The organism is Actinoplanes sp. NPDC051405, from assembly GCF_055586185.1.
The window spans coordinates 110,359-165,934 of sequence record NZ_JBVJIR010000005.1; the positions used below are offsets into that span (position 1 = coordinate 110,359).

53 protein-coding genes and 1 pseudogene (1 of these 54 cut by a window edge) are annotated in these 55,576 nt (G+C 71.2%); 25 read left to right on the plus strand and 29 right to left on the minus strand.

The features are described from left to right. Positions 1-193 precede the first annotated feature (193 nt). Positions 194-1,933 carry an acetyl/propionyl/methylcrotonyl-CoA carboxylase subunit alpha gene (locus tag ACZ6S4_RS13165; protein ID WP_465475154.1) on the minus strand — a complete coding sequence of 580 codons (1,740 nt, stop codon included), beginning with the start codon at positions 1,931-1,933 and terminating at the stop codon, positions 194-196. A gap of 64 nt (positions 1,934-1,997) precedes the next feature. On the opposite strand from ACZ6S4_RS13165, the gene ACZ6S4_RS13170 reads away from it, so the two are divergent. The 3 genes from ACZ6S4_RS13170 (at position 1,998) to ACZ6S4_RS13180 (ending at position 4,364) form a co-directional block, all read left to right on the plus strand. Continuing rightward, on the plus strand, positions 1,998-2,570 hold the full coding sequence (locus tag ACZ6S4_RS13170; RefSeq protein ID WP_465475155.1) for a PadR family transcriptional regulator: 573 nt from the start codon (positions 1,998-2,000) through the stop codon (positions 2,568-2,570). Positions 2,571-2,654: 84 nt separating this feature from the next. Beyond that, positions 2,655-3,605 carry an ATP-binding cassette domain-containing protein gene (locus ACZ6S4_RS13175; RefSeq protein WP_465475156.1) on the plus strand — a complete coding sequence of 317 codons (951 nt, stop codon included), beginning with the start codon at positions 2,655-2,657 and terminating at the stop codon, positions 3,603-3,605. Between the two features lie 3 nt (positions 3,606-3,608). Beyond that, positions 3,609-4,364 (plus strand): ABC transporter permease, encoded by a 756-nt coding sequence (locus tag ACZ6S4_RS13180; protein ID WP_465475157.1) that lies wholly within the window; start codon positions 3,609-3,611, stop codon positions 4,362-4,364. 73 nt (positions 4,365-4,437) lie between these two features. Here the strand turns inward: ACZ6S4_RS13180 and ACZ6S4_RS13185 are convergent, their stop codons facing one another. The 6 genes from ACZ6S4_RS13185 to ACZ6S4_RS13210 all read right to left on the minus strand — a co-directional run bounded on the left by ACZ6S4_RS13185 (position 4,438) and on the right by ACZ6S4_RS13210 (position 9,015). Continuing rightward, positions 4,438-5,094 (minus strand): O-methyltransferase, encoded by a 657-nt coding sequence (locus tag ACZ6S4_RS13185; RefSeq protein WP_465475158.1) that lies wholly within the window; start codon positions 5,092-5,094, stop codon positions 4,438-4,440. Continuing rightward, positions 5,091-5,711: a Maf family protein gene (locus tag ACZ6S4_RS13190; protein WP_465475159.1), complete on the minus strand. Its 621-nt coding sequence runs from the start codon at positions 5,709-5,711 to the stop codon at positions 5,091-5,093. Before ACZ6S4_RS13190 ends, ACZ6S4_RS13185 begins: the two co-directional genes overlap by 4 nt. A 27-nt stretch (positions 5,712-5,738) precedes the next feature. Then, positions 5,739-6,854, minus strand: coding sequence for a type VII secretion-associated serine protease mycosin (gene mycP / locus ACZ6S4_RS13195; protein WP_465475160.1), 1,116 nt, complete (start codon positions 6,852-6,854; stop codon positions 5,739-5,741). Then, positions 6,851-8,281 carry a hypothetical protein gene (locus ACZ6S4_RS13200; protein ID WP_465475161.1) on the minus strand — a complete coding sequence of 477 codons (1,431 nt, stop codon included), beginning with the start codon at positions 8,279-8,281 and terminating at the stop codon, positions 6,851-6,853. The genes mycP and ACZ6S4_RS13200 overlap by 4 nt, the downstream gene beginning before the upstream one ends. Beyond that, positions 8,281-8,697 (minus strand): hypothetical protein, encoded by a 417-nt coding sequence (locus tag ACZ6S4_RS13205; RefSeq protein WP_465475162.1) that lies wholly within the window; start codon positions 8,695-8,697, stop codon positions 8,281-8,283. The genes ACZ6S4_RS13200 and ACZ6S4_RS13205 overlap by 1 nt, the downstream gene beginning before the upstream one ends. A 120-nt stretch (positions 8,698-8,817) precedes the next feature. Then, the gene (locus ACZ6S4_RS13210; protein WP_465475163.1) at positions 8,818-9,015 is read right to left on the minus strand and encodes an acyl-CoA carboxylase subunit epsilon; all 198 of its coding nucleotides are present in this window, start codon (positions 9,013-9,015) and stop codon (positions 8,818-8,820) included. 101 nt (positions 9,016-9,116) lie between these two features. On the opposite strand from ACZ6S4_RS13210, the gene ACZ6S4_RS13215 reads away from it, so the two are divergent. From ACZ6S4_RS13215 to ACZ6S4_RS13230, 4 genes are all read left to right on the plus strand, one after another. Further along, positions 9,117-13,586 carry a serine/threonine-protein kinase gene (locus tag ACZ6S4_RS13215; protein ID WP_465475164.1) on the plus strand — a complete coding sequence of 1,490 codons (4,470 nt, stop codon included), beginning with the start codon at positions 9,117-9,119 and terminating at the stop codon, positions 13,584-13,586. Positions 13,587-13,648: 62 nt separating this feature from the next. After that, positions 13,649-13,861 carry a hypothetical protein gene (locus ACZ6S4_RS13220; RefSeq protein WP_465475165.1) on the plus strand — a complete coding sequence of 71 codons (213 nt, stop codon included), beginning with the start codon at positions 13,649-13,651 and terminating at the stop codon, positions 13,859-13,861. Between the two features lie 30 nt (positions 13,862-13,891). Beyond that, positions 13,892-14,632 carry a M50 family metallopeptidase gene (locus ACZ6S4_RS13225; RefSeq protein WP_465475166.1) on the plus strand — a complete coding sequence of 247 codons (741 nt, stop codon included), beginning with the start codon at positions 13,892-13,894 and terminating at the stop codon, positions 14,630-14,632. 79 nt (positions 14,633-14,711) lie between these two features. Further along, positions 14,712-15,368 carry a M50 family metallopeptidase gene (locus ACZ6S4_RS13230; protein ID WP_465475167.1) on the plus strand — a complete coding sequence of 219 codons (657 nt, stop codon included), beginning with the start codon at positions 14,712-14,714 and terminating at the stop codon, positions 15,366-15,368. Between the two features lie 4 nt (positions 15,369-15,372). On the opposite strand, the gene ACZ6S4_RS13235 is transcribed toward ACZ6S4_RS13230, so the two are convergent. Beyond that, positions 15,373-16,935: an acyl-CoA carboxylase subunit beta gene (locus tag ACZ6S4_RS13235; RefSeq protein WP_465475394.1), complete on the minus strand. Its 1,563-nt coding sequence runs from the start codon at positions 16,933-16,935 to the stop codon at positions 15,373-15,375. Positions 16,936-17,584: 649 nt separating this feature from the next. On the opposite strand from ACZ6S4_RS13235, the gene ACZ6S4_RS13240 reads away from it, so the two are divergent. The 3 genes from ACZ6S4_RS13240 to ACZ6S4_RS13250 are packed head-to-tail and all read left to right on the plus strand — an operon-like array spanning position 17,585 to position 21,179. Further along, a complete protein-coding gene (locus ACZ6S4_RS13240; RefSeq protein ID WP_465475168.1) occupies positions 17,585-19,729 on the plus strand; it encodes a hypothetical protein in 2,145 nt (714 codons plus the stop codon). Positions 19,730-19,753: 24 nt separating this feature from the next. Then, positions 19,754-20,617: a biotin--[acetyl-CoA-carboxylase] ligase gene (locus ACZ6S4_RS13245; protein ID WP_465475169.1), complete on the plus strand. Its 864-nt coding sequence runs from the start codon at positions 19,754-19,756 to the stop codon at positions 20,615-20,617. 4 nt (positions 20,618-20,621) lie between these two features. After that, a complete protein-coding gene (locus tag ACZ6S4_RS13250; protein ID WP_465475170.1) occupies positions 20,622-21,179 on the plus strand; it encodes a PH domain-containing protein in 558 nt (185 codons plus the stop codon). A 3-nt stretch (positions 21,180-21,182) separates the two neighbouring features. Here the strand turns inward: ACZ6S4_RS13250 and ACZ6S4_RS13255 are convergent, their stop codons facing one another. The 3 genes from ACZ6S4_RS13255 to ACZ6S4_RS13265 all read right to left on the minus strand — a co-directional run bounded on the left by ACZ6S4_RS13255 (position 21,183) and on the right by ACZ6S4_RS13265 (position 23,186). Further along, positions 21,183-21,746, minus strand: coding sequence for a GtrA family protein (locus tag ACZ6S4_RS13255; RefSeq protein WP_465475171.1), 564 nt, complete (start codon positions 21,744-21,746; stop codon positions 21,183-21,185). A 61-nt stretch (positions 21,747-21,807) separates the two neighbouring features. Further along, positions 21,808-22,368 (minus strand): GtrA family protein, encoded by a 561-nt coding sequence (locus ACZ6S4_RS13260; protein WP_465475172.1) that lies wholly within the window; start codon positions 22,366-22,368, stop codon positions 21,808-21,810. Between the two features lie 23 nt (positions 22,369-22,391). Then, positions 22,392-23,186 carry a sigma-70 family RNA polymerase sigma factor gene (locus ACZ6S4_RS13265; protein ID WP_465475173.1) on the minus strand — a complete coding sequence of 265 codons (795 nt, stop codon included), beginning with the start codon at positions 23,184-23,186 and terminating at the stop codon, positions 22,392-22,394. 308 nt (positions 23,187-23,494) lie between these two features. Between ACZ6S4_RS13265 and ACZ6S4_RS13270 the strand changes: the two genes are divergently transcribed. From ACZ6S4_RS13270 to ACZ6S4_RS13285, 4 genes are all read left to right on the plus strand, one after another. Beyond that, entirely contained in the window at positions 23,495-25,300 is a 1,806-nt protein-coding gene (locus ACZ6S4_RS13270; protein ID WP_465475174.1) for a phosphoenolpyruvate carboxykinase (GTP), read from the plus strand. Between the two features lie 55 nt (positions 25,301-25,355). After that, entirely contained in the window at positions 25,356-26,219 is an 864-nt protein-coding gene (locus ACZ6S4_RS13275) for a hypothetical protein (RefSeq protein ID WP_465475175.1), read from the plus strand. Between the two features lie 103 nt (positions 26,220-26,322). Further along, complete coding sequence (locus tag ACZ6S4_RS13280) at positions 26,323-27,450, plus strand: NAD(P)/FAD-dependent oxidoreductase (protein WP_465475176.1); 1,128 nt, start codon at positions 26,323-26,325, stop codon at positions 27,448-27,450. Between the two features lie 31 nt (positions 27,451-27,481). Next, entirely contained in the window at positions 27,482-28,252 is a 771-nt protein-coding gene (locus ACZ6S4_RS13285) for an isoprenyl transferase (RefSeq protein WP_360545320.1), read from the plus strand. A gap of 37 nt (positions 28,253-28,289) precedes the next feature. On the opposite strand, the pseudogene ACZ6S4_RS13290 reads toward ACZ6S4_RS13285, so the two are convergent. Beyond that, positions 28,290-29,081 (minus strand): annotated as a pseudogene (locus ACZ6S4_RS13290) (EamA family transporter); the annotation flags it as partial. 69 nt (positions 29,082-29,150) lie between these two features. Here ACZ6S4_RS13290 and ACZ6S4_RS13295 point away from each other — a divergent pair. Beyond that, complete coding sequence (locus ACZ6S4_RS13295; protein ID WP_465475177.1) at positions 29,151-30,059, plus strand: LysR family transcriptional regulator; 909 nt, start codon at positions 29,151-29,153, stop codon at positions 30,057-30,059. Here the strand turns inward: ACZ6S4_RS13295 and otsB are convergent. Further along, positions 30,003-30,845 carry a trehalose-phosphatase gene (otsB, locus tag ACZ6S4_RS13300; RefSeq protein WP_465475178.1) on the minus strand — a complete coding sequence of 281 codons (843 nt, stop codon included), beginning with the start codon at positions 30,843-30,845 and terminating at the stop codon, positions 30,003-30,005. The two genes, ACZ6S4_RS13295 and otsB, sit on opposite strands and share 57 nt — an antisense overlap. A 259-nt stretch (positions 30,846-31,104) precedes the next feature. On the opposite strand from otsB, the gene ACZ6S4_RS13305 reads away from it, so the two are divergent. From ACZ6S4_RS13305 to ACZ6S4_RS13320, 4 genes are all read left to right on the plus strand, one after another. Further along, the gene (locus tag ACZ6S4_RS13305; RefSeq protein ID WP_465475179.1) at positions 31,105-32,517 is read left to right on the plus strand and encodes a PhoH family protein; all 1,413 of its coding nucleotides are present in this window, start codon (positions 31,105-31,107) and stop codon (positions 32,515-32,517) included. A gap of 386 nt (positions 32,518-32,903) precedes the next feature. Next, a complete protein-coding gene (locus tag ACZ6S4_RS13310) occupies positions 32,904-33,620 on the plus strand; it encodes an aggregation-promoting factor C-terminal-like domain-containing protein (RefSeq protein ID WP_465475180.1) in 717 nt (238 codons plus the stop codon). A gap of 75 nt (positions 33,621-33,695) precedes the next feature. Then, positions 33,696-34,487 (plus strand): S1 family serine peptidase, encoded by a 792-nt coding sequence (locus tag ACZ6S4_RS13315; protein WP_465475181.1) that lies wholly within the window; start codon positions 33,696-33,698, stop codon positions 34,485-34,487. 60 nt (positions 34,488-34,547) lie between these two features. Then, positions 34,548-35,213: a rhomboid family intramembrane serine protease gene (locus ACZ6S4_RS13320; protein ID WP_465475182.1), complete on the plus strand. Its 666-nt coding sequence runs from the start codon at positions 34,548-34,550 to the stop codon at positions 35,211-35,213. A gap of 89 nt (positions 35,214-35,302) precedes the next feature. On the opposite strand, the gene ACZ6S4_RS13325 is transcribed toward ACZ6S4_RS13320, so the two are convergent. Further along, the gene (locus ACZ6S4_RS13325; RefSeq protein WP_465475395.1) at positions 35,303-36,205 is read right to left on the minus strand and encodes a DMT family transporter; all 903 of its coding nucleotides are present in this window, start codon (positions 36,203-36,205) and stop codon (positions 35,303-35,305) included. 65 nt (positions 36,206-36,270) lie between these two features. After that, a complete protein-coding gene (gene glpX, locus ACZ6S4_RS13330; protein ID WP_360817348.1) occupies positions 36,271-37,296 on the minus strand; it encodes a class II fructose-bisphosphatase in 1,026 nt (341 codons plus the stop codon). Positions 37,297-37,392: 96 nt separating this feature from the next. On the opposite strand from glpX, the gene ACZ6S4_RS13335 reads away from it, so the two are divergent. Then, positions 37,393-37,965 (plus strand): DUF4245 domain-containing protein, encoded by a 573-nt coding sequence (locus ACZ6S4_RS13335; protein ID WP_465475183.1) that lies wholly within the window; start codon positions 37,393-37,395, stop codon positions 37,963-37,965. A gap of 3 nt (positions 37,966-37,968) precedes the next feature. Here the strand turns inward: ACZ6S4_RS13335 and ACZ6S4_RS13340 are convergent, their stop codons facing one another. Genes ACZ6S4_RS13340 through ACZ6S4_RS13355 form a run of 4 tightly spaced genes read right to left on the minus strand, consistent with a single transcriptional unit; the run spans position 37,969 to position 40,489 of the window. Then, positions 37,969-38,172: an exodeoxyribonuclease VII small subunit gene (locus tag ACZ6S4_RS13340; RefSeq protein ID WP_360545302.1), complete on the minus strand. Its 204-nt coding sequence runs from the start codon at positions 38,170-38,172 to the stop codon at positions 37,969-37,971. Then, positions 38,169-39,392 (minus strand): exodeoxyribonuclease VII large subunit, encoded by a 1,224-nt coding sequence (gene xseA, locus ACZ6S4_RS13345; RefSeq protein ID WP_465475184.1) that lies wholly within the window; start codon positions 39,390-39,392, stop codon positions 38,169-38,171. The genes ACZ6S4_RS13340 and xseA overlap by 4 nt, the downstream gene beginning before the upstream one ends. Before the next feature lie 20 nt (positions 39,393-39,412). Then, on the minus strand, positions 39,413-39,913 hold the full coding sequence (locus ACZ6S4_RS13350; protein WP_465475185.1) for a hypothetical protein: 501 nt from the start codon (positions 39,911-39,913) through the stop codon (positions 39,413-39,415). Between the two features lie 54 nt (positions 39,914-39,967). Continuing rightward, the gene (locus tag ACZ6S4_RS13355) at positions 39,968-40,489 is read right to left on the minus strand and encodes a hypothetical protein (RefSeq protein ID WP_465475186.1); all 522 of its coding nucleotides are present in this window, start codon (positions 40,487-40,489) and stop codon (positions 39,968-39,970) included. A gap of 102 nt (positions 40,490-40,591) precedes the next feature. Here ACZ6S4_RS13355 and ACZ6S4_RS13360 point away from each other — a divergent pair, with 102 nt between their 5' ends. Beyond that, on the plus strand, positions 40,592-41,626 hold the full coding sequence (locus ACZ6S4_RS13360) for a 4-hydroxy-3-methylbut-2-enyl diphosphate reductase (RefSeq protein WP_465475396.1): 1,035 nt from the start codon (positions 40,592-40,594) through the stop codon (positions 41,624-41,626). On the opposite strand, the gene ACZ6S4_RS13365 is transcribed toward ACZ6S4_RS13360, so the two are convergent. Then, positions 41,597-42,751, minus strand: coding sequence for a DNA recombination protein RmuC (locus ACZ6S4_RS13365; RefSeq protein WP_465475187.1), 1,155 nt, complete (start codon positions 42,749-42,751; stop codon positions 41,597-41,599). The genes ACZ6S4_RS13360 and ACZ6S4_RS13365 overlap by 30 nt on opposite strands. A 53-nt stretch (positions 42,752-42,804) precedes the next feature. On the opposite strand from ACZ6S4_RS13365, the gene ACZ6S4_RS13370 reads away from it, so the two are divergent. Further along, positions 42,805-43,596 (plus strand): hypothetical protein, encoded by a 792-nt coding sequence (locus tag ACZ6S4_RS13370; RefSeq protein WP_465475188.1) that lies wholly within the window; start codon positions 42,805-42,807, stop codon positions 43,594-43,596. A gap of 53 nt (positions 43,597-43,649) precedes the next feature. Here the strand turns inward: ACZ6S4_RS13370 and ACZ6S4_RS13375 are convergent, their stop codons facing one another. Genes ACZ6S4_RS13375 through valS form a run of 3 tightly spaced genes read right to left on the minus strand, consistent with a single transcriptional unit; the run spans position 43,650 to position 47,382 of the window. After that, positions 43,650-44,198 carry a hypothetical protein gene (locus ACZ6S4_RS13375; RefSeq protein WP_465475189.1) on the minus strand — a complete coding sequence of 183 codons (549 nt, stop codon included), beginning with the start codon at positions 44,196-44,198 and terminating at the stop codon, positions 43,650-43,652. A gap of 5 nt (positions 44,199-44,203) precedes the next feature. Then, positions 44,204-44,797 (minus strand): hypothetical protein, encoded by a 594-nt coding sequence (locus ACZ6S4_RS13380; RefSeq protein ID WP_465475190.1) that lies wholly within the window; start codon positions 44,795-44,797, stop codon positions 44,204-44,206. Positions 44,798-44,856: 59 nt separating this feature from the next. Continuing rightward, positions 44,857-47,382 (minus strand): valine--tRNA ligase, encoded by a 2,526-nt coding sequence (gene valS / locus ACZ6S4_RS13385; RefSeq protein WP_465475191.1) that lies wholly within the window; start codon positions 47,380-47,382, stop codon positions 44,857-44,859. Positions 47,383-47,494: 112 nt separating this feature from the next. On the opposite strand from valS, the gene ACZ6S4_RS13390 reads away from it, so the two are divergent. Beyond that, on the plus strand, positions 47,495-48,046 hold the full coding sequence (locus tag ACZ6S4_RS13390) for a hypothetical protein (protein ID WP_465475397.1): 552 nt from the start codon (positions 47,495-47,497) through the stop codon (positions 48,044-48,046). Between the two features lie 42 nt (positions 48,047-48,088). Next, positions 48,089-48,355 (plus strand): colicin immunity domain-containing protein, encoded by a 267-nt coding sequence (locus ACZ6S4_RS13395; protein WP_465475192.1) that lies wholly within the window; start codon positions 48,089-48,091, stop codon positions 48,353-48,355. On the opposite strand, the gene ACZ6S4_RS13400 is transcribed toward ACZ6S4_RS13395, so the two are convergent. From ACZ6S4_RS13400 to asnB, 4 genes are all read right to left on the minus strand, one after another. After that, a complete protein-coding gene (locus ACZ6S4_RS13400) occupies positions 48,341-49,945 on the minus strand; it encodes a glycoside hydrolase domain-containing protein (RefSeq protein WP_465475398.1) in 1,605 nt (534 codons plus the stop codon). The two genes, ACZ6S4_RS13395 and ACZ6S4_RS13400, sit on opposite strands and share 15 nt — an antisense overlap. 134 nt (positions 49,946-50,079) lie before the next feature. After that, positions 50,080-50,331 (minus strand): hypothetical protein, encoded by a 252-nt coding sequence (locus ACZ6S4_RS13405; RefSeq protein ID WP_360816170.1) that lies wholly within the window; start codon positions 50,329-50,331, stop codon positions 50,080-50,082. After that, positions 50,328-50,708, minus strand: a complete 381-nt coding sequence (locus ACZ6S4_RS13410; protein ID WP_360816173.1) for an ArsR/SmtB family transcription factor — start codon at positions 50,706-50,708, stop codon at positions 50,328-50,330. The genes ACZ6S4_RS13405 and ACZ6S4_RS13410 overlap by 4 nt, the downstream gene beginning before the upstream one ends. Before the next feature lie 142 nt (positions 50,709-50,850). Then, entirely contained in the window at positions 50,851-52,701 is a 1,851-nt protein-coding gene (asnB, locus tag ACZ6S4_RS13415) for an asparagine synthase (glutamine-hydrolyzing) (protein WP_465475193.1), read from the minus strand. Positions 52,702-52,896: 195 nt separating this feature from the next. On the opposite strand from asnB, the gene ACZ6S4_RS13420 reads away from it, so the two are divergent. Further along, positions 52,897-54,087: a cytochrome P450 gene (locus ACZ6S4_RS13420; protein WP_465475194.1), complete on the plus strand. Its 1,191-nt coding sequence runs from the start codon at positions 52,897-52,899 to the stop codon at positions 54,085-54,087. A gap of 55 nt (positions 54,088-54,142) precedes the next feature. Here ACZ6S4_RS13420 and ACZ6S4_RS13425 read toward each other — a convergent pair whose 3' ends face one another. Together ACZ6S4_RS13425 and ACZ6S4_RS13430 are read right to left on the minus strand one after the other, a co-directional pair. Further along, entirely contained in the window at positions 54,143-55,177 is a 1,035-nt protein-coding gene (locus tag ACZ6S4_RS13425; RefSeq protein WP_465475195.1) for a methyltransferase, read from the minus strand. Between the two features lie 70 nt (positions 55,178-55,247). Beyond that, on the minus strand, positions 55,248-55,576 hold the 3' portion of the coding sequence (locus ACZ6S4_RS13430; RefSeq protein ID WP_465475196.1) for an AfsR/SARP family transcriptional regulator. The gene runs 454 nt beyond the window's last position; the window shows 329 of its 783 coding nt (coding positions 455-783); the start codon falls outside the window, past its right edge — the gene reads right to left on this strand; the stop codon is at positions 55,248-55,250.

Consider the following 55,576-nt stretch of genomic DNA (forward strand, 5'->3'; position numbering starts at 1 on the left):
GGTGACGCCGCCGGCTGAGCCGATGGAGAGGTCGCGTGACCGTGGTGGCTGAGCCGATGGAGAGGTCGGGTGACGCCGCCGGCTGAGCCGATGGAGAGGTCGCGTGACCGTGGTGGCTGAGCCGATGGAGAGGTCGGGTGACGCCGCCGGCTGAGCCGATGGAGACGTCGCGTGACCGTGGCGGCTGAGCCGGTCAGGCGATCTCGCAGATGGTCGTGCCGGCTGTCACGGTGGCGCCGACCTCGACGGACAGACCTGAGATCGTGCCGGCGCGGTGGGCCTGCAGCGGCTGCTCCATCTTCATCGCCTCGACGACCACGATCACGTCGCCCTCCGAAACCGTGTCGCCGTTCTGGGCTGCGACCTTCACGATCGTGCCCTGCATCGGGGCAGCCAGCGCGGCCGCGCCGCCTGCTCCTGCGGCCTGGGCCCCCGACCCCGAGCGGCGAGCATGGGGGCGGGCTGGGGTGACTGTGCGCGTACCGGAAAGGTTGGCCGGGAGGCGCACTTCCAGGCGCTTGCCGCCGACCTCGACCACGACGGTCTCTCGCTCTTGATCCTGCTCGGGCACCGGGACCGGGGTGAAGGCCGGGACGCCGCCCGCCCATTCGGTCTCGATCCAGTTGGTGTGCACGGTGAAGTCCACGAAGGCCGGGTCGCGCACGACCAGGCGGTGGAACGGCAGCACTGTGGCCAGGCCCTCGATGACCGTCTCGTCGAGCACGCGGCGGGCGCGTTGCAGCGCCTCGGTGCGGTCGGCGCCGGTCACGATGATCTTGGCCAGCAGGGAGTCGAAGTTGCCGCCGATGACGTTGCCGGCCTCGACGCCCGCGTCCACCCGCACGCCCGGGCCGGACGGCCAGGTCAAGCTCGTGACCTGGCCCGGGGCCGGCAGGAAGTTGCGGCCGGCATCCTCGCCGTTGATCCGGAACTCGATCGAATGCCCGCGCGGGACCGGGTCCTCGGTGAACGGCAGCCGCCCGCCGTCGGCGATGCGGAACTGCTCGCGCACCAGGTCGAGGCCGGTGGTCTCCTCACTGACCGGGTGCTCGACCTGCAGCCGGGTGTTGACCTCGAGGAACGAGATGGTGCCGTCCTGGCCGACGAGGTATTCGACCGTGCCGGCGCCGTGGTAGCCGGCCTCGCGGCAGATCGCCTTGGCGCTGGTGTGGATCCGTTCGCGCTGGTCGTCGCTGAGGAACGGCGCCGGGGCCTCCTCGACGAGCTTCTGGTGGCGGCGCTGCAGGGAGCAGTCTCGGGTGCCGACCACGATCACGTTGCCGTGGGTGTCCGCCAGGACCTGCGCCTCGACGTGCCGGGGGCGGTCCAGGTAACGCTCCACGAAGCACTCGCCGCGGCCGAACGCGGCGAGCGCCTCGCGCGTCGCCGACTCGAACAGCGCCGGGATTTCCTCGGCGGTGCGGGCGACCTTGAGGCCGCGGCCGCCGCCGCCGAACGCCGCCTTGATGGCGACCGGCAGGCCGTGCTCGCGGGCGAAGTCGATGATCTCGTCCGCGTTCTTGACCGGCTCGGGCGTGCCGGGCACCAGCGGCGCGCCGGCACGCTGCGCGATGTGCCGCGCGGTGACCTTGTCGCCCAGGTCGCGGATCGCCTGCGGCGTGGGCCCGATCCAGGTCAGACCCGCATCCTGTACGGCCTGAGCAAAGTCGGCGTTCTCCGACAGGAAGCCGTAGCCGGGGTGGACCGCGTCAGCACCACTGCGGGCGGCGACGTCGAGCAGCTTGTCGATGCGCAGATAGGTCTCCGCCGCGGTCTCGCCCTCCAGCGCATAGGCCTCGTCGGCGAGCCGGGCGGGCAGCCCGTCGCGATCGGCCTCCGCGTAGACGGCGACACTGGTCAGACCTGCGTCCTTGCAGGCCCGGATGACTCGGACGGCGATCTCGCCCCGGTTAGCGATCATTACCTTGCGCACCGGCTGAGCCTATCGTCCGGCACCGACAGTTCGCTCAGTCAAGTTTGGCTATTAGCCTGTGGGCATGTCGGCGACCCGCATGATGATCCTCGGTCTGGTCCAGTGGATGCAGCCCGTGCACGGCTACGACGTACGCCGTGAGCTGTTGAGCTGGAGCGCCGACAAGTGGGCCAACGTCCAGCCGGGCTCGATCTACCACGCCCTGCGCAAGCTGGCCGAGGAGGAGCTGCTGCGCGAGGTGGCGACCGAGCAGGTCGGGGCGCGTCCGGCCCGCACGACGTACGAGATCACCGAGAAGGGCATCGCCGAGTTCCAGGCGCTGCTGCGCGGCAACTGGTGGTCGATCGCCACGCCGCCGGATCCGTTCATGGCCGCTTTCTCGTTCCTGCCCGCCCTCCAGCGCACCGAGGCCGCGGCGGCCCTGCGTAACCGGGCAGTTCAGCTCAGCGCGGGCATCACGCAGTTGCAGGCCCTCATCGGCGCCGACTGGGCCGACAGCAAGCCGGTCTACGTGAGCTGGATGTGGGAGCTGCAGATCGAGCGGGCCGAGGCGGAGATCCGCTGGTGTGAGCGCACCGCGAAGCGGATCGAGAAGGACGAGCCGTATTTTCCCGGCTCGGTGGTGATCACTGATTAATCAAGTTTGACTACTGCGGCGACCGGTCCTACGCTGCCACACGACCGGTGGCGGGCGTCCGCCTGCCTACGACTGGGGGTCACCATGATCGAAACGCGGGGGCTACGGAAGTCCTTCATGTCCCGCCAGGGCCGCGAGAAGAAGACCGTCGACGCCGTCCGGGGCGTCGACCTGACCGTCGACGAGGGCGAGATCTTCGGCTTCCTCGGCCCGAACGGCGCCGGTAAGACCACGACGCTGCGCATGCTTGCCACTCTCATCCAGCCCGACGGCGGCGAAGCCACCATCGCGGGCGCCGATCTGCGCACTGACCCGGGCGAGGTCCGGCGCCGCATCGGGTACGTGGCCCAGGGCGGCAGCACCTGGGACGACTCCACCGCCCGGGAGGAGCTGGTCCTGCAGGCCCGCCTCTACGGCATCTCGAAGTCCGTCGCCACCGACCGGGCCGCCCGCGTGCTGGAAGGCTTCCAGCTCAGCGAGTACGCCGACCGCAAGTGCAAGACCTACTCCGGGGGCCAGCGCCGCCGGGTCGACATCGCGCTCGGCATCATCCACGAGCCGAAGGTCGTCTTCCTCGACGAGCCGACCACCGGCCTCGACCCGCAGAGCCGCGCCCACATGTGGGACGAGATCCGCCGGCTGCGCGCCGAGGGCATGACCGTCTTCATCACCACGCACTACCTGGACGAGGCGGACGCGCTCTGCGACCGCATCTCGATCATGGACAACGGCGAGATCGTCGCCTCGGGCACCCCGACCGCGCTGAAACGGGAGATCTCCGGCGACGTGGTCCGGGTCGGCGTGGCGTCACCGGCGCGGGCGGCCGAAGTGCTGGGCTCGGCCGACTTCGTCAACAAGCTGGAGACCCACGAGGACAGCGTCCGGCTCTACGTCGACGAGGGCGCGACCGCGATCCCGCTGATCCTGCGCGCGCTGGACGGCGCGTCCGTGCCGCTGGGCACGATCGAGCTGCACCGGCCCAGCCTCGACGACGTGTTCCTGACCAAGACCGGCCGATCGCTGCGGGAGAGCTGAGCTGTGAAACTGGTACGCGACACCTCACTGATCTTCCAGCGGCAGATGCAGCTGCTGCTGCGCAACCCGGTCTGGATCCTCGTCGGCATCTTCCAGCCGGTGATGTACCTGCTGCTGTTCGCGCCGCTGCTGAAGCCGGCGCTGGGCGTGCGGACCAACGCCGAGGCGTACGAGATCTTCGTGCCCGGCCTGCTCGTGCTGCTGGCCATTTTCGGTGGTCTGTTCCAGGGCTTCGGCCTGATCGCCGAGCTGCGCGCGGGCGTGATCGAGCGCTCCCGGGTCACCCCGGTCAGCCGGTTCGCCCTGCTGCTGGGACGGTCACTGCGCGACACCGTGTCCCTGCTGGCCCAGGCGGTGATCATCACGCTGCTGGCGCTCGCGTTCGACCTGCGGGTGTTCATCGGCAACCTGCTGCTGGCGTACCTGATGCTGGCCCTGATCTCGCTGATGACCTCGGCGCTGTCGTACGGGGTGGCACTGGCCGTCAAGAGCGAGGACGCGCTGGCGCCGTTGATGAACACGGTGGCTCAGCCCGTACTGCTGTTGTCCGGGATCTTGCTGCCGTTGACCTTCGCCCCTGGCTGGTTGCAGGCGGTCGCGGACTGGAACCCGTTCTCGTGGGCGGTCAACGGGGTCCGGGCTCTGTTCCTGGGTGACCTGGGCGCCCCGGCCGTCTGGCAGGGGCTGCTGATCATGGCGGCGCTTGCTGCACTGGCCTTGACCTGGGCGGCCCGGCTGTTCGCGCGCAGCGTGCGCTGACTTTTGACGGCTTGCGGGGGTCCGCCGGCTTACTCAGGGGAGCCGGCGGGCCATCGTCAAGCCGCCGGCTCACTCAGGGGAGCCGGCGGGCCATGGTCAGGCCGTCGGCGATCGGGAGGATGACCAGTTCGACGCGCGGGTCGTTGCAGGCCACGTCGTTGAAGCCGGTGATGAACCGGTCCGACTCGCTCCGCGGGTCGACGACCCGGCCCGACCACAGCGTGTTGTCGACCAGGATCACCCCGCCGGGTCGCACCCGGGGGACCAGCTCGTTCCAGTACGTGACGTAGCCGCCCTTGTCGGCGTCGATGAAGACCAGATCGAGGTAAGGCTCCTCGGGCAGCTCCTTGAGCCGCTCGGCGGCCCGCCCGATCCGCAGATCGATCCGGTCGTCGACCCCGGCCCGCTCCCAGTAGCGGTGCGCCAGCCGGGTGAACTGCTCGGAGATGTCGAAACAGACCAACTTCCCGCCGTCGGCGAGACCCCGCGCGATGGAAAGCGCGGACAGGCCGGTGAAGGTGCCGACCTCAACCGCATTCCGTACGCCGAGAAGCGAGGTCAGCAACCGCAGAAACGCGGCCTGCTCGGGCGCGACCTGCATGCTGGCATGCCCGGCCACCACGGCCCGCGTCTCGGCGATGAGGTCGGTGGTGACCTCGTCGGCCGGCGTGCTGTGACTGAGCAGGTAGTCGTGCAGCTCAGGGGTGAGCGGAAGCTCCTTGAAACTCACGGCTGCGCCCTCCACAGCTGGGGAACGGTGAGCCCGAAGCTCATGAGCAACCGCCGAAGCAGCGGCAGCGACAAACCGATGACATTGCCGGCATCCCCTTCGATCCGCTCGACGAACGCACCACCCTTGCCGTCCAGGGTGAACGCCCCGGCAACATGCAGGGGTTCGCCCGAGGCGACGTAGGCCAAGATCTCATCATCGGTGACATCGGCAAAATGCACCACGGTCGCGCCGACTTCCTCGGCCTGCTTGCCACTGACCAGGTCGGTGAGGTGATGCCCGGTGTGCAGCACACCGGACCGCCCCCGCATGGCATGCCAGCGCCGGGTGGCCTCGGCCGGGCTGTGCGGCTTCCCGAGAATCTCCCCGTCGAAGGCGAGTACGGAATCACAGCCGAGCACCAGAACACCGGGATCGGCGGGCAGCGTGGCGGCGACGGCCCGCGCCTTCATCCGAGCAAGGGCAAGACAGAGATCCGCGGCGTTGTCAGCCTCTACTACGGACTCATCAACGCCACTGACCTGCACGGTTGCGTCAATCCCGGCGGCGGCGAGCAGGGCGCGCCGAGCCGGGCTGGCGGAAGCAAGCACCAAGCGAGGGGCGATGTCGGTCTGCACAGGAGTCAACGCTACAAGCCCGGATGATCAGGAGCGCGGGTGGGAGCGACGGCGCGCTAGGAGGAAGGCAGCGAGACCGCCCAGGACGATGAGGACGGCGACGCCGCTGACGATGAACGGGGTGTTGCTGCTGGCCGGCTCGGGTTCTGCCTGGGGGGCGGGGACTGGAGCCGGTGCGGCGGTGTTTGCCGTGGGGGCCGGAGCTGCGGCGGACGACGGCGTGGTGGAGGCGGCCGGACCGTTGAGCGCGGCGACGATGTCGATGATGCCGTGCCCGTAATCCGGGTCAACCCCAGGCGCACCCTTGTCAACAGCCGTGGACTCAAGCCGCTCAACAACCTCCGCGGCGCTCATGTTCGGGTATTTGCTACGCAGCAGAGCCGCCGCGCCGGAGACGATGGCCGCGGCATGGGAGGTGCCCTCTTGGCGGACGTTGTAGCCGCCTTCGCGATTGGTGCTCGTGATGTCTTCCCCTGGCGCGACGAGGTCGAGCGCACTTCCCGAGACCGAAATCTTCGCCTGCTTGCCGCTGCGGTCCACCGCACCCACAGCGACCACGCCCTCAAGAAACGCCGGCGCCGAGATGGAAACGGCATCGGGTTTATTGCCAGCCGACGCGATGACTACTACGTCGGCTTCCTCCGCTTCATTGACGCCTGCAAGGTCGTCCGGGTCGAGTTGGCCACCAAGGGACAGGTTGATGACCTTGGCGCCGTGCGAAACTGCATACCGGATAGCGGGGCCGAGGCTGATGATGGTCTTACCTTTGCCGAGCACGCGTATCGGCAGGATCTTCGCGTCGGGAGCGACGCCCAGCGCGCGCTGACGGCTGTTGCCATGGGCGGCAATAAGGCCGGCCATGCTGGTGCCGTGTCCGGTCGCATCTGTCCGCCCGTCACCCCCGGGCTTCAGCATGTCCGTGCCATTTACAACGCCGGTGAGGTCGGGGTGCTTCGCCACACCCGAGTCGATGACGGCGACAGTGATGCCTTTTCCGGTACTGATGCGATGCGCTTGATCTATATGGAGATAGCTGAGATGCCATTGTTCGGTCCGGACGTCCGCGAATGCAGGCGTCCCGTAAGCGGCGGCGCCGGCTCCCGCCAGCGCCGCCGCGAACAAAGCGATTAGTTGTCGTCTCATCTCGGATAACCGATAGCGGGACCCGGATCTATAGGGCCAAAATCGTCCGGTGGAAGGACAACCGGATCGACGCCTTCCTCGGTCGACCACGGATTGTCCGGATCCCAGCGCTCTTGCTCGCCTTCCTGGCGCCGACCCCGAGTGCGTCCCTGGGTACCCGTCATTGGTCCGTTCTGCATAGGCATGCCGTGGGCTGGCGTACCGCCTCGGCCCTGCGGAGTGCCGCCCTGCTGGCCAATGACCCCACCGACGGGATTCACTCGACCCGCGCCGGGCGGACGGCCGCCCTGGGTGCCGGTCGGCATCTGCCCGATCATTCCGCTACCCGGGTTGGCGCCGATGACGCCTCCCGACGGCATCGTCATGCGGACGGCACCGCCAGGCATTCCCGGCTTGGTGAGGCCTGATCGTGGCGCTCCCGTGCCGTGCGGCAGCGGCCCGCTGGGCGGGAGGAGGCCACTCGCACCTGGGGTTCCGATAAGTCCCGGCACTGGGCCAGGCCCGGGAGGAGCGGGAGTCGGAACCGGTGGCTGGAGGCCCGGATTGGGCGGCGTGATGACCGGCGGATTGCCGACCCCGCCCAGGATTGGGCCGGTGCCAACGCCACCCGTGACAGGGCCAGTGCCCACCGGAGTGTGCGTTGTCGGCGACACCGGGGTTACGTGGGATGACGTATTGGGGATGACTGATCCTCCTGAGGATCCGCCACCACCTCCGCCGGGCGGCGGAATGATCGGTGGAGTGGCGAAGCCGCCGCCGCCTCCATCGATCTGTTGGCCGTTATCGTCCCCGCCATATCCGTCTTGGCCAGGACGATAGGGCTTCGGCTTTTGGAGGGCCGCCTGCCCACTCAACACAGTGCTGCTCAGGTCGTACATGATCACCCGAGCCTGCCGGTTCAGCTCCTCCTGAGCCGCCGCCGACACCGGCGGAGTCTGGGCCGTAGGCGACGGCCCCGGAGACGGCGAAGGCGTCGGCGTAGGCGTAGGCGTAGGCGACGCCGCCGCCGCGTCCCGCTTCTGCTGCCAGACGAAGTTCTGCTTGGCGTTGCTCTCGTACTTCTCGTACAGCGCCTTCAGCTTCTGCCGGGCCAGACTCAGCGTCAGCGTCACCGTCGAGAATGCCGTGTAGTTGGCCGACGCCGCGTCGTGAGTCGCCTGGAGATCAGCCATCAGCTTGTCGAGGCGGGCGATGTACGCCGCCGCAGCCGGGCTTTTCGACGGTGGCCACACGCTTGCCAGATTGTCGCGGTACACCCGGACCTGAGCGAGGTGGGCGAGCGTCAGATCGGCCGTCTTGCTCCAGCCGCCGACCACCTGATAGTGCGCCTCGGTGTCCTGGTTGGCGATGGCTGCCCACATGGCCGGGACTTCCTTGGACGACCAATGGGTGCCGCCATAGCCGCCGCCCCCGTCAGCGATCAGCATCAGCCGTTCTCCCCTGTTCCGGTCTCGCTCCTGAGCGGGTTGCTCACCGCTTCGAAGCCGTCGTTGACGTCGCGGACCTTTGCCTGGGCGAAGGCGTCGCTGGAGGCGTACTCCTCGCTGATCGACTGCGCGACCACCGCGAAGTGGTGGGTGCCGTCGCGGAAGTTGAAGGTGTTCGAGAAGGTCTGCTGCTGGACCTCGTGGTGCACCTGCATGAAGCTCGCAAACTCCGGAAAGTCGGAGTTCGGCATCGGCAGTTCGGTCAGCATGGCCGGGATGACCTTCTGCAGCTGCGGGTCGTATCCCGTTTGGACCTCGTTCGCGAGCGTCGCGGCGAACTCTTCCATCGCGCGGATGTCCGTCTCGATCGAGCTTTCACTGCCGATCAGTGGCGGTGGTCCGTCGTCTGCGATCATGGTCCAGGCCCTCCCCCGAGAGTGCGAAATCTCCCCGCGAGAGTAGTCTGTCACCGCTTGTTGCTGCAGCCCCTACCCATTGCTATGGACAGTCGCAACGTTACCGAGACCCGTCGATGTCTAGCGGGGTTGCGCCGAGGATCGCCAGGACGGCCGGACCGCGGCCGGCCGGGCACTTCTTGTCCACGGGGTCAGCGCCGGCGTGCGTGAACGTGAATCGCCGCTCACGGCTCGGCCGGCCAGGACGCACACCAGCGCCGCCAGCTCTTCCGGGGTCGGTGTGCCGCGCACGACGCTGACCAGCGGTTCCTCATCCATTGATCAAGCTTAAGGCCTTGCGGGAGGTTCTCGGTGACACGCGTCCCACACTCGGCTGATCGATTCGCTGCGGCTCGACATGACCGGGTATTTTCTGCGTGATGTCTACTTCCCCTCCGCTCATTGTCGCTGACCGTTACCGGCTCGTTGCGCCGCTCGGTCAGGGCGGGATGGGTCGTGTCTGGCGGGCGACCGACGTCGTCCTGCACCGCGAGGTCGCCATCAAGGAGCTCGTGCCGCCACCGGGGCTGACCCCCGAGGAGCGGCAGGAGATGCGCGAGCGTTCGCTGCGGGAAGCGCGTGCCATCGCCCGGCTGAACAACATCAACGTGGTCCGCGTCTTCGACGTGCTGCGCACCGATGCCGATCCGTGGATCGTCATGGAGTACGTCCCGTCGCGGTCCTTGCAGGACATTCTCGCCGCGGACGGGCCTTTCGCCCCGGTCCGCGCCGCGGAGATCGGCCTCGGCGTGCTCAACGCCCTGCGCGCCGCGCACCGCGCCGGCGTCGTGCACCGCGACGTGAAGCCGGGCAACGTGCTGATCAGCGAGGACGGCCGCGTCGTCCTCACCGACTTCGGGCTGGCGACGGTCCCCGGCGACCCGAACGTGACCCGCACCGGCCTGGTGCTGGGCTCCCCGGCCTACATCGCCCCGGAACGCGCCCGCGACGGCACCGCGGGCCCCGGCGCCGACCTGTGGTCACTGGGCGCGACGCTCTACGCGGCCGTCGAGGGGGCGTCGCCGTTCGCACGGCCGTCCGCGATCGCCACGCTCGCCGCTCTGGCCACCGAGAACCCGCCGCCGGCCCGCAACGCCGGGCCACTCAAGCCGGTGCTCAACGGCCTGCTGCGTAAAGACCCGGCTCACCGCATCAACGCCGAGGAAGCGGAGCGGTTGCTGCTGCGGGCGACCGGCCGCCGGTCGAAGCTGAGCTTCCCGATGAGCCCGACGATGCGCCGCCCGGGCGTCGGCCGCGAACGCCCGTCCGCGGGCCTCACGCCGCCGGTCGTGCCGGGTGTGTCGGCCTCCGCACCGGTCGTCCCCGGTCCGCGCCCGCCGGTCACTCCCGCCCGCCCGCCGATCACCCCAGCCCGCCCGCCGGTCTCCCCGGCGCGGCCGCCGGTCTCCCCAGCGCGGCCACCGATCGTCCCGGCCCGCGCGCAGGACGCCCCGCCGGGCCCTCCGGTCAATCCGGGCCGCCCGCCGACGGCACCGGGCGTGCCCGGCCGCGGGCCGATCTTCGTGCCGGGCAAGGCCTCGGTAGGCCGCCCACCGGCGGAAACCCCGACGCGGGTCGACGCCCCGAAGCCGCCCGAGCTGGATGCCACCAAGATCGAAAACCGATTCGGTACGGGCACACCATCGTCCCCGCCCCCAGGAGCGGATGCATCAGCTTCGCGCCGTCCAGCCCTGGACGCGACGATGCGCGGGTCCGGCTCCGCTTTCGGCTCGATCACGGCCGACGAGGTGGCAGCCCACCGCAAGCGCCCAGCAACCCCACCGGGCCAAGCCACCACCCCGCCGCCCACCGCGCCGGAGTCCCGCAGGCCGACCACCCAGCCACCGAAGTCACCCCCGGCACCCCCGCGAGCAGCCGCCGCAGGCTCCGCCGTGGCCGACCCCCGCTCGACAACCCCACCGGCCGCCACCCCGCCACCCCGCACAACGGCCACCGCCCGAGTGACGGCAGCGGCCAAGCCCGCAGCCCCCCGCCCCGCTGAGAAGCCGCCCACACCGCCTGCAACCCCGGCCTCGGCAAGCGCCACCACCCCGACCGCCGAACGCCCCGACACCACGCGGGTCGAGACGGCCTCGGGCAGCGCGACGCAAGATGGCGCGACGCCAGGCGGTGCCGCGCGTGACGCTGCGGCCTCGGGTGGCGCGACGCGGGATGTCGCGACGCCAGGTGGTGCGACGCGTGATGCTGCGGCCTCGGGTGGCGCGACGCCAGGTGGTGCGACGCGTGATGTTGCGGCCTCGGGTGGTGCGACGCGGGATGGCGCGACGCCAGGTGGTGCGACGCGTGATGTTGCGGCCTCGGGTGGTGCGACGCGGGATGGCGCGACGCCAGGTGGCGCGACGCGTGATGCTGCGGCCTCGGGTGGCGCGACGCGGGATGGCGCGACGCCAGGTGGTGCGACGCGGGATGCCGCGACGCCAGGTGGTGCGACGCGTGATGTTGCGGCCTCGGGTGGTGCGACGCGGGATGCCGCGACGCCAGGTGGTGCGACGCGTGATGTTGCGGCCTCGGGTGGCGCGACGCGGGATGCCGCGACGCCAGGTGGTGCGACGCGTGATGCTGCGGCCTCGGGTGGCGCGACGCAGGATGCCGCGACGCCAGGCGACGTCACGCGGGATGAGGCGACCTCGGAGAGCGCGGCGCAGGACAAGGCGACGCAGGACAGTGGCACGTCGGCGGGCGCAGCCGCGACCGCGACCGCGGCGAAGAAGAAGTCCAGCGCGCGCATGCCGTTCGGTCCGCGCCCTTCGCCGGCCGACACATCTGCGACCGAAGTGTCCGCTGGACCCGACGCTGAGAAGCCGTCCACGAGCGCAACACCGACGGCCGCCGCAACCTCGGGCGACGTGGCTGAGAAGCCGGCCGAGTCGGCAGATACAGGCGCCGACGCCGCGAGCACCAAGGGTGAGACCGGCGATCCTGCCAGCACGGCGGCAGCCGGTCGGGCGACCACGGCGGCCGAGACGGCAGTGGTTGACGCCGACGAGGCGAAGACCGCCAGCGAGGTAAGCACGACAGCGGCCTCCGACGCGGCGGAAGCCAGGTCTGTTGCCGATGCGGGCACGGCGGTAGCGGCCCCGACGGCCGACGCCGACAAGGCCGAAGCCGTTTCGGACACGCCCGACCCCGGGATCGGCGGCGGGGGCATTGCGATCGATGCGCCGGATGCAGGCGGCGATGCGGTCAAGGCTGGCGACGCCCCGGTAGAGGGAAGCGCCGCAACCAAGGCAGGGACAGTAAGCGCTAGCGCGCCTGCGGGGAGCGACACTGCGGCAGGCTCTGACGCCCTAGCGGAAAGCGACAGCGCCACCGCGCCCAAGTCCGGCAGCGAAGCTCCGCAAGCCGAGACCGATGCATCCGAGACCGGAAGCGAAGCCCCCAAGACCGAGAGCACGACACCCGAGGTCGTCGCCGAACCAGGCGAAGACACCGAGACGAGCGCGCCGAAGGCCGCCGTCAGCAACGCTGACACCGAGACGAGCAAGAAGCCGGCTGACGAAACGCCCGCTGCTCGGACGGGCGCCGTCGCCACTCGTGCTGGTGCTGGTTCGAGCACGAAGGCGTCCCGCAAGAAGGGCAAGGGCCGCACGGCGGCAGCGATCAAGCCGAGCCTTGCGACAGCAGCCCAGGCTTCCCCCGGCGAGGCGGGCAAAGCCGACCAGGCGCCCGAGACCGACCAGGCAATGCGGACCAGCACCGACGCTGACCTGAAGACCGTCAGCACCCCCAGCGCCGCGGCACCCGTGGTTGACGCGATGACGCCGGGCGATGACACCGCGAGCGACCAGCCCGCCGCAACCGAGGCCTCAGGGGACGCCACGGCAGTGGCCGTCGCGAAGCCGGCCAAGGCCACCACCGCCGCGACGATCACGGCTCCGAAGGCCAAGACGCCCGCCCCCGCCAAGGGTGACGCCGACGCCGGCCGTACCCGGGTCATCAAGCCGACCGGCACCCCCGCGAAGACCACCGCCATCCCGGCTGCCCGCACCGGCGCGGCCGCCAAGGCAGCCGTACCCGTCTCCGGCGCCCCCGGTTTCGGCCAGCCGGCCCGCCCGGCCTGGCAGCCGATGACGGTCCGCGCCCCTTCTTCCGGCGGTCGCGGCATCACCGTTTTCGGCACCACGCTCACCCGCCGCCAGACCGTGATCGCCATCGGTGTGCTGGTTGCCGTACTGCTGGCGCTTGTTGTTCTTGTGCCTCGGGCTTTCGGTGACGAGGAGGATCAGGCGCAGGACAACGGTCGTAAGGGTGGGGTCGCCCCGGTTGCGTCCGGCAAGCCGTCCGCCGCGCCGAGTTTCCCGGCCGGCGCTGCGCCCGTGCCGACGACCACCGCGCCGGTCACGCCGAGTGCCAAGCCTTCGCCGGCCGCCAGTAAGCCCGCGTCGACGGGCAAGCTTCCGAAGGGCTGGAAGATCTACAACGGTGACGGCTATTCCGTGCCGGTGCCGGCGGATGCCTCGGTTCGGCCCGATGGCACAGAGATGTACTTCACCAAGAACAACCGGCTGCTCATCATCGACCACTCCGAGCAGCCCAAGTCCGATCCCGTCGCCGACTGGAAGCAGCAGGAGGCGGATCGGCGGGGGTCGAAGTACAAGAACTACCAGCGGATCCGGCTCGAGGGGCTCAACTATCTCGGCGAGGCCGCCGACTGGGAGTTCACCTACACCACGGCCAGTGGCAACCCGCAGCATGCGATCAAGCGCGGTTTCATCACCACGCCCGGCAAGCAGGCCTACAGCATCTCCTGGTACACGTCGCCGGAGGACTGGGCTGCTTCGCAGAAGGATCTTCAGGTCATCTACCAGGGGTTCAAGGCCGAGCGGTAGGCCTCCAGGTGTGAGCGACGGGTGAATGGGTATTCATCGGTCACCACGGATGGAGGTGCAAGATGATTCGACGACACGGCAGTAGACCCACGATCGCCCTGTGGATGCTCGTCGCGATCGCCGACGTCGCGCTTGTCGTGGCGACCGCCGGTGCGCTCGTCGTGATGATGGTGCTGGCCGGCGCGATGATCGTCGCCGGAGCAGTCGCCGGTGGCCTAATGCTGCAGCGGCGCGCCGTACCCCAGCAGGAATCTGTGCTGCGCCGCCGCGCCTAGTCCTGCGCTGATCGACTACGCTCGCGGGCTGTGTCGATCGACTCGGTAAGTGACCTCTGGGACACCCTGCTCGGTGCCCAGCCGGACCCGCCCGGCCTGCTCGTCCTCGTGACGGCGGTGATCGCGCTGGCCGTGGTCGCCTTCCGGCCGCTGTGGCGGATCGCCCGCAACGCCATCACCATCGCCCACGAGGGTGGCCACGCACTCGTCGCGCTGCTGACGGGCCGCAAACTGCGCGGCATCCGGCTGGAGTTCGACACGTCCGGGCTCACCCTCTCGGCCGGCCGTCCGACCGGGCCCGGCATGATGTTCACCCTGCTGGCCGGCTACATCGCGCCGTCGCTGGTCGGGCTGGGCGGTGCCTGGCTGCTCGGCGGCAACCGCATCACCCTGCTGCTGTGGGTCGCGGTGGTCCTGCTGCTGCTCATGCTGATCAACATCCGCAACGTGTTCGGCGCGGTCTCCGTGCTGTTCACCGGGGCGATCGTCTTCGCCGTTTCCTGGTACGCGACCCCGCAGGTCCAGGCCGCCTTCGCGTACGTCGGAGTGTGGTTCCTGCTGATCGGCGGCGTACGCCCGGTCTTCGAGCTGCAGAAGCTCCGCAGCCGCGGCCGGATGCCGGAGTCCGACGCCGACCAGCTCGCCGGCGTCACGCACGTCCCCGCGCTGTTCTGGGTGGGCGTCTTCCTGGCCGTGGACGTGGCCGCGCTGGTGATCGGCGGTTTCATGCTGGCCGGCCAATGGCTGCCCGCCGTCAGCAACACGCCCTGACTTCGAGTAGCCGAACGGTGACGAGTTGAGTATTTGCTGGTGATGCGCGTCACGGAGGGCCGTCGCTAGCGTCGCTGGCATGGAGGCGCCACCGGGGATCGCGTGGACCGCCGGAGTGGTCGCGTTCATCGCCGCGGTGCCGCTGTGGCGGTTCACCACGCACGCGATCACCATCGCTCACGAGGGCGGGCATGCGCTGTTCGGCCTGCTCATGGGCCGTGGGATCACCAAGGTCACGGTCACCGGGGGCGGTGGCGGGTCGACCGGCTTCCGGACCGGTGGCTGGCTCGCCGTCATGGTGTCGTTCCTGGCCGGCTACCTCGGACCGTCCATCTTCGGCTTCGCCGGCGCCTGGATGCTGGTGCACGACGTCGCGCCGCGGGCCGTGTTGCTGATGAGCCTGGCGTTGATGGCCCTGCTGCTGGTCATGGTCCGCAACTTCTTCGGTTTCATCGCCGTGCCGCTCACCGCCGCCGTCCTGTGGCTGGTCGCCATGCGCGCCGAACCCGAGGCGCAACTCGTCTTCGCGTACATCTGGGTCTGGTTTCTGCTCATGGGCGGCGTGCGGCAGATCCCCGAGCTGTACCGGCACTGGCTGGGCGGCGGCGAACCGGACACGCAGGTGCTGTCGCAGCAGACGGGCCTGTCCACGGCGTTCTACGTGGCGTTCTTCTGGCTCGGCTCGATGGGGGCCCTGGTCTGGGGCGGGGCCCTGATGCTGCGCTACACCGGCTGAGCCGTCAGAGCGGGATGTTGCCGTGCTTCTTCGGCGGCAGGGTCTCCCGCTTGGTCCGCAACGTCCGCAGCGCCAGCGTGACCTGCGCCCGGGTCGCGGACGGCGCGATGACCGCGTCCACGTAACCGCGCTCCGCCGCGATGTACGGGTTGGCCAGCGTGTCCTCGTACTCCTTGATCAGCTCGGTGCGCAGCGCCGCCGGGTCCTCCGCGCCGGCCAGCTCGCCCCGGTAGAGGATGTTGACCGCGCCCTGGGCACCCATGACCGCGATCTGTGCCGTGGGCCAGGCGAAGTTCATGTCCGCGCCGAGGTGCTTCGAACCCATCACGTCGTACGCGCCGCCGTACGCCTTGCGGGTGATCACCGTGACCTTGGGGACGGTCGCTTCCGCGTACGCGTAGATCAGCTTGGCCCCGCGCCGGATGATGCCGTCCCACTCCTGGCCGGTGCCCGGCAGGAAGCCGGGCACGTCCACGAAGGTCAGCACCGGGATGTTGAAGGCGTCGCAGGTGCGCACGAAGCGCGCTGCCTTCTCGGACGCCGCGATGTCCAGCGTGCCGGCGAAGTGCATCGGCTGGTTCGCCACGACGCCGACCGGCCGGCCCTCGACCCGGCCGAAGCCGATCACGATGTTCTGCGCGTAGAGCGGCTGGACCTCGAGGAAGTCGTCGACCACGGCCTCGACCACGACCTTGATGTCGTAGGGCTGGTTGGCCGAGTCGGGGATGAGCGTGTCGAGGGCGGGGACCGGGTCGAGCGAGGCGGGTTCGTCGAAGGTGGTCGGTTCGTCCAGGTTGTTGCTGGGCAGGTACGACAGCAGCGCGCGCACGTAGTCGATCGCGTCGTCCTCGTCGCTGGCCAGATAGTGCGCGTTCCCGCTGCGGGAGTTGTGCGTGCGGGCGCCGCCCAGCTCCTCCATGCCGACGTCCTCGCCGGTCACCGTACGGATGACGTCCGGGCCGGTGATGAACATGTGCGAGGTCTGGTCGACCATGACGGTGAAGTCGGTGATCGCGGGGGAGTACACCGCGCCGCCCGCGCACGGGCCCATGATCAGCGAGATCTGCGGGATGACCCCGCTGGCCCGCACGTTGCGGAAGAAGATGTCGGCGTACAGGCCGAGCGCGACGACGCCCTCCTGGATCCGGGCCCCGCCGGAGTCGTTGATGCCGATGATCGGGCAGCCGATCTTCATGGCCAGGTCGAGCACCTTGACGATCTTGGAGCCGAAGACCTCGCCCAGCGAGCCGCCGAACACGGTGAAGTCCTGCGAGAACACGCACACCTGGCGGCCGTCGACCGTGCCGTGCCCGGTGATCACGCCGTCGCCGTACGGGCGGTTCTTCTCCAGGCCGAAGGCGGTGGACCGGTGCCGGGCCAGGCCGTCGAGCTCCACGAAGGAACCCTCGTCGAGCAGCATCGCGATGCGTTCACGGGCGGTCTTCTTGCCGCGGGCGTGCTGCTTCTCCACCGCACGGGCCGAACCGGCGTGCACGGCCTCGTCGGTGCGCCGCTCGAGGTCGGCGAGTTTGCCGGCCGTCGTGTGGATGTCATCCTGCTGCGTCACGTCCTGCTGCGCCGTCACGATGCCCCGTCCTCCGCTCACCCACGCATGCCCGCCGGCCAGGCGGCATTCACGCCGGAGAGATCGTATCCAGGCTCCGGCACCCGCCACGCGGTGCCCGTACGCGGGGGTGCGACGGAAAGCACGTTTCGCACTCAATGCCCCATTCGTTACAACCCCCGTGACGACATGGATGACCCCCGTCGGCGTGGCGTTGATCGTCGGTGGCATCACCACGCTCATCGTCTTCCGCGCCGCCCTGTTCCGCAGCGCCCGCAAAGACCAGCGCGTCGCCGAGCACGGCGAGACCCGCCGCCGCGCGGATTCCCCAGGTCCTGACGGTACGTCGTCAGGCGCTGGCGGTGTGTCGACAGGCGCTGGCGGGTCGTCAGGCGCTGGCGGTGCGTCGTCAGGCGCTGGCGGGGGCGGGGGCGCTTCCAGTCGCAAGCGGCGCCGTGGGCGGGCCGAATCGTCCGCCAAGACCCGCAGGGCGCCGGCTTCTTCCAGCGAGGACGGCACGGGACCGGATGCGGTCGTGCCTGCGCCGCGCGGGGGTCGTCGGGCCGAACCCGGTGCCGCCGAGTCGGCTGCTCCCACCTCCGGCCGCCGGCGGGACAGTCCCGCCGGGCGCACCGGCGCTGATTCGCGGCGCTTGTGGCCCACCTCGGGCACTCCTGCGCCGGAGGTCGACGCCGAGGTGTCCGGCGTAGGGACAGTGCCGGCCGATGGCGGGCGCCCGGACCGGACGTCGTTCCGCCGGCTCGTCGACCTCGACGACGACGGGGTCCCGGCACCGGTCGGCGGCGCCCCGACCGATCTGCGGCTGGCCTCCCTGAGCCGGGCCGGCACCGACGATCCAGGCGAACCCGCCGACCAGGCGGGCGACCCGGAACTGGACATCGACCAGGACCTCGACCGGGCCGCCGACGTCATCGACCCGGCCGAACAGTCCCACGCGCTCGACCTGCCCGGTCTCGGCCTGCTCGGACTGCAATCGGACGCTGATCTGTCCGGCCCCTTCGACTCGGTGGCGGGCGCCGACGGCACCGGTACGTTCTCCGGGCTCTTCGCCGACGTGGCCCTGGAGGACGCCGACGAGACCGGCTTCGTCCCGATCCCCGAGGGAACCGTCGGAACAGGCTGGGTGGAACGCGCCGACCGGCGTTACGGGGACCGGGTCGAGGGCTGGGTCCGCCCCGAGTACCCGGACGAGCCCGTCGCGGGGGAGTACTGGACGCCCGCGCCGGTGGGCTCCTACGAGGCCGAGTACGGCTGGCCGACCCCGGTGGAACGGCTTCCTGAGGTGCCGCCGTACCCGCCGTCGTCCGGGTTCGACGTACCGGTGGAGATCGAGACGGAACCGACCAGGCCGGTGCCGCAGTGGCCGCCGGCCCGGCCCGACGACCGGATCGAGCTGCCGCGCTCGTGGTCCCACCGGGGTGGCGAGACCGGTCCGGCGTTCCGTACGGCGGTCGATCGCGACGGGCCGGTGGGGCTTCGGTCGGTGGCTGACCTGCCGATCGAGGACGCGATGCCGGAGGCCGGCGCGGACGCGGCCGGAGCTGCTCACCCGGCGGGGACTGCTCTCTCGTCCGGAACCGCCGAAGGCAGTGCGGCCTTCTCGGACGCGGTCGCCCACCCGCTGCGGGACGGCGATCTGGCGCAGAGTGCCGACCTGGTGAGCGTCGACAACCTGCACGATGTTGATGATCTTGGGGAAGAAAGCGGCCTGGCGCGCGGAACGGCCCTGGTGGGCGGCGCTGATTCGGCGGAAGACGGTGGCCCAGGCTTCACCGGTTCTGCGGGCCTGGCCGGCGCGGCGGGCTTTGTCGCCCCGCCCGGCCGGTTCGACAGCGAGGCGAACTCCCCGGCTGCCCGGTTCGACAGCGACGCCAACTCCCCGGCTGCCTGGCTCGGTAGCGAGGCAAACCTTCCGGCCGGCCGGTTCGAGAGCGAGGCGAGCCGTCCAGCCGGCCGGTTCGGCAGCGAGGCGATCACCCCGGCGCCGGAGATGACCGGTCGCAGGCGCTTCGACGAGCCGGCCCCCGCCGCCGACGACCGTGTGTTCCTCGGCGCGGACGGGCTCACGCTCGCCCCCAATCCCTACGTCCACGAAGACGACACCGACCAGCCCAGCTACAGCCGGGCCGCTCAGGCAGCCCGCCGCCTGGCCGAGAGCCCCGCCCAGGCCGCCCCGACCGGCGGCGCCGAGCACGGCGGAACCCGGGAAGACCGACGGGACGCAGCAAGCCGAAGGGACCGCCGGAACACCCGCGGCCGCAAGGACAGCGCCTCTCAGGATGCCGGACCGCTGACCGAGGCCCACGCCTCCCGGGCGAACCACCCGGCCCCGGGCGCCTGGCCACCCCCGACCGCCTACAACGACCGGCCCACCGACCAACCGCAGCGAGCCCGAACGACCAACACCGCCGGCCCCAACCGCGTACCGGTCCGCCGCGGGCCGACCACCGACCAGAGCGGTCCCTACGCAGCCCGCGAGGAAAGCCTGGAAGGCCCCATCTGGACCGTCCCCGACCTGCCCGAAGCCGCCATGCCGGACCTCACCTGGTCCCCGGAGGAAGCACCTGACGAGATCCGCAGATCGCGCCGCCCCGCGGTCATGGTGCGGCGCCGGCGAGCGGCCGGCGCCGAGGCCACCCAGGCGCTGCCCCCGATGGAGCCGGCCCGGCCGGATCAGCCGCGGGCCCGTCCCCGGCCCCGCCCGCGTCCCGGCGCCGGTCAGCCGGAGCCGCGGAGCACCGTCTACGTCAGCCGGCACGCAGCCGAACCGAGCTGATCAGGGCGGGTCTAGGCTGGGTTGATGGCTTCCTCGCCCTATACGGATCTGGACCGGCCGCCGCTGGGTGAGCGGGCCCTGCAGCGGGCGCTCATCGTGCCCGGCGGGTTCTGGCAGCGGCTGGATATCCGGGCCGAGACCGGGTCCACCAACGCCGATGCCGCGGCCGCCGGTCAGGCCGGCGCGGCCGAGGGGCTCGTCGTGGTGGCCGAGCGGCAGGTTGCCGGGCGTGGCCGTCGGGACCGGCAGTGGGTGTCGCCGCCGCGGGCCGGGCTGACGTTGAGTTTTCTGTTGCGGCCCGGGGTCGCCGACGCCGAGCGGGGGTGGGCTCCGGCGCCGCAGCGCACCTGGGGCTGGTTGCCGTTGCTGGCCGGGGTGGCTCTGCGGGAGACGGTGCAGCGGCTGGCCGAGGTCGACGCCGCGCTCAAGTGGCCGAACGATCTGCTGCTCACCGGGGGTGCCGAGGAGTCCAAGGCGGCGGGCATTCTGGCCGAGGTTTCCGGTGACGCGGTGGTCGTCGGCATCGGCCTCAACGTCACCACCCGGGCCGAGGAGCTGCCCGAGACGACCGGGCTGCCGGCCACCTCGCTGCGCATTGCCGGGGCCACGGCCACCGACCGCGATCCGCTGCTGCGGGCACTGCTGCGCGGCGTCGCCCGGTGGTACGGCGGCTGGCGCGAAGCCGGTGGCGACGCCGAGATGTGCGGGCTGCTCGCGGCGTACCAGCGGGATTGTTCGACGATCGGGCGGGACGTGCGGGTGCTGCTGCCCAACAGCCAGGAATTCACCGGTACGGCGACCACGGTGGACGGTGACGGCCAGCTCGTGGTCCGTACGGCTGACGGCGAGCGGCGCGTCTCGGCGGGGGACGTCCTGCACGTACGCTGAGCCCGTGGCTTTCCCGGACGAGGTGCTGACCGACCAGGAAGAGGTTGTCCTCCATCTGCATCCGCACGCGCGGGCGGCCGTACGCCCGATCCTGGTCCTGTTGGTGGCCCTGGCCGCTGTGCTCGGGGTCTGGATCATGTTGCCGCCGACGACCGGCGGCCTGATCGGGGTCTGCCTGGTCGGTGCCGTGGCGCTGTTCATGGCGCTGACCCGGGGGGTGTGGCCGCTGCTGGTCTGGCGCGGCACCCACTACGTCTTCACCGACGAGCGGATCCTGCTGCAGGACGGCGTGATCGCCCGCGAGCGCCGTGACCTGCCGCTGAACCGGGTCAACGATCACGTGATGAGCCAGTCGCTGCTGGATCGGATGCTGGGCAGCGGGACGTTGCGGATCGACTCGATCGGGGACCAGAGCGCGGTGCTCGTCGCGGTGCCGCACGTGCAGCAGGTGCAGACGCTGCTCTACCAGCTCATCGAGACGGACCGGGAGCTGCACGGCGACGACGAGGACGACGAGCAGCCGGAGCCGGAGCCCGTGCGAGGGCGGGACCGCCGGCGGTGAGCGTCAGACGGCTCGCCGCTGGGCGTCGATCTCCTTGGCCAGCTCCTCGTCCAGGCTGCCGTCGGCCTCGGCGCTGAGCTCGGCCAGGCCGGCCACCACGTCGAGCTCCGCCACCACGGCCTCGTGGCCGTCGACGGGCGGCTTGAGGAAGACAAAGGTCCGGTACGCCCAGAAGCGGAACACCGTGGCGACGGCGATGCCGAGCAGGGTGACCCCCATGAACAGGATCTCGTCGTGTTCCTCGGTGAGGCCGAAGCCGTACTTGCCGATGCCCACCGCGCCGGACTGGATGATCATGCCGACCAGGTTGAAGCCGAAGAACAGCGTGTACTCCCGGCGCAGCGCGCTGCGGGTGTGCTTGCGGTAGGTCCAGTACCTGTTCGCCACGTACGCCAGCGTGGTCGTGACGATCGTGGCGACGACGCTCGCCTTGACGGCCCCGATGGGCAGCAGGGCCCAGGTGATCGCCATGTAGAGCAGCGTGTTGGCGGCACCGATCGCGCCGAAGGCGAGCGCCTCGGGGGCGAGATTGCGCAGGCGTTCCGCCAGCGGGCGAGCTGAAGGCATTGGCCAACCTTACGGGGGGAAGGGCGCGGACATCGGAGCCGGACGTGCGGTGACTCCGACGTCACATTCGCGGGACAGCGCGCGGGGCGGGCGGTGGCGCGGACGGCGGCGTGGCGGTGGACTCCCGGGCAGGGACCTCCACCGGCGGCACGGGCGTCGGATCCGGGACCACGGTGTCGCCGAACACGAAGCGACGGTACGACCAGAAGCGGAACAGTGTGCCCACGGCGGTGCCCACGAACTGGCCGGAGATGTTGTCCGCCAGCGGGGTCTGGAACTCGGGCCAGAACGCGCCCAGGCCGTAGTGGCTGATCGCCAGGCAGGTCAGCCCGATGCCCAGGCCGACCGCGTTGAGCAGGAAGAACAGGGTGTACTGGCGGGCCATGTTGGCGTGCTCGCGGTGCCGCCAGGTCCAGTACCGGTTGCCGGCGAAGGCCACGGTGGTGGCCAGCACGGTGGAGATGGTCTTGGCCAGCAGCGACTCGAAGCCCTGGTGCAGCAGCACGTTGAAGATGGCGAAGTCGATCGCGAAGGCGATGCCGCCGACCGTGCCGAACTTGCTCAGCTCGCGCACGAGTGCCCCGAAGCGTGCCCGCAGCGCGGGCAGGAATGCGGCAGGCACGGACCCGAGAGTACCGGCGCCTGTCACTGTCCGCCGTTTTCGTGAGCGACTCTTAACCCTTCCACCGCTGCGTGGTCCCGCTGCTTGTACGGACGGTGACCCCGCTGATTGATCTCGGTGATCTCGGCGTGCCGTCCCCGGCAGCCCGCGCAATAGGCCAGGTGAGCCTCCAGCCGGACGGCCACCCGCGGAGCGATCCGGCCGCGGACGTGCCCGCCGAGCCGGTCCCCGGTCCACCGGCACTCGGGCGGATCGGCGTCGGCCACGTGCTGCTGCAGGTAGAGCCGGCGCAGGCCTTCCCGGGCCCGGTGGGCGAGGACGGCGACGGCGTTCGGGGTGAGGCCGAGCTGCGGGGCGACCTCGGCCGGGCTGGCTCCCTCGACCTCCGTACGCCACAGCACGTCACGCCAGCGGTCCGGCAGCGCCTCGAAGGCCCGCGCGGCATAGGTGCGCTCCAGCCGGTCGAGGGCGGGGTCCAGGAACGGCTCGCCCTCGTCGTAGCGGGTCAGGTCGTCGGTGAACTCCAGCCGCCGGTCCCGGCGCGCCCGGTGGTAGCAGACGTGCCGCAGGGTCGTGTGCAGGTACGCGCGGAACGCCACCAGCGGCCCCCGCCCGGCCCGCAGGCTCGCGAGGACCTTCGCGAACGTCTCGGCGACCAGGTCGTCGGCGTCGGCGGGGTCGTGCACGAGGCCGTACGCCAGCGCCCGGGCGGCGGCCCGGTGGCGCTGGTACAGGACGCCGTACGCGGCGGTGTCGCCCGCGCGGACGGCGGCGAGCAGGTCTGTGTCGGCGTCGCCGTCGCCGGCCGGGATCGTCATTCCTGCCTCCTGTAGCCGGGAGTGGGAGGAAAGCCCGAGTAGCGGCAAGCTTAGGACGTTTCGTCCGTTTTGTGAAAGCGGGCGACTGCCGGGCCGGGGATGGCCGCCGGGCGCCCGGATGCTCGCTTGTGCATCAAGCGGCGAAGAATCGGTCGTGATCGCGCACCGCGGCCGAAGTTTGTGCGGTTGTCCACAGGATTGACCGATGAACTGAACGTTCCCTCGGCTTAGGCTGATGTGACTCCCGTGACAGCGGCCGGTCCTCCGGCCTGCTTCGTCACAGGTCAGTGCCGACCGAAGGGAATCACATGTCAGTGCCCCCCACTGCTCACACCAAGCTCCTGACCTGGGTGGACGAGGTTGCCGCCCTGACCACGCCGGACCGCGTCGTCTGGTGCGACGGCTCGGACGGCGAATGGACCCGGCTCACCGACGCGCTTGTCGACGCCGGCTCGCTGGTCCGCCTCGACCCCGGCAAGCGGCCGAACTCGTTCTGGGCCCGTACCGATCCCGGGGATGTCGCGCGGGTCGAGGAGCGCACGTTCATCTGCTCCGTGGACCCGGCCGACGCCGGTCCGACCAACAACTGGACCGCGCCCGCCGAGATGAAGGCGACGATGACGCAGCTGTACCGCGGCTGCATGCGCGGTCGCACGATGTACGTCGTCCCGTTCTGCATGGGGCCGCTCGACTCGCCCAACCCGATGTTCGGCGTCGAGATCACCGACAGCGCGTACGTGGTCACGTCCATGCGGATCATGACCCGGATGGGCGCCGCGGTGCTCGAGGCGATGGGCGACGACGCGGACTTCGTGCCGGCCCTGCACTCGGTCGGCAAGCCACTGGCCGAGGGTGAGGCCGACGTGCCGTGGCCGTGCAACGAGACCAAGTACATCTCGCACTTCCCGGAGACCCGCGAGATCTGGTCGTTCGGCTCCGGGTACGGCGGCAACTCGCTGCTCGGCAAGAAGTGCTTCGCGCTGCGGATCGCCAGCGTGGCCGCCCGCGACGAGGGCTGGCTGGCCGAGCACATGCTGATCATGAAGCTGACCTCGCCCGCCGGGCAGGTCCGCTACATCGCCGGCGCCTTCCCGTCGGCCTGCGGCAAGACCAACCTGGCCATGCTCGAGCCGACCCTGCCGGGCTGGAAGGTCGAGACCGTGGGCGACGACATCGCCTGGATGCGCTTCGGCGAGGACGGCCGGCTGTGGGCCACCAACCCGGAGTACGGCCTGTTCGGCGTCGCACCTGGCACCGACGAGCACACCAACCCGAACGCCATGCGCACCCTCGCGCGCGGCAACTCCGTGTTCACCAACGTGGCCCGCACCGACGACGGCGACATCTGGTGGGAGGGCATGGGCGAGCCGCCCGCGCACCTGATCGACTGGAAGGGCAACGACTGGACACCGGAGTCCGGCACGCCGTCCAGCCACCCGAACAGCCGCTTCTGCACGCCCATCAACCAGTGCCCGATCCTCGCCCCGGAGTACGACGACCCGCGCGGCGTACCGATCGACGCGATCCTGTTCGGCGGCCGGCGCAAGACGACCGTGCCGCTGGTCACCGAGGCCCGCGACTGGGTGCACGGCGTCTACTTCGGCGCGACGCTGTCCTCGGAGACCACCGCCGCCGCGGTCGGCCAGGTCGGCGTGGTGCGCCGGGACCCGATGGCGATGCTGCCGTTCATCGGCTACCACGCCGGTGACTACTTCAACCACTGGATCGAGATGGGCAAGGCCGCTTCCGGCGACGCCGAGAAGCTGCCGAAGATCTTCTACGTCAACTGGTTCCGCCGCGACGCCGACGGCGGCTTCCTCTGGCCCGGTTTCGGGGAGAATTCCCGGGTCCTGAAGTGGATCGTGGAGCGCCTGGACGGCACCGGCGAGGCGGTGGAGACCCCGATCGGGCACGTGCCGACCCCGGACGCCCTCGACGTCAGCGGCCTGGACATCAGCCGGGCCGACCTGGAGGCCGTGCTGCGCGTCGACACCGACGAGTGGCTGGCCGAGATCCCGCAGGTGGAGGAGTGGTTCGCCAAGTTCGGCGACAAACTCCCTGCCGTCCTCTGGTCCGAACTGGACGCGCTGAAGTCCCGCCTCAACGCCGGCTGACACCCCGCGCCCGCCTCGCGTTCGAGGCGGGCGCGGCCTGGGTACTTTCAGCCCCATGACCACGCTCGACATCCGCCCGCCCGCCATCCGGGCGCTGACCTGGCTGCTGGTCGCGACGGCGGCGGCGACCGCCGGGGTCGAGCTGCTCAATTTCTGGTACGCGCCCGAGCAGGGTTTCGGGCTCGCGGTCCGCACCGGCTGGGCGCTGCTGCGTACCCTCGGCTGGTTGATCCTGATCTGGCACGTGCGGCGCAGCCGCGCGGTGTCCCGGCCGCTGGGGCTCATCCTGGCCGTCACCACCATCTTCGCCGTCGGCCGCCTGATCGTGCCGCGCGACGGCGTGCCGCCGCTGACCGGCCTCGTCGGCTTCGGCGTGCTGACCACGCTCTGCCTCACCGTTGTCGTGCTGCTCTACCGGCACCCGACCGTGCGCGGCCACCTGGTCCGGTATCCGGCCAAGCTGGTGGCCACCCGCAAGGGCCTGGAGTGGCGCGAGTCCGCGCCGCGCCGCCCACCGGTGGCGGCCTGGGTGATCACCGCGCGGGTCGCCGCGTTCACCTACAGCCCGCTGATCCTGGTGCCGGCGGTGATCTCGGTCGGCGAGCTGGGCCGCCGGCCGGAGTACATCCTGGCGGTGGTCTTCTGGATCTTCGTCGGCATCGGCGCCAGCTACGCGGTGCTGCTCACCACCTTCTTCCTGCAACGCGGCAAGGCCTGGGCACGGCAGTTGATGGTCTGGGTCAGCGTGGGCGTGCTCGTGATCGATCTGCCGCTCTGCTATCTGCTGCTCGGCACGGACGGACTGATCCGCGACGGGGCGCCGCTGGTCGCCGCCGCGGTGCTGGCGTGCTACGCGGTGTGGCGAGCCGGCCGCACGGCCGCCACCACCGACTCCGCCACCGCGACGGCACCAGCATGACGGCCCGGCCCCGGTCCCGCTCCGCGGGTGAGTGGCACGAGCGGCACGAGCGGCACGAGCGCATGCTCACCAGCGGTGGCGCGTCCCGGACGGGCCCGGGCGGATGACCCTTGAGCGCGTCGATGTCGCGGTGGTCGGAGCCGGGCCCGCCGGGGCCGCCGCGGCGCTGGCCGCCCGCCGGGCCGGCGCGTCGGTGCTGCTGCTGGACAAAGCCGACTTCCCCCGCGACAAACCGTGCGGTGACGGCATCGCCGCCGACGCCGTGGACGTGCTCGCGGAGCTCGGCGTCACCGGCGTGACCGACGGATATCCGGCGGTGGAACGACTGCGCCTGGTCGCACCCGGCGGCGCCGAGGTGGCCCGGCCCCTGCCGCGCCCGGCCCATACCGTGCCGCGCAAGGTGTTCGACGAGCGGCTGGTGCGTGCGGCCGTCGCGCAGGGCGCCGAGCTGCGCCGGCACGCCGTGCGCAGCATCCGGCCCGACCGGGACGGCGTCACCCTCGACGACCGGATCCGGGCCCGGGTGGTGATCGGCGCGGACGGCGCCGGTTCGGTGGTACGGCGTGCGCTCGGTCACCCGGTCAACCCGGACGGGCACCTGGCCATCGCGATCCGCGGTTACGCCCCGGCGGTCGGCACCGAGCAGCTCATCCGGACGACGAGTGCGCGCTGGCCCGCGTACGCGTGGTCGTTTCCGATCGGGGACGGCAGCGCCAACGTCGGCTACGGGGAGACTCTGCGGGGGACGCCGCTCACGAAGGCGTACCTGTTGGAGCGGCTGGCGGAGCTCCTGCCCGGCGGCACGCCGACCGGCTTGCGGGCCCACCACCTGCCGTTGTCCACCCACCGGCCGCCGCCGGGCCGCGGCCCGGTGCTGCTGGCCGGCGACGCGCTGTCGCTGATCAACCCGTTCACCGGCGAGGGCATCTTCTACGCCGTGCTCTCCGGCGCGCTGGCCGGCGCGGCCGCCGCGGCCGGTCCGCAGCGGGCCGCCGCGCGGTACGCCGCGGGCTTCGGTGACCGGCTCGGCCGGCATCTGCGCCACTCGGGCTTCGCCGCGCTGCTGACCCGACGGCCCTTCGTGGTCGACGCCGCGGTCCGGGCCGCCCGCCGAGATGGTGCGGTTTTCCACCGGATGGTGGACCTGGGCCTGGGTGACGGGGTTTTCGACCTTCGCACGATCGGACGCATCGGAGCCGCGATGCTGCACAAGCGTGACGCGGCCTCTTGAGCCGCGGCGCGCTCTCGATAGGCTTGCGGGGATGAGTCTGCGGTCCCTGGTCTATTCCCTGTACGAACGACGGCTCGCCGGCAAGCTCGCCGGCCGGCCGGTGCCGCAGCATGTCGGGGTGATGTGCGACGGCAACCGTCGCTGGGCCCGCGAGATGGGCTACGTCGATCCCAACGACGGGCACCGGGTGGGCGCGGTCCGGATCAAGGAGCTGCTCGGCTGGTGCGACCAGGCCGGGATCAAGCACGTGACGCTCTATCTGCTGGCCACCGACAACCTGCAGCGGCCCGCCGCCGAGCTGGACCCGCTGGTCAAGATCATCGAGGATCTGGCCACCGAGCTGGCCGAGGACGGCAACCCGTGGCGGCTGCGCATCGTCGGCGCGCTCGACGTGCTGCCCGCCCCGACGGCGACCGTGCTCAAGGCCGCGCAGGAGCGCACCCGGGACCGCGTCGAGGGTGTAGAGGTCAATCTCGCGGTCGGCTACGGCGGGCGCCGGGAGATCACCGACGCGGTGCGCTCGCTGCTGTACGAGCAGTCCGCGGCCGGGCGCACGCTGGAGGAGCTGGCCGAGATCCTCGACGTCGAGCACATCGCCGAGCACCTCTACACCAAGGGACAGCCCGACCCCGACCTGGTCATCCGCACGAGCGGGGAGCAGCGGCTGTCCGGATTCCTGCTGTGGCAGTCGGCGCACTCGGAGTTCTACTTCCACGACGCCAACTGGCCGGACTTCCGCCGGACGGACTTCCTGCGGGCTCTGCGCTCGTACGCGGGCCGCCAGCGCCGCTACGGCGCTTAGGGTCTGTCCTGAGGCTGCTCACCCCCAGCACGGCGATCACGATCGTGATGCCCGCCCACTCGTGCGGGCGCAGCGCCTGACCGAGCAGCACCAACCCGGCCAGGGCGGCGAGCACCGGGTGCACGCTCATGAACATCCCGAACAAGCGCGCCGGGATCCGGCGCAGGGCGATCAGATCGAGCGCGTACGGCAGTGAGCTGAGCAGCCCCGCACCACCGGCGTAGGCCAGCCCGGTGACACCGAAACGCCCCTGTGCGACAAGGATCACAGCCACCGGCAGATAGCCCAGCGCCGACACAGTGGTCGCCGCGGCGGTCGCCTGGATCCCCGGCACCCGCGCTCCCAGCACCCGGTTGAGCAGGATGTACGCGGCCCACCCGGCCGCCGCGAGCAGCGCGCAGCCGATCCCGGCGAAGTCGCTGGCCGGTCCGGGCCGGACAAGCACGTAGACACCGGCCCCGGCCGCGAGGGCGCACGCCAGGTCGAAGCGGGTTCGCGAGCCGGCCAGCGCCACTGTCAGCGGGCCCAGCACCTCCAGCGTGACGGCCAGGCCGAGACCGATCCGGTCGATCGCCGTGTAGAGGCTCAGGTTCATCACCGCGAACGTGCCGGCCAGCAGCAGCGTCGGCCACCACTGCGGCCAGGTGAAGCGGCGCAGATCGGGCCGGGCCACCGCCAGCAGAGCCGCGGCGGCCACGAGCTGGCGTACCGCGACCACCCCGGCCGGCCCGGCGGTGGCGAACGCGTGGGCCCCCACCGCGGCGCCGGCCTGGTTGCTGACCGCGCCGGCGAGCATGGTGGCCAGGCCACCGAACCGCGAAGATCTCATGCGATCCAGGCTTCGCGGCGCCGCCCGGGAACGGAAATGACCGGCCCGCCGGATCTATACGCTGACCGTATGGATGTGCGGGTGCGCCAGCTCCGGGCGCTGGTCGCGGTGGTCGACGCCGGTACGTTCACCGACGCGGCCACGGCCCTCGGGGTCTCCCAGGCGGCTGTCTCCCGCTCGGTCGCCGCCCTGGAACAGGCCCTCGGCGCCCGGGTGCTGCTGCGGACCACCCGGCACGTCGCCCTCACCCCGACCGGCACCCGGATCGTCGCCCAGGCCCGGCGCATCCTCGAGGAGATCGCTCACCTCCAGCGCATCGTCACGGACGCGCGCACCGAGGTGCGGGTCGGCTACGCCTGGGCGGCGCTGGGCCGGCACACCCGGCGGTTGCAGAAGGCCTGGGCGGCGGCGCATCCCCGCGTACCGCTGGTGTTCGTGCAGGTCAACGACCCGACCGCGGGCCTGAGCGACGGTACGGCCGACCTCGCCGTCATCCGCCGCCCGCTCGACGACCCCCGCTTCACCACCGCCGAGATCGGCCGCGAGTCCCGTTACGCCGCCGTGGCCACGGACAGCTCCCTGGCCCGCCGCCGGTCCCTGCGGATCGAGGACCTGTCGCGTTTCACCGTGGCGATGGACACCCGTACGGGCACGACGACGCTGGAACTGTGGCCGGCGGACTCCCGGCCGCGCTCGGTCCGAGAGACGCCGGCGGTCGACGAATGGCTGACATTGATCGCGGCCGGGCAGGCGGTGGGGGTCACCGCCGAGGCGACGGCGCACCAGTATCCGCGGCCCGGCGTCGCCTACCGGGTGCTGCGCCACGCACCCCGCATCTCGGTGCGGCTGGCCTGGTGGCGCGACGACCCGCCGGCCCAGCTCGGTGAGGTGCTGGCCCTGGCCCGCACCGCCTACGGCTGGTCAGCGGCGGAAGGCGTGCAGGGCGTCGGCCAGGAAGCCGGCGACGGCCTCGGGTGACTCCAGCGTCAGGTCGGCCGCGCTGGACACCTCCGCGCCGGTCTCCGGGTTGGCCACCGCCACGCACATGCCGAAGAAGTCCGGGTCGACCGCCTCGCGGGCGCGCAGCGCGTCGAACGCCTTGATGTCGGACATGTCGTCGCCGAAATACCAGGCGCAGCGCGCGTCCAGCACGCCTTCGCCGATCACCATGCCCTTGTCCTGGTCGACCGGCGGCTTCAGCTCGACGACCATCCGGCCGCCCTGGATCCGCAGGCCCAGGCGCTCGGCCTGCTCGTGCCCCCAGCGCTCGACGGTCTGGGCCAGCTGCGGCGCGGTGCGGTAGTGCAGGGCCACCGACAGGCGCTTGTATTCCACCAGGATCGTCTCGGGCAGCTCGGCCTTGGCCCGCTCGGCCAGCTCCGCCATCGCGGGAACCCAGGGCAGCGCGGCCGGCTCGGTGACGACCGCGCCGTCGTGCCACACCTCCAGGCCGTAGAGCCCGTAGAGGTCGACGTGGGCCAGCGACTCGAAACGCGAGCGCAGGAAGCTGACCGGACGGGCCGAGACGATCGCCACCCGGGCCACCGCGCCGGCCAGCTCCTCGAGCACGCCCAGCACCGACGGCACGGGCTGGGAGGCGTCGGGATCGTCGGTGACGGGTGACAGCACGCCGTCGAAATCGAAGAAGAGAGTCGTGTCCCCGGCCCGCGAGGCGGTGAACTGCCACGCCTCGGCGGCGCTCAGGGGATGCGTGGGGCGCGCCCGCTGCGGTTCGGACTCGGGGTGCGGCTCGGACTCAGGCACAAGTCCCAGCCTACCTGCCGTGCGGCCCATCGCACGTCGGCGTGACGCTCCGAATTGGCGGATCAAGCGGGTACTACCGCCGGTGGCAGTTGACCGCTAGCGTTCTTGTCATGGCACGGGGTCATCCCGGGCCAACCGGTCGGCCCGGACCTGCGACAAGAGCGCCACGGGGCCCCGCATCCCGGCTCCGTGCCAGGCACGGGCGCCGGACGTGGCGGACCGCGGGCGGACCGGGTTGCACGCCCGCTGGAGCAGGCCTGTGACATCTCGCCGTACTGACGCCGGGGCTTCGCAAGACCCGGCCGCCACCGTCTCCAGCAGCCGTACCGGCACGGGACGCAGGTCGTCCCGCGATCGGCACGCCGACGCGGAGCCCGCCCCAGCCGGCCGGGTCTTCGTGCTGGACACCTCGGTCCTGCTGTCCGACCCGGCGGCGTTCCGCCGGTTCACCGACCACGAGGTGATCATTCCGCTCGTGGTGATCTCCGAGCTGGAGGGCAAGCGCCACCATCCGGAGCTCGGCTGGTTCGCCCGGCAGTCGCTGCGCATGCTCGACGAGCTGCGGATCAAGTTCGGCCGCCTGGACCAGCCCGTGCTCTGCAACGACGAGGGCGGCACGCTGCGGGTCGAGCTCAACCACGCCGACCAGAGCGTGCTGCCGCAGGGCTTCCGCAACGACTCGAACGACACCCGGATCCTGTCGGTGGCGCTCGGGCTGGCCGCCGAGGGCCGCGACGTCACGCTGGTCAGCAAGGACATGCCGCTGCGGGTCAAGGCCGCGTCCGTCGGCCTGACGGCCGACGAGTACCGGCACGGCCAGGCCAGCGACCCGACCTGGGTGGGCATGGCCGACCTCAAGCTGAGCGAGGACCAGGTCGCCCAGCTGTACGCGGGTGAGGAGCTCGAACTCGAGGACGCGGACGCCCTGCCCTGCCACACCGGCCTGGTGATCCACTCCGCGCGGGGTTCGGCGCTGGGCCGCGTCAACCCGGACAAGACCGTACGGCTGGTCCGCGGTGACCGGGAGGCGTTCGGGCTGCGCGGCCGCTCGGCGGAGCAGCGGATCGCCCTGGACCTGCTGCTCGACGAGTCGATCGGGATCGTCTCGCTGGGCGGCCGGGCCGGCACCGGCAAGTCGGCTCTGGCGCTGTGCGCGGGTCTCGAGGCGACGATGGAGCGCAACCGCCACAAGAAGGTCGTCGTCTTCCGCCCGCTGTACGCCGTGGGCGGCCAGGAGCTCGGCTATCTGCCCGGGAGCGAGTCCGAGAAAATGTCGCCCTGGGCCCAGGCCGTCTTCGACACCCTCGGGGCGGTCGTGCACGGCAACGTCATGGAGGAGGTCATGGCCCGCGGCCTGCTCGAGGTGCTGCCGCTGACCCACATCCGCGGCCGCAGCCTGCACGACTCGTTCGTGATCGTGGACGAGGCCCAGTCGCTGGAACGCAACGTGCTGCTGACGGTGCTGTCCCGGATCGGGCAGGGCTCGCGGGTGGTCCTCACCCACGACGTCGCCCAGCGCGACAACCTGCGGGTGGGCCGGCACGACGGCGTGACGGCGGTGATCGAGGCGCTGAAGGGTCATCCCATCTTCGCCCATGTCACCCTCACGAGGTCCGAGCGCTCGCCGATCGCAGAGGTCGTCACCGATCTGCTCGAAGACATTCCGCAGTAACGCTCCGCAGTCGGCTGAGGCGGGAATCCACCGGGTTCCCGCCTCACGCTGCGAATGAGGTCAACTACATAAAGTGAGGTATTGGCTACCTCGAAAGTGCGAGAAATGGCGGGCTTTTGCCCGGAATAACGCCTAAACGCCCTGTGATTCATTTCACAGGTGCGCGTCGTCATTTCACATCCACTTCACCGTGCGCCATGGTGGCTGGCGAGCATCACTCGCGTGCCCCGGCCGGTCGGACATCGATCTGGCGGGTCACCGTGACCGGCGGAAGCCGCCGGGTCGCACGGCCTTGAGGGGTCGTCGATGCTCGCGGCGGGAAGCCTCGCCGGGATTCGTCCCGGTGAATTCCGGCCGCGTCATTGCCCCCGACGAAGGGATACTTCGTGAATCGGCTCTGGAGCCGGGTCGGAATCCGTGTGGCCTCGGTGGGCCTGCTCGTGGCAGGCGTGATCGGCGGGGTCTACCTCGGCAAGGACCAGGAAGTCCAGGCGCAGGGCGCCCCCCAGGCCGGCGTTGTCGCCCAGGTCGATGTGGCCGAGATGCAGCTCCTGAAGGAGCGGCACAGCCAGCATGCGGCGGCGCGCGCCTACCAGCGGCAGGCCGAGGACGAGGCAGCCACGAAGGCGGCCGCCGAGGCCAAGGCGGCCGCGGCCAAGGCCCGAACCGCCGAGAAGAAGCTGATCGAGAAGAAGGCCGCCGAGAAGAAGGCGGCGGAGGCCAAGAAGGCCGAGTCCTCGTCCAGTTCGGGCGGCGGCACGGTGCCCTACACCGGCGACATCCCGGCCTCCTGCGACGAGTACAGCGGCAACCGGGCCACCGGCTGCGCCCTGATGCTCAGCGCGGGCTTCAAGATCGATCAGTTCCCGTGCCTCGACAAGCTGTGGAAGAAGGAGAGCGGCTGGAACCACAAGGCCGCCAACCCCAGCTCGGGCGCGTACGGCATCCCGCAGTCCCTGCCGGGCTCGAAGATGGCGTCGGAGGGCTCGGACTGGAAGACCAACCCGGCCACCCAGATCAAGTGGGGCCTCGGCTACATCGAGGGCCGCTACAACACCCCGTGCAACGCGTGGTCGCACTCGCAGAACACGGGCTGGTACTGATCCCAGCGTGACAAAAGGGGTACGCGCTTCGGCGCGTACCCCTTTTGCCGTCACCGGCCGTGATCAAATGACCAGATGGTCCGGAAAGTCGCATCGGGGTTCGTGCTCGGGGTGCTCGCCCTCGTGCTGTCCGGCAGTCAGACAGCCGTCCGGGCCGCCGACCACACCGAGCCGGTCCGCGAGGTCGTCGGCGGCAACCTGGCCCCGGCCGGACGGTTCCCCTGGATGGTGCGCCTCTCGATGGGCTGCGGCGGTGTGCTCACCGCACCCGGTGTGGTGCTCACCGCCGGTCACTGTGTCACCGGCACCGGCAAGGACGACACGATCGGCGTGATCGCCGGAACCACCGACCTCAAGTCCGGCGCCGCGATCAACGCCCGCTCGGTCGCCGTCGTACGGGCCGACGGCTTCCGCGACGAGACCCGCGGTGACGACTGGGCGCTGGTCAAGTTGGACCGCAAGCTCGACCTCCCGGTGCTGGAGCTCGGCCGCGGCGGCCTCGACGAGACCGGCCCGATGACCATCCTCGGCTGGGGTCAGACCAGCGAGGCCTCGATGCGCCAGCAGCACAAGCTGCGCTACGCCACCGTCTCTCTGATCGGCGACAAGCAGTGCGCCAAGGCGTACCGCAAGGTCGGGGTCGAACTCGTCCAGAACGAGGCGATCTGCGCCGCCGGCCAGGGGGTCGACACCTGTCAGGGCGACTCCGGCGGCCCGATGGTCCACCAGCGCGCCGACCACCGCTGGGTGCAGGTCGGCATTGTCAGCTTCGGTCTCGGCTGTGCCCGGCGGAACTACCCGGGCGTCTACACACAGGTGTCGAAGTTCCAGGACGACATCCGGGCGGCGACCCGCAAGCTGAGCTGAGCGCGTCCGATCCGCCACACCGAGTTGGCGTCGCTGGCGTCCATCGGCAACCATCGGGGGATGAGTTACCCCGGCGAGCGCGAGGATCAGGCCGCGCGATTCGGCACGGAGGCGTTCTTCGCCTCCATCGGCCGTGCCTTCGTGGCGATGTGCGCGGTCATCCCGGTGCTGTTCTTGATCGAGGCGATCGACGTGGGCCTCGGCGCCGGCCGGCTCGACGTGGCGGGCGGCATCATCCCGCGCCGCATCGACGGCCTGGACGGCGTCATCTTCAGCCCGTTCCTGCACGCCGGCTGGGATCACCTGTACGGCAACAGCATCCCGCTGATCCTGGTCGGCACCTTCGCCCTGGCCGGCGGCATTCGCCGCTTCCTCTGGTCGACCCTGGTGATCGTGCTGGTCAGCGGCTTCGGCGTCTGGATCATCGGCGATCCGAGAAGCGTCGTGGTCGGCGCCAGCGGCGTCGTCTTCGGCTACCTGGGACTGCTGGTGGCCCGCGGCTTCGTGGAACGCAGCTGGTGGAATCTGGGCGTGGCGGCGTTCATCGGGCTGCTGTACTGGTACCAGCTCTACAACGTGCTCCCGACCGACCAGCCGATCTCCTGGCAGGGCCACCTGCTCGGCCTGCTCAGCGGCGTGCTCGCGGCGATCATCTTCCGCCGGAAGCGGCCGCGGCCCGCGCCCGCCCTCTACGACCCGGGCAGCACGACCCTCACTGACATCTGACCCGGCCGGCGGCGCCGGGCGGCCGCTCCGGGCCGGGCCGGCCGCGCCGGGCGGCGCCGAGCCGGGCCGCTCCGGGCCGGGCCGGTAGGTCAGGCTCGGCTGCGCCGGGTCGGCAGGACCGCCACTGCCACCGCGGCCAAGGTCAGGGCCGCGCCGAGCACCGTGTTCCATCCCGGGCGGCCGGCGTCGCCCGGGACCACCTCGTCCAGCAGCAGCGCGCCGGTGACCTGGCCGGCGATCATGCCCAGGCCGAGCAGCAGCACGCCCGTGTAGCGCACGACCGCGGCGCCCAGTGCGATGAAGACGATGCCGAGGGTTCCGCCGGCGTAGAGCCACCACGGACCCTCGGGCACCCGGGCCGGGAAGCCGCGCACGGCCACCGACACCGCGAAGGCGATCAGCAGTACCGCCGTACCCATGAAGAAGTTGACCAGACCCGCCACCAGCGCGCTGCCGGAGACGGCCCGGACGTGGCCGTTCACGGCCTGCTGCCAGGCGATGCCCAGCCCCGCCACCAGCGGCAGCACCGCCAGCGCCAGGGCGCTGGGATGCCCGATCCGGTCGCCGACCGCCAGCAGCACCGCGCAGACGGTCAGCACGGCCCCGGCGAGCCGCGGGGTGGTCACCGGCTGCGGCCCGGCCGGTCCGGCGCCGGCCCGGTCCACCAGCAGGCTGCTCGACGACTGGCCGGCGACCAGGGCGACGATGAAGACGGCCACGCCCAGCGTCGGGACGGTCAGGCCCTGAGTCGCGACCAGGAAACCGCCGCACATGCCGCCGACGCACTGCCCGGGCCGGATGCGTCCCTCGCGCAGGGCGGCGCGCAGGTGGCCGAGCCCGGCCCGGCCGGCCGGCAGCAGCGGCACGAGCACCGCCAGCACCAGCAGGCCGGAGCCGAACGAGATGGTCGCGGCGCCGATCGGGTCGGCCAGGCGTACCGCGAGCTCGCCGTTGACCCTCGACTGCACGGCCAGGGCGGTCCCCGCGATCATCGCGAGACCCGCCCCGCCGGCCCGGCGCGCGGTCGAGACCGCGGGTGGGGCAGCCGAGGTCCGGGTCACTCGCGCACCGTCGGCAGGTGCCCGTCGAAGTCCACCGCCGAGTACAGCGCGAGCTTCTCCAGCCGGTGGTAAGAGTCGATGACCCGGATCGTGCCGCTCTTGGAACGCATCACGATCGACTGGGTGTGCGCGCCCCCGGCCCGGTAGCGCACGCCCTTGAGCAGGTCGCCGCTGGTCACGCCGGTGGCCACGAAGAAGCAGTTGTCGCCGGTGACCAGGTCGTCGGTGGTCAGCACCCGGTCCAGGTCGTGCCCGCCGGCCAGGGCCTTCTCCCGCTCGGAGTCGTCGAGCGGCCACAGCTTGGCCTGGATCTCGCCGCCGAGGCACTTCAGCGCGCACGCCGCCGTGATGCCCTCGGGGGTGCCGCCGATGCCCATCAGCACGTCGACGTCCGACTCGGTGCGCGCCGCCGAGATGGCCCCGGCGATGTCGCCGTCGGAGATGAACTTGATGTTCGCGCCGGCCGCGCGGACCTCCTCGACCAGCTTCTGGTGCCGCGGCCGGTCCAGGATGCAGACGGTCACGTCCGAGACGCTGGAACGCTTCGCCTTGGCGATGCGGCGCAGATTTTCGGTCGCGCCCGCGTTGATGTCGATGACGTCGGCGCAGTCCGGCCCGACGGCGATCTTCTCCATGTAGAACACGGCACTCGGGTCGAACATCGCGCCCCGCTCGGCGACGGCCAGCACCGCGACCGCGCCCGGCATCCCCTTGCTCATCAGCGTCGTGCCGTCGACCGGGTCGACCGCCACGTCCACCTCCGGCCCGGTGCCGTCGCCGACCTCCTCGCCGTTGAACAGCATCGGGGCGTTGTCCTTCTCGCCCTCGCCGATCACGACGACGCCCCGCATCTGGATCGAGTTGATCAGCTTGCGCATGGCGTCGACGGCGGCGCCGTCGCCGCCCTCCTTGTCGCCCCGGCCGACCCAGCGGCCGGCCGCCATGGCGGCGGCCTCGGTGACGCGGACCAGATCGAGGGCGATGTTGCGGTCGAGATCCTGCGGGTTCTGCGCTACGGGCATGGGGGCCTCCTCGCGACGGTGCGGGTGTGGTGCACAGATCCTCACACGCGGATATGCGCCAAGTCCCGTGTCCGCGACATGGTTAACAATGGAGAGGTGGCCACCCCTGAAGCAGCACCCGCGCCCGAAACCGCCGCCGAGCCAGTGACCGCCGGCAAGCGTGGTGGCCGGTCCCCGCGCGACATGGCGCTGTCGCTGGGCATCCTGCTGCTGCCGATCGTGCTGCTGCTGCTCTTCTACCGGGTCGTGCTGGACGGCGACAAGCCGATCAGCGTCGAGAACGCCGAGTCCACGATCCAGCAGGCGCGCAGTGCCGCCGTCTTCCCGGTGGTCGTGCCGCAAGGGCTGGGCGACGACTGGCACACGGTGAGCGCGACCTTCAAGCGCGACGCCGACGGCGCCACCTTGCGCCTGGGCTACGTCGACCCGGACGACGACCCGCTCCTGCTCGTCGAGAGCAGCGTCCCGACGGAGAAGCTGCTCCCGGTCGAGCTGGGCGCCGACCCCAAGGGCGTCAGCACCTACAGCGACGGCGCCCGCACCTGGCAGCGCTACGAGGCCCGCAAGGGCGAGAACGCGTTGCTGCTGCTGGACAAGGGCCGCACGATCATCGTGGTCGGCAAGGCGGAGTCGAAGAGCCTGGAGAGCTTCGCCTCGTCGCTGCGCTGACCGTCAGCTGTCGGTCCGGGCGGCGCGGGCCGCCTCGATCCGCTCGCGGGCGCCGTCGAGCCAGCGCTGGCAGACGTCCGCCAGCTTCTCGCCGCGCTCCCACAGCGCCAGTGACTCCTCGAGCGAGCTGCCGCCCTGCTCCAGCCGCTCCACCACTGTCGCCAGCTCGGTACGGGCCTGCTCGTAAGTGAGTTTCTCGTCCGTCATTCCTGCACTCCCGCTCGAAGCTCGCCGTCGGCCAGCCGTACCCGGAGAACGTCTCCCGTCTCCACCTCGCCGGCCGCGCAGACCACATGGCCGTCGGCCCGTTGCACGATCGCGTACCCGCGTTCCAGGGTCGCCCGCGGCGACAGTGCCCGCAGCCGGGCCAGGGTGTGCCGCAGGTCGTCCTCGGCGCGGCGCAGCCGCTGGTCCAGGCTTCGTGTGGCCCGGTCCCGCAGGCCGGTCACGTCGGCGGCCCGCTGGTCCACCAGGACCTCGGGGCGGGCCAGCACCGGCCGGGACCGCCAGGACTCCAGCCGGTGCGTCTCGCGGTCGACCAGCGTGATCACCGCGCGGTCGAGGCGGCGGCGGGCCTGCTCGATCAGTGCGGTCTCCTCGCCCAGGTCCGGCACGATCCGTTTGGCCGCGTCGGTCGGGGTGGACGCGCGTACGTCGGCCACGTAGTCGATCAGCGGCGCGTCCGTCTCGTGCCCGATCGCGCTGACCACCGGCGTACGGCAGCCGAACACCGCCCGGCACAGCGCCTCGTCGGAGAAGGGCAGCAGGTCCTCGACGCTGCCCCCGCCGCGGGCCAGCACGATCACGTCGACCGTGTCGTCGTTGTCCAGCACCTTGAGGGCGTCGATGATCTGCGGCACCGCGGTCGGCCCCTGGACCGGCACGTTGATCACCCGGAAGTCCACGGACGGCCAGCGCCGGCGGGTGTTCATCAGCACGTCGCGTTCCGCCGCGGAAGCCCGCCCGGTGATCAGGCCGACCCGCTGCGGCAGGAACGGCAGCCGGCGCTTGCGCTCCCGGGCGAACAGGCCCTCGGCGCCGAGCAGCTTCTTCAGCCGTTCCAGCCGGGCCAGCAGCTCACCCAGGCCGACCTGACGGATCTCGTCGGCGCGCAGGCTCAGCGAGCCCCGGGCCGGATAGAACTCGGGCTTGGCGTGCAGCGTGACCCGGGCGCCCTCGGCGAGCTCGGGTGCACCGGCGTCGAGCACGTCGCGGTGGGCGGTGACGGTCAGGCTCAGGTCGGCCGACGGGTCCCGCAGGGTCAGGAACACCACGCTGGCGCCGGGACGGCGGCTGATCTGCGCGACCTGGCCGTCGACCCACACCCAGCCCAGCTTGGCGACCCAGGCGCCGATCTTCTGGCTGACCACCCGGACCGGCCAGGGCTCCTCGGCGCTCGACTTCGCGGGCTGCTCGGGCTGACTCACCGGGCCAGCCTACGGGCGGTTCACCCCCCGGCGCGGTGCCGGGTGGCGCGGCGCGCCAGCGCCAGCAGGACCAGCAGGACGAGACCCGCGTACGCCCAGAACAGCAGATCGGCCAGCAGGTGCCGACTGTCGACGTGCCAGCCGCCGCCGTCGTTGCGGGCCAGGAAGGTGAACGGGTAGCCGTGGCGTACCGAGAAGGTGGTCATGCAGCACACCGCGTCGATGACCGGCAGCGCGCTGAACAGCATCCCGCCGACCAGCAGCGCTGCGCCGGCCGAGCACCCCGCGGGTCCGGTGCCGGCGGCGCTCCAGCCGAGCGAGATCAGCAGCGATCCGCCGACCAGCAGCATGGCGTGGAACAGCAGGTACGCCCGGTCCGGCGCGTGGTCCATGTCGACCAGCAGGTTCAGGATCGCGATGGCCACGCTGAACCAGCCGACCAGCAGCCGCAGGCCACCGCCGAAAGAAACCCACAGCCCCGGCGCTTCGGTGGGTGCACCGGCGTCGCCCACGGCGCTCATCGCCCGAGTATCGCGCCCGGCGATCGTGCTACGTGCGGAAACAGGTCTTGTCGATCATGGGACGAGGGCGGGCTCCGGGGTCCGCGCGGGCCGGCGGGCCAGCCCGGCGGCGGTCACCAGCAGCAGTCCCACGAAAGCCCAGAAGTACAGGTCGGCGGCCAGGTTGACCGCGTCGAGCTGCCAGCGCGACTGCTCAGCCACCTGCCGGGCGGTCGCCGGGTCGCCACCGGAGCCGGCCCGGGCGATCCAGGCGGACGGCCAGCCCCGGCTGGCCAGATACACGTACATTCCGCCGAGCTGGGTGCTCTCGGCGAGGCAACCACCGAGGGTGCCCGCCACCGCGGCCCCGATCGTCGCCGCCGTGGTGGTCCGGCCGGACAGGGGTACGCGGTGCGGCATGAGCAGCACCAGGCCGCCGACCGCCAGCACGACGCCGACGATCATGTCGGTCACCGGCCTCGGCGCGCCCAGGTTGAGCAGGATCCAGGTCAGGCCGCCGACGAGGCTCACCGCGCCGAGCACACCCCGTACGGCGGCACCGGCCCGGTCCCGCATCGTCTTGCTTGTCGCATCCACCGCACGAGTATGCCGCGCGGGCGCGTGATCACCCGTGGCTCAGGCCGTGGCGGCGCCGGCCGGGCCGGTCGCCGGGTTGTGGCGCCCGTCGCACGCCTGCTGATGGCGGCCGGGGGCACGTACCATGGCCGGGTGACTGCCGACCCGATCAGCCCAGGACGCAAGCGCGTGCTCCTCGCCAAGCCGCGGGGTTACTGCGCCGGTGTCGACCGCGCCGTGCAGACCGTCGAGGAGGCGCTCAAGCTCTACGGCGCCCCGGTCTACGTGCGCAAGCAGATCGTGCACAACAAGCACGTCGTCACCACGCTGGAGAGCCGCGGTGCGATCTTCGTGGAGGAGAACGAGGAGGTCCCCGAGGGGTCGACCGTCGTCTTCTCCGCCCACGGCGTCGCGCCGGAGGTGCACGAGCAAGCCCGCGAGCGCAACCTCAAGGCGATCGACGCGACCTGCCCGTTGGTCACCAAGGTGCACCACGAGGCGAAGCGGTTCGCCGCCGACGACTACGACATCCTGCTCATCGGGCACGAGGGGCACGAAGAGGTCATCGGCACCGCGGGCGAGGCCCCGGCGCACATTCAGCTCGTCGACGGGCCGGACGACGTGGAGAACGTCGTGGTCCGGGACCCGGCCAAGGTCGTCTGGCTCTCTCAGACCACGCTGTCGGTGGACGAGACGATGGAGACCGTCGCCCGGCTCAAGACCCGGCTGCCGCTGCTGCAGTCGCCGCCCAGCGACGACATCTGCTACGCCACGTCGAACCGCCAGCACGTGATCAAGGAGATCGCCCCGGAGTGCGACGTGGTGATCGTGGTGGGATCGACCAACTCGTCGAACTCGGTGCGACTGGTCGAGGTGGCGCTCGGTGCCGGCGCGCGGGGCGGCCATCTGGTCGACTACGCCGCCGAGATCCAGGACGAGTGGCTGGCCGGCGCGACCACCGTCGGGGTCAGCTCGGGCGCCAGCGTGCCCGACGACCTGGTCATGGAGGTGCTCGCGCACCTGGCCGACCGGGGCTTCGGCGAGGTCACCGAATTCACCACCGCCGAGGAGCGGCTGACCTTCTCGCTGCCGCAGGAGCTGCGCCGCGACATGAAGGCGGCCGCCGCGCTAAAAAAGGCCACGGCTGTCGTCGAGTAGCTCCGGTGCCTGCGGCTGGCGCGGGGTCAGCTCGACCTGGGCCGGCACGGCCAGCTCCTCGTCCGAGACGCCCATCTCGGCCAGCTTGCGCGCGCTGACCAGCACCCGGGACTCCAGCGACCCGACCGCGCGGTTGTAGGCGGTCACGGCGCCGCTGAGCGAGCTGCCCAGCTTGCCCACGTGATCGCCGAGCGTGGCCAGCCGGCCGTAGAGCTCGCGGGCGAGACTGTGCACTTCCAGCGCGTTGCGGGCCAGCGCCTCCTGCCGCCACGAGTAGGCCACCGTGCGCAGCAGCGCGATCAAGGTCGCCGGGGTCGCCAGGACCACGTTGCGGCTGAACGCGTGCTCCATCAGGGTGGCGTCGCGCTGCAGGGCCGCGTCCAGGAACGGGTCGGCCGGCACGAAGAGCACCACAAAGTCCGGCGTCTGGTCGAAGGCCGTCCAGTACGCCTTGGCCGACAGGGCGTCCACGTGCCCGCGCAGCACCCGGGCGTGCTGGTCGAGGTGGGAGTCGCGGGTGCGCTCGTCCCGGGCCTCCATGGCGGACAGGTACGAGTCGAAGGGCGCCTTCGCGTCGACCACCACCGAACGTCCACCGTGCAGCCGCACCAGCATGTCGGGGCGTACGCCCTGGTGGTCGGTGGCCCCGGTGACCTGCTCGCTGAAGTCGCAGTGATCGAGCATCCCGGCCGCCTCGACGATGCGGCGCAGCTGATGCTCGCCCCAGCGGCCCCGCACCTGTGGCGCGCGCAACGCTGCGACCAGCTGTTTCGTCTCGGTGCGGAGCTCGCCGGAGACCGCGCCCATCGAGCGGACCTGCTCCCGGAGCTCGGCGTAAGCGTCCACGCGGTCGCGCTCCAGCTCGGTCACCCGCTGCTCGTAGCGGCGCAGCGTCTCGTGCAGCGGCGCCACCGCGCGGGCCACCGCCTCCTGGGACTGCGCCGTCGCCTCGTAGGACAGTGACCGCAGGGACTGCTCCAGCCGGCCCTCACCGTCCCGGCCGGCCTGCAGGGTGGCCTCGAGCCGGGCGATGTCGGTGGCGGCCCGCAGCCGGGCGGCCGACCAGCCGAGTGCGGCGCCGACCCCCAGACAGATGAGCACCACGGCGAGCGTCGAGAAGGTCACCCTCGGAGCTTGCCAGAGGGGTACGACGAGATCGGCGAGGGTACCGTCGAGACATGAAGGTGTTGCTGCTTCTGGTTCTCGTCATTGCCGTTGTCCTGGTCGTCGTCATGCTCACCCGGCGCAGCGGCGCGGCGCGGGAGCAGAGCCGGCTGGAGGACGCCCGCGCCGAGGCCCAGCGCTGGTACGAGCGGCTCGGCGGGCAGGTGATGAACCTGCACGGCGACGACCCGGCGGCCCGGCAGGCGCTGGCCGACGCGAGCGAGCGCTACAACGCCGCCGGTGGGCAGTTGCAGCAGGCCAGGTCGGTGCGCCAGTTCGAGCTGGCCCGCGAGTCGGCCCTGGAGGGACTGGCGTACGTACGCGCGGCCCGGCTGGCGATGGGCATCGACCCGGGTCCCGACCTGCCGCCGCTGGCCAGTGCGCAGGGCGCCGGTCAGCTCACCCGCGAACGCGAGGTCAACGTCCAGGGACACCAGTACAAGGCGGGCCCGCAGCCGGGTCCGGACACCCCGTACTACTACCCGGGCGGCCGGGTGCAGGGCCGGCCGGTCCCGTCGGGCTGGTATTCGACGCCGGTCTGGAAGACGGCGCTGGGTGCGGGCGCGGGCGTGCTCGGCGGCATGCTGATCTTCGACGCGCTGCTCTCGCCGGGCTTCGGCGACATGGGCTACGGCGACGGCTACCAGGACGGCTTCCAGGACGCGGCCGGGGGTGACGCGGGCGGGGACGGCGGTGGCGACCTCGGCGGCGACTCCACCCAGGCCGGCGATTTCGGCGGCGGTGGCGGCGACTGGGGCGGCGGCGGCGACTTCGGCGGTGGAGATTTCGGCGGCGGCGACTTCTGAGCGCGGCGATGTCTGAGCTTTGAGGGGTGGTCATCGCCGGCGGTGACCACGCCTCAGTGCATGCGGCGGGCCAGCTCCCGGCGCAGCGCCCGCGGGCCCGGCCACACCTGGGTCAGGTCCGCGGTGAAGGCCGGCCGGCCCTGCGGATCGGCGTCGTCGTCACGGATCGCCGGCCAGCCCTCGTCCTCCTCCGACACCGGGTGCACCCGGTCCAGGTCGACCGGGGTCACGTCCAGCACCGTGCGCAAACCGTCCCGGCGTACCACCACGTGATCGATGTCCGGCCAGGCCAGCAGCACCGGGTCGCTGCCCTGGGCGGCCAGCTCCAGGCCGCCCGAGGACGCGCGCACCCAGGTGCTGAGCGCGGAACGGGCCGACAGCGAGTAGGCCCCGGCGACCAGGACGGCGATCACCGCGCCCTGCGCGAGCGTGGACCACCACGGGTCGTCCGGGGCGCCCAGGATGAGCGCGACCAGCGGGGACACGACGACGTAGGCGACCAGCAGGGTGCCGGCCAGCAGGGCGAACGTGCGCCACGGCGACGAGCGGAAGAGCACCGCGTCGTCGGCCGGGGGCTCGACCTCGTCGGGCGGGATCGACATGACCCCTATGCTGCCGTGTCGGCGGCGTCCACCGGGCGGCCTTGCCGAAGGTAGTCCCGCCGGCGGCGCAGATCCGCTACCCCTCGGCCGGTCTGCACCGCGAAGCCGGCCGTGAAGACGCCGAAGAAGAGGGCCTGCCACCAATCGCGGCTGATGAGCTGGGTGACCGTCACCAGGCCCTCCAGCAGCACCAAGAAGGCCGGGGCCCAGACCTGCCATGGCCGGCGCAGGGTGCGCTGTGCGCTCTCCCGGGCCAGCGCGTCGATCCGGGCGTCGTCCGTGCGGCCGGTACGCAGGGCAAACTCGACGGCTGCGCGGCTGCCGGGGTCAGCGGACGGCACCAGCGCCGGGTTCCGGGCCTGCGCTCGCAGGACGCCCAGCCCCAGCAGGGCCGCGGCGGCCAGGATGACCAGACCGACCACCACGGCGAGGGCGCCGTCGCGGGAGCGCATGTCGTCGACCGTGATAAATACGACGGCGACGAACGCGAGGAAGAAGCCCACCGTGACGATCGCGGCCCGCTTGACGGCCCGGCGGGTGTGCGCGACCGAGGCGGCGCGGAGCCGGTCCCGGTCCGGAATCGGGTCGTCTCCGGTCATGCTCGGTCCGTACCCGCGCCGCCGGACCGTTATACATAGGACGGTGCCCGCGCCACCCTTCAGAAGGCGCTGGCGATCACCAGTTCCGTCGTGCGGCCGGGCAGCAGGTCGAGCTTGGCGATCCGGCCCGCGGCCTTGAGGTCGTCCTCGACCAGCGCGAGCCGGTCCAGCACCTCCGCCGGGCCCAGGGCCTCGGCGAGGGGCACGTCGGCCTTCATCGACAGCTTGCGGTCCGACTTGGCCCGGCGGACCTGACGCAGGGCGTCCCCGGCCAGGTCGAGCAGGGTGGCATCGCCGTCCGGCGCGACGCGGGTCAGCTCGTACGTCGTCGGCCACGTCGAGGTGTGCACCGAGCCGTAGCGCCACCACGACCAGATCTCCTCGGTCGCGTACGGCAGGAACGGCGCGAACAACCGCAGCAGCACGGACAGCCCGGCCGCCAGCGTGGCCCGGGCCGAGTCGCCGCCCGGCCCCTCGGCGTACGCCCGGTCCTTGACCAGCTCGATGTAGTCGTCGCAGAACGTCCAGAAGAACGCCTCGCTCACCTGCAACGCGGTCGTGTGGTCGTACGCGTCGAATGCCGCCGTGGCCGTCTGCACGACCTCCGCGAGCCGGGCGAGCACCGCCCGGTCCAGGTCCGCGGTGACCGGCCGCCGCAGCGCGTCCGCCGCACCCAGCCCGAGGGCGAACTTCGACGCGTTGAGCAGTTTGGTGGCCAGCCGCCGGCCGACCTTGATCTGTGCCGGGTCGAACGCCAGGTCGGCGCCGGGGCGCCCGTTGGCGGCCCAGTAACGCACCGCGTCGGCGCCGTTCTGCACCAGCAGGTCCATCGGCGTCACGACGTTGCCCTTGGACTTGGACATCTTCTTGCGGTCGGGGTCGAGGATCCAGCCGGAGAGCACAGCGGTGCGCCATGGCAGCGTGCCGTGCGCGGCGTGCGACCGGACGATCGAGTAGAACAGCCAGGTCCGGATGATCTCCTGGCCCTGCGGCCGCAGATCCATCGGGAAGACGCGTCGGAAGAGGTCGTCGTCGCTGCCCCAGCCGCCGACGATCTGCGGGGTCAGGGACGAGGTGGCCCAGGTGTCCATGACGTCCGGGTCGGCGGTGAAGCCACCGGGGACGTCGCGCTGCTCCTCGGTGAAGCCCGGCGGACACTCCGAGGAAGGGTCGACCGGCAGCGCTGAAACATCCGGTATGAGAAGCTTGTCATGGTCCGGCTCGCCAGCGTCGTCGAGCCGGTACCAGATGGGCACGGGCACGCCGAAGAACCGCTGCCGGCTGACCAGCCAGTCCCCGGTCAGGCCGTTGACCCAGTGGTCGTAGCGGTGCCGCATGTGCGGCGGGATCCAGGTCAGCTCGTCGCCGCGGGCCACCAGCTCGTCCCGCAGCTGAGCGTCGCGCCCGCCGTTGCGGATGAACCACTGCCGGCTGGTGACGATCTCCAGCGGCGAGTCGCCCCGCTCGTAGAACTTGACCGGATGGGTGATCGGCCGCGGCTCGCCCAGCAGGTCACCCGTCTCGGTGAGCAGCCGGACCATCTCCCGGCGGGCGGCGTTGACCGTGAGCCCGGCGAACTGCGCGTACGCCGCGGCCGGGACGCCCGGCGGCCGGTCGGCCAGGAAACGGCCGTCGCGGCCGAGCACCACCCGGGTCTCCAGCTGCAGGTCCCGCCACCAGATGACGTCGGTCAGGTCGCCGAAGGTGCAGACCATCGCGACACCGGTGCCCTTGCCGGCCTCGGCCAGCGGATGGGCCCGCACCGGCACCTCGACATCGAACAGCGGCGTGCGCACGGTGGTGCCGGCCAGCGGATGCTCGGGCGGGCAGACCAGCGCGACGCAGGCGGGCAGCAGTTCCGGGCGGGTCGTGTCGACCTCGACCGGCCCGTCCGGGCCGTGAAAACGCAACCGGTGGTACGCCCCGGGCCGCTCCCGGTCCTCGATCTCGGCCTGCGCGACAGCGGTACGGAACCCGACGTCCCACAACGTCGGCGCCTCCGACGTGTACGCCTCGCCACGGGCCAGGTTGTCGAGGAAAGCCCGCTGCGAGACGGCCTGCGCCCGCGCGCCGATGGTCGTGTACGTCAACGCCCAGTCGACCGACAACCCGAGCCGCCGCCACAACGCCTCGAAGACCTTCTCGTCCTCGACGGTCAACCGGCCGCACAGCTCGACGAAGTTCCGCCGCGAAACCGGCAGCGGCTGCTTGGGCGGCGCGGCGGGCGGCTGCCATTGCGGGTCGTACGGCAGCGAAGGGTCGCAGTAGACGCCGTAGACGTTCTGCACCCGGCGCTCGGTCGGCAGCCCGTTGTCGTCCCAGCCCATCGGATAGAAGACGGCCTTGCCCCGCATCCGCTGGAACCGCGCGACGGTGTCGGTGTGCGTGTAGGAGAAGACGTGCCCCATGTGCAGCTCACCGGAAACGGTCGGCGGCGGGGTGTCGATCGCGTACACGTTGGCCCGCTCGGCTACCGACCGGTCGAACCGGTAGGTCCCCTCGGCCTCCCAATGGGCGGCCCACTTGTCTTCCAGTCCGTCGAGGGTCGGGCGGTCGGGCATCCGGCCGCTTGCAGGCTCCGTCATGCGGCCAGCGTAGGGCCGCGCCGGCTGTAGGACGAGCGGTATCCGCGACCAGCGGAGACAGGCGTCTGTTGACACGTCCCTGGAGGGGTCCTACGGTTCGCTCGCGGCATTGATGATCATGATGGCTGGCGTCCGGTTGAACGGCGGGAATCTGATGTTCGACAAGCACGCCGCTGAGGCGTCACTTCGGACTGCGGGCATCGCCATGCTCGACTTCAGCTGGTCCTCACCTTCACTGCCGGCCGGCGCGGCGTGGATGCTGACGGCCTGCCTTCGTGAGGACGGCAGAATTGACCGCACTTTCGATTTCGACGAGTCCGACCTTGTGGACAAGGCGAACGAAGCCTGGTGGCAGCTCGCGGCCGAGTACGGCCTGCTCGACGAGGACCGCGCGTTTCTCGTCTCTGTCGGTCCGATGGATGAGGAGGATCCGGCACGACCGCACTGGGCGCGGGTGAGGCTGGAGCAGCAATGGAACGTAATCGGTGCGGGCGTCGACAACGGAGTCCTCGGCGGCCCCGCGGGCCGGCCGGGTTTCGTGATGCTGTCGCTCGACGAGGGCGTGCTGATCGGTGGTACCACCTGGCAGGACTCGATCGGCATCATCGCGCTGCCGAATCCGGTTGCCGCGAGCGCCATCCGAAAGTTCATGGATCGGCGGTAGGTACTTGGATTCAATCCCTCGGATGCCACGGAGATGACTGAGATGGTCGCGAAGCTGGAACCGTATCGGACGCTCTGCCGGATCCTGGTCGAAGGCAGGATGTCGGGCCCGGAGTTCGAGACCGTCTTCCTGTCGGTCTTCCGTGGGGAGGGGGATCAATTCCAGCCGCCGGCGGCTTCGGCCGTCCGCAGCCTCTTCGACGCCGTGGAGGCATACTGCGCCGACCCCGGCCTTCGTGACCCGGGCGACCTGGACGACTCCGCTCTGCGACAGGCGGCGGCCGAATTCCTCCGCTCAGAAGAGCGGTGACCGTCCCTTGTAGCCGGTCGCCACCCGCAGGCCCGGCCGCAGCCCACTCCCCGTACCCCGGTAGAGCATCAGGCTGCCCGGGGTCTTGAGCACCGCCACCAGATCCGTATACCCGTCCCGGTCGAAGTCGCCCACCCCGAGCAGATCCCGCTTGTTGTTCCACCCCGTCCCGAGCTGCTTCCTCGCACCCAGCGTCCCCTTGCGGCCCGGGTACAGGAACAGCTGGCCCGCCTTGCCCTGGCGGACCATCAGGTCGGGGTGGCCGTCGCGGTTGAAGTCACCCACGCCGGTCAGTTCGTTGCGCTGGTCCCAGCCACCCTTGGCGATCAGTTTGCGGCCGGCCAGCTTCGTGCCCTTCACCCCCGGGTAGAGGTACAGGTTGTGGTTGCTGGTCTGGGCCGCCACCAGGTCCGGGTAGCCGTCCTTGTTCAGGTCGCCGATCGCGGTGATCTCGCGCATCTTCTTGAAGTCCTTCGACAGCAGTTTGCGCGTGCCGAGGCTGCCGCTGCTGCGGCCCGGATAGAAGTACAGGTAGCCGTTGGATGCCACCCGGGCCACCACGTCGGGGTAGCCGTCGCGGTTGAGGTCGCCGATCCGGACGATCGCGTTCATCGCCTTCCAGCCGCTGCCGAGCTTCTTGCGGGTCTTCTCGTCGGCGTACGTGCCGTTGCCCGGGTAGAGGAACAGGTTGCCGGTGCTGGACGTCCGGGCCAGGACGTCGGACCAGCCGTTGCCGTTGTGGTCGGCCAGTTTCGCGGCGGGCAGCGGGGCGAAGTCCACCAGGTTGCTGTCGATGTTGATCGTGACGCCGCCCCAGGTCTCCTTGTGGTCGCCCTGGTACTGCTTCATCCGGCGGTGCGGGGACCAGTGGGTGGCGGGCAGGCCCGCGTCGGTCAGCGTGGCGATCTTGTCCCAGCGGGCGAAGTCGAGGTAGTCGGGGCGTACGTAGCCGGGGGCGGCGTAGTTGGCGACCTGGTCGGCCACGCCGGAGCCCATGCTGCTGTAGAAGCCGGACAGGTAGCCCAGGTCGTGCAGCTTGGCCGTCCAGGCGCTCATGAAGGCCAGCACACCCTTGCGGCAGGCGGCGTCGTCCGTCCGGTACGCCTCCATGTCGTAGATCAGCACGCTCTGCGCGGCCAGGCCGAGCGCGCGGGCCTGCGCCACGGCGTCCTGCGCGGCGGTGGCCCCCTGCGCGGCCGCCTTCGTGTTGCTGATCAGGTTCTTCTTCTTGGTCGCGATCGTGCAGGACGCCTGCGGGCCGACGTACAGCGGGATCAGGTGCCAGCCGGCCGCGACCTGGGTGCGTACCCAGCCGGCGGTGAGGTTCTTCTGCGTGCAGCCGCGGTTGTTGCCGCCGATGTAGATGCCGATCCCGCGGTACGGCGAGGCTTTGCGCCACGCCGCCATGTTCGCGCTGGACGGTGCCGTGCAGGCGTCGAAGGCCTTGCCGGAGAAGGTGCCGGGCTGCACGGTCGCCGCGGCGCTGGCACTCATCGTCGCGTCCGCTTGAGCCAGGGTCAGCGTCGAAAGCAGGATCACCGCCACACCGAAGGCGGCCCGGACGACTCGCTTGCGGTGCACCGGCGCCATTGTGCGCATGAAGACCTTTTCCGGGACGGACGACAGGGGACGTCCGACCCAATCAAAGGATCAAGGCAACGGGTACGGCCGAACAGACGATCTTCGAAGTCGAACAGTCAGCTCCGTCAGTGGACCGCCGGGGCTCACCCGACGTCGCGCAGCAGCTTCTCCACCTCGGCGAGGCGGGCGCTCACGTCGCCCAGGCGTTCCTCGGTGCGTTGCTGGGCGGCGGTTGCCTCGGCGAGCGCCGTGCGATACCGCTCGTCGCGGGTCTGGTCCTCGCGGTTGCGCCGCGACACGAACGTCTGGTGGATGATGAGCAGCAGGATCGCGAAGATGCCGGCGACCACCACCAGTCCGGCCAGCTGTGCCACTGTTCCGACGGTGTCCGTCACGCCTGTTCCTTTCCCGTGCTGTCCTTGGGATCGTCGAGCGTCTTGGCCGCCTCGGCGACCCGCGCGGGATCCAGCCGCAGCAGGAACGGCGCGACGTCGTAGAAACGCATCGCCTTGCCGTCGTCGGAGAGCTCCAGCGACCCCGTGACGAGGCCGACTGCTTCCAGGCGTTGTAGGTGCATGTGGAGCAGCGGACGGCTCATGCCCAGGACGCGGGCCAGTTCGCTGACGTAGTTGCGGCCCTCGTTGAGGGCGGCGATGATCCGCAGCCGGTGCGGGTTCGCCAGGGCAGCCAGCACGTTCAGCAACTGCTCGCCGGACAGATCACGCTCACCGGACGCGTCCAGCGGACGGCCTGTGCCATCGCTTCGCTCCACTCACCTCGCCCGTTCGGTCGACCAACCGAGAGTATAGGGCCGCCGGCACTCCGCGAGCCATGCGCGCGGCCCACCGCCGCGGGCCCGGTGCGATCGGTGATCCGGTCGCACCCGGCCCGCGGCAGCAGCGGGGGAGCAAGGTTCAGAGCAGGACACGGATGCCGTACCGGGCCAGCCAGGCGTTGGTCTGCAGCATCATCTCGATGTCGGCCCGGCCCTGCCAGCCACCGGCCAGCCGGTCCAGGTCGGCGAGCTGGGCGGCGGCGGCCTCCCGGTTCAGGTACGGCGCGATCGGCGCTTCCCGGTCGGCCAGCACCTCCTGCAGAGCGTCCCGCAGGGCCTCGGCGTGCCGGACGTCCGGCGTACTCGGGAAGGGGTTCTTCGGCCGGTCCAGGATCTCGTCCGGCAGCACCTGCCGGCCCAGCCGGCGCAGGATGCTCTTCGAACGTCCGCCGTGGGTCTTGAGTGACCAGGGCATGTTGAACGCGTACTGCACGAGCTCGGGCTCGACGAACGGCACGCGCAGCCGCAGCCCGTTGTTGGCGGTGAGCCCGTCGTCCTGCGCGAGCCCCATCTCCATCCACCCCTGCAGGTACAGGTAGCAGATCTCGCGCATCCGGCGTTCCTGCGGGTCGGCCCCCGCCACGTGCGGCACCTTGGCCAGCTGGGTGCGGTACTGGTCGGCGCAGTAGCCCGGGATGTCCAGCCGCTTGAGCAGGTCGGTGTCGAACAGGCCGGTGCCGATGCCGGAGTTGCGTACGAAATACTGGCCCGCGGCCACCCACGGCAGCGTCTCGGACGCCACCACCTCCGGCTTGTCGATGTGCAGGAACTCGCCGAAGATCGTGTCCGACCACTCGCCCATCATGGTGATGTCCGCGCGCCGGCCGACCGCCTCGAAGAACATGTGGATCGAGTTGCTCATCTCGCCCACCGGCAGCGGCACGTCCGGCATCGCGCGCATCGCGGCGTCCCGGGTGACCGGGTCCCACAGCTCGTCGCGGTCGAGCTCGATGTCGGTGTGGTCGGTGCCGAGGTGCTCGGCGACCACGGCGGCGAAGCTGGCGTCCGCGTTGCCGTCGGCGCGTTCGGCGTTGCGCGCGTGCGTGGCGAAGTCCACCGAGATGGTGCGGAGCCGGCCGTTGCCCCGCTCCCGGGCGATGCGGGTGGCCAGGGCCGTGACCAGGCTCGAGTCCAGGCCCCCGGACAGCATGATGGCCAGCGACGGGTCGTCGGTCAGGCGCTTGGCGATGGCCCCTTCCAGCAGGCTGTGCACCTGGTCGACGGTGCCGTCCAGGTCGTCGGTGTGCTCGCGGGCCTCCAGCTGCCAGAAGGCCCGGGTGGTGACACCCCGGCGGTGCACGGTCGTCACACTGCCGCCCGGCACCTTGTGCATGTTGCGGAAGACCGCGTGGCCCGGGGTGCCGGCGAAGCCGATGACCTCGCGCAGACCGTCCTCGTCGACGGCGGCCGGCGTCAGCGGATGAGCGAAGATCGCCTTCGGCTCGGAGCCGAACACGACGCCGCCGCCGACCATCTGGTAGTACAGCGGCTTGATCCCGATCTGGTCGCGGACCAGCAGCAGCCGCTCCGCCCGGGCGTCCCACAGCGCGAACGCGAAGATGCCGTCCAGCTGCTCGGCCACCCGGTCGCCGAAGATCAGGTACGCCTGTGCCACCAGCTCCGCGGTGCCGCCGCCGCGCAGCACGCACCCGCGGGCCAGCAGCTGCCCGCGCAGGGCCGTGGCATTGAACAACTCGCCGTCGAACGTGATTGCGACGACCGGACGGCCGTCCTCGCTGACGCAGTACGGCTGCTGGCCCTCCGGGTCCTCACCGGCGATCCGCCGATGCCCCAGCGCCACGGGACCGCCCGCCCAGACCGACTCGCCGTCCGGGCCACGGTTGGCGACGGCGCCGGCCATCGCGCGCACCACGTCGCGGCGGTTCGACAGGTCCCGGTCGAAGTCCAGCCATCCGACAATGCCGGCCATCCGACACCTCTTCTCCCACTCGTCATCGACTTTCTCTGCGGCCAGATGCTCTGCCGACGCCGTCGAGGCGTGGTCGAGGTGCGCTCGACACCGGCTGGAGCCTTTCCGGCCGCGCGTGGTTCGAGCGCCGTCCGAGGAACCGTCGAGTGCGGCACCGCACGCTGGGCCGAATGCCGTCGTGTGAAGGGACAGATCATGGCCGAGCCCATCCTGCGTTTCCCCCTGCGTGGCCCGGATCCGCTCGAGCCCGCGCCGGAGCTGGCGCGGCTGCGCACCGAGTGCCCCGCGGCGCGGATCGAACTGCCCAGCGGCCATCAGGCCTGGCTGGTGACCCGCTATGCGGACGCCCGGGCCGCGCTCGCCGATCCCCGGCTCAGCAAGGCGGCCACGACCGTCGAGGGCGCGCCCCGCATCCTGCCGGTGGCGGCGAACTCCAAGTCGATCTTCTCGATGGATCCGCCGGAGCACACCCGGGTACGCCGGCTGGTCACGCCCGCGTTCGGCGCCCGCCGGATCGCCGCCATGCGCAAAGGCGTCGAGCAGCTCACCGACAGCCTGCTGGACGAGCTGGAGGCGACAGGACAGCCGGGTGACCTCGTCGCCGGCCTGGCCCTGCCGCTGCCCATCCGGGTGATCTGCGAGCTGCTCGGCGTCCCGTACGAGGACACCGAGAAGTTCCGGGACTGGACGGACGTGATGCTCAGCATCACCGCCCATGCGCCGGCCGACGTGCTCTCCGCGCGCCGCAACCTCAACGCCTACCTGTCCGAGCTCATCGTGGCCCGCCGTGAGCAGCCCGCCGACGATCTGCTGACGGTGCTCATCCGGGCGTCGGAGGACGATGACCGGCTCAGCCACGAGGAGCTGCTGGCGTTCGGGCACACGCTGCTGGTGGCCGGATATCACGCGACCGCGGGGGAGCTGATCCATGCCCTGCTGCACCTGATGAGCCGTCCGGACCAGCTCGCCGTCCTGCGCGACGACCCGGCCCTGATCGAACCCGCGGTCGAGGAACTGCTGCGGTTCTCCACCGCGGGCAGCGGGGCCAGTGCGTTGCGGGTCGCGACCGAGGACGTCGAGATCGCCGGGGTGACGGTCCGGGCCGGGGAGGCGGTGCTGGCCTCGGCGCAGTCGGCGAACCGGGACGAGGAGGTCTTCGCCTGCCCCGAGCAGCTCGACGTGACGCGGCAGCACAATCCGCACCTGGCGTTCGGGCACGGCGTGCACCACTGCATCGGCGCCCAGCTGGGCCGGATGGAGCTCTCGGTGGCGATCACCCGTCTGCTGGCCCGGTTCCCGGACGTCCACCTGGACCCGGCGGCCGAGCTGCGCTGGATCGGCGGGATGGCGTTCAGTCGTCCCGCCACCCTGCCGGTGCGCTGGTAGCCGGACGGCCCGGGGGCCCGGTCGCAGCGCGCGACCGGGCCCCGTTGTCTCGTGGTCAGGCGACCGGCTTGCGCCCGATCACCACGGTCTCGGTGTCCTCCAGCAGCGGCACCGACGCGGTCCGGTCGAATCCCGCGGCCTGCAGCCACCCGCGGCAGTCCGACACCCGGTACTCCGAACCGCCCGGGGTCACCAGCAGCAGGTTCACGCTGCCCAGCAGGCTCAGCGTGCGGGCGCCGGCGGCATCGTCGATCATCCGGTCGTAGATCAGCACCGCACCACCGGGCCGGACGGCCTGGAAGGCCCGGGCCAGCAGGCTGCGCCGCTGCTCGTCGTTCCAGTCGTGCAGGATGTGGCCGAACACCAGCACGTCGGCCTCGGGCAGCGGGTCGGCGAAGAAGTCACCCGAGTGGAACTGCAGCCGGTCGGCCACTCCGCGTTCGCTGGTCAGCTCCTCGAACAACGGCTTCAGGTGCGGCAGGTCGAAGACCGCGCCGCGCAGGTGCGGGTGCGCCTGGGCGAGCACGGAAGCCAGGTTGCCGCGGGCCCCGCCGATGTCGATGAACGTCTCGGTGGCACTCCAGTCGAACGCGCCGGCCAGGTCCGGCCCGATCAGGTTGGTCAGCGAGTCCATGCCGGAGATGAAGCTGCGCAGCGCGTCGAGATCCTGGTAGAGGTTCGGGAAGAAGTTGTCGCTCATCGGCCCGGTCAGCTGAGGCGCACCCGTGCGCAGGCCGTCCGGCAGCCGGCTCCACGCCTCGTACAGCCGGCTGCTGGTCATCCGCATCCAGCCGCCGAGGTAGCCGGGCCGGCCCTCGACCAGGTACGCGTCCGCGGCCGCACTGTTGCGGTAGCCCTCGGGTGTGCGCTCGAGCATGCCCAGTGAGGTGAGCGAGTCGAGATACTCCTCCACCGCGCGCCCGTTGAGCCCGAGCCGCTCGCAGATCTGCGCCGGGCCGGCCGGACCGTCGGCGAGCGCGGTGAACAGGCCCAGCTCGACGCCGGTCAGCACCACCTTCGCCCGCCAGAACGCCGTGCTCAGCTCCAGCAACGGCCGCACTGCTGGTGTCGGCGCTGTCCTTGTCTCCATCGGACGGTCCTCCTCGTGGTCGTCGCGGGGCAGGGCACCCCGATGTCGATGACCGGCATCCTGGCCGCGGTCACTCGACGGCGGCTTGAGGTTCGGTGGTGGATCCACCGAGATCCGCCTGGAGCAGCTCGGCGTGCAGCCGGCGCAGGGCGGCCGACGGCAGGATTTCGAACGTCTCGGCCAGGCGGCGTTCCAGCCGCTGGTACACCGCGAGGGCCTCACCCCGGCGCCCGGCGCGGCGCAGCGCCCGGATCAGCTGGGCGTGCAGGAGCTCGTTGTGCGACTCCGTGGCGGTCAGGCTCTTCAGCTCGCCGATCAGTTCGTGGTGCCGGCCGAGCAGCAGGTCGGCCTCGATCCGCATCTCGATCGCGTTGAACCGGTTCTCCTCCAGCCGTAGGC

Coding starts and splice junctions, on each gene's coding strand:
- ACZ6S4_RS13230 (WP_465475167.1), top strand. CDS start 14,712: ATGGAGGCGCCACCGGGGATCGCGTGGACCGCCGGAGTGGTCGCGTTC.
- ACZ6S4_RS13380 (WP_465475190.1), bottom strand. CDS start 44,797: ATGACCGGAGACGACCCGATTCCGGACCGGGACCGGCTCCGCGCCGCC.
- ACZ6S4_RS13170 (WP_465475155.1), top strand. CDS start 1,998: ATGTCGGCGACCCGCATGATGATCCTCGGTCTGGTCCAGTGGATGCAG.
- ACZ6S4_RS13370 (WP_465475188.1), top strand. CDS start 42,805: ATGAAGGTGTTGCTGCTTCTGGTTCTCGTCATTGCCGTTGTCCTGGTC.
- mycP (WP_465475160.1), bottom strand. CDS start 6,854: ATGAGACGACAACTAATCGCTTTGTTCGCGGCGGCGCTGGCGGGAGCC.
- ACZ6S4_RS13175 (WP_465475156.1), top strand. CDS start 2,655: ATGATCGAAACGCGGGGGCTACGGAAGTCCTTCATGTCCCGCCAGGGC.
- ACZ6S4_RS13285 (WP_360545320.1), top strand. CDS start 27,482: ATGAGTCTGCGGTCCCTGGTCTATTCCCTGTACGAACGACGGCTCGCC.
- ACZ6S4_RS13265 (WP_465475173.1), bottom strand. CDS start 23,186: ATGACGATCCCGGCCGGCGACGGCGACGCCGACACAGACCTGCTCGCC.
- ACZ6S4_RS13210 (WP_465475163.1), bottom strand. CDS start 9,015: ATGGATGAGGAACCGCTGGTCAGCGTCGTGCGCGGCACACCGACCCCG.
- ACZ6S4_RS13200 (WP_465475161.1), bottom strand. CDS start 8,281: ATGCTGATCGCTGACGGGGGCGGCGGCTATGGCGGCACCCATTGGTCG.
- ACZ6S4_RS13360 (WP_465475396.1), top strand. CDS start 40,592: ATGGCGGCCGGGGGCACGTACCATGGCCGGGTGACTGCCGACCCGATC.
- glpX (WP_360817348.1), bottom strand. CDS start 37,296: ATGCCCGTAGCGCAGAACCCGCAGGATCTCGACCGCAACATCGCCCTC.
- ACZ6S4_RS13275 (WP_465475175.1), top strand. CDS start 25,356: ATGACCACGCTCGACATCCGCCCGCCCGCCATCCGGGCGCTGACCTGG.
- ACZ6S4_RS13270 (WP_465475174.1), top strand. CDS start 23,495: ATGTCAGTGCCCCCCACTGCTCACACCAAGCTCCTGACCTGGGTGGAC.
- ACZ6S4_RS13315 (WP_465475181.1), top strand. CDS start 33,696: ATGGTCCGGAAAGTCGCATCGGGGTTCGTGCTCGGGGTGCTCGCCCTC.
- asnB (WP_465475193.1), bottom strand. CDS start 52,701: ATGGCCGGCATTGTCGGATGGCTGGACTTCGACCGGGACCTGTCGAAC.
- ACZ6S4_RS13245 (WP_465475169.1), top strand. CDS start 19,754: ATGGCTTCCTCGCCCTATACGGATCTGGACCGGCCGCCGCTGGGTGAG.
- ACZ6S4_RS13395 (WP_465475192.1), top strand. CDS start 48,089: ATGGTCGCGAAGCTGGAACCGTATCGGACGCTCTGCCGGATCCTGGTC.
- valS (WP_465475191.1), bottom strand. CDS start 47,382: ATGACGGAGCCTGCAAGCGGCCGGATGCCCGACCGCCCGACCCTCGAC.
- ACZ6S4_RS13425 (WP_465475195.1), bottom strand. CDS start 55,177: ATGGAGACAAGGACAGCGCCGACACCAGCAGTGCGGCCGTTGCTGGAG.
- ACZ6S4_RS13220 (WP_465475165.1), top strand. CDS start 13,649: ATGATTCGACGACACGGCAGTAGACCCACGATCGCCCTGTGGATGCTC.
- ACZ6S4_RS13280 (WP_465475176.1), top strand. CDS start 26,323: ATGACCCTTGAGCGCGTCGATGTCGCGGTGGTCGGAGCCGGGCCCGCC.
- ACZ6S4_RS13295 (WP_465475177.1), top strand. CDS start 29,151: ATGGATGTGCGGGTGCGCCAGCTCCGGGCGCTGGTCGCGGTGGTCGAC.
- ACZ6S4_RS13390 (WP_465475397.1), top strand. CDS start 47,495: ATGATCATGATGGCTGGCGTCCGGTTGAACGGCGGGAATCTGATGTTC.
- ACZ6S4_RS13320 (WP_465475182.1), top strand. CDS start 34,548: ATGAGTTACCCCGGCGAGCGCGAGGATCAGGCCGCGCGATTCGGCACG.
- ACZ6S4_RS13375 (WP_465475189.1), bottom strand. CDS start 44,198: ATGTCGATCCCGCCCGACGAGGTCGAGCCCCCGGCCGACGACGCGGTG.
- ACZ6S4_RS13420 (WP_465475194.1), top strand. CDS start 52,897: ATGGCCGAGCCCATCCTGCGTTTCCCCCTGCGTGGCCCGGATCCGCTC.
- ACZ6S4_RS13205 (WP_465475162.1), bottom strand. CDS start 8,697: ATGATCGCAGACGACGGACCACCGCCACTGATCGGCAGTGAAAGCTCG.
- ACZ6S4_RS13255 (WP_465475171.1), bottom strand. CDS start 21,746: ATGCCTTCAGCTCGCCCGCTGGCGGAACGCCTGCGCAATCTCGCCCCC.
- ACZ6S4_RS13350 (WP_465475185.1), bottom strand. CDS start 39,913: ATGAGCGCCGTGGGCGACGCCGGTGCACCCACCGAAGCGCCGGGGCTG.
- ACZ6S4_RS13400 (WP_465475398.1), bottom strand. CDS start 49,945: ATGGCGCCGGTGCACCGCAAGCGAGTCGTCCGGGCCGCCTTCGGTGTG.
- ACZ6S4_RS13340 (WP_360545302.1), bottom strand. CDS start 38,172: ATGACGGACGAGAAACTCACTTACGAGCAGGCCCGTACCGAGCTGGCG.
- ACZ6S4_RS13215 (WP_465475164.1), top strand. CDS start 9,117: ATGTCTACTTCCCCTCCGCTCATTGTCGCTGACCGTTACCGGCTCGTT.
- ACZ6S4_RS13325 (WP_465475395.1), bottom strand. CDS start 36,205: ATGATCGCGGGGACCGCCCTGGCCGTGCAGTCGAGGGTCAACGGCGAG.